At 63.9% G+C, this 50,429-nt stretch carries 50 protein-coding genes and 2 pseudogenes; 20 read left to right on the top strand and 32 right to left on the bottom strand.

The features are described 5' to 3' along the window. On the top strand, positions 1 to 329 hold a 329-nt coding region (locus BLR94_RS25725), incomplete at its 5' end, for a transposase (protein ID WP_139207511.1). Between the two features lie 367 nt (positions 330 to 696). Further along, positions 697 to 1,887, top strand: a complete 1,191-nt coding sequence (locus BLR94_RS25720; RefSeq protein ID WP_084308718.1) for a sugar transporter — start codon at positions 697 to 699, stop codon at positions 1,885 to 1,887. 15 nt (positions 1,888 to 1,902) lie between these two features. Here the strand turns inward: BLR94_RS25720 and BLR94_RS25715 are convergent, their stop codons facing one another. Next, positions 1,903 to 2,448: a GNAT family N-acetyltransferase gene (locus tag BLR94_RS25715; RefSeq protein ID WP_175154261.1), complete on the bottom strand. Its 546-nt coding sequence runs from the start codon at positions 2,446 to 2,448 to the stop codon at positions 1,903 to 1,905. Between the two features lie 75 nt (positions 2,449 to 2,523). Further along, positions 2,524 to 3,114, bottom strand: coding sequence for an NADPH:quinone oxidoreductase MdaB (mdaB, locus tag BLR94_RS25710; RefSeq protein ID WP_084308720.1), 591 nt, complete (start codon positions 3,112 to 3,114; stop codon positions 2,524 to 2,526). A 155-nt stretch (positions 3,115 to 3,269) separates the two neighbouring features. Between mdaB and BLR94_RS25705 the strand changes: the two genes are divergently transcribed. Further along, positions 3,270 to 3,581 (top strand): putative quinol monooxygenase, encoded by a 312-nt coding sequence (locus tag BLR94_RS25705; protein WP_084308721.1) that lies wholly within the window; start codon positions 3,270 to 3,272, stop codon positions 3,579 to 3,581. Between the two features lie 263 nt (positions 3,582 to 3,844). On the opposite strand, the gene amaA is transcribed toward BLR94_RS25705, so the two are convergent. Both amaA and amaB read right to left on the bottom strand, forming a co-directional pair. Then, positions 3,845 to 5,131: an L-pipecolate oxidase gene (amaA, locus tag BLR94_RS25700; RefSeq protein ID WP_084308722.1), complete on the bottom strand. Its 1,287-nt coding sequence runs from the start codon at positions 5,129 to 5,131 to the stop codon at positions 3,845 to 3,847. A 13-nt stretch (positions 5,132 to 5,144) separates the two neighbouring features. After that, positions 5,145 to 6,635: an L-piperidine-6-carboxylate dehydrogenase gene (gene amaB / locus BLR94_RS25695; protein ID WP_084308723.1), complete on the bottom strand. Its 1,491-nt coding sequence runs from the start codon at positions 6,633 to 6,635 to the stop codon at positions 5,145 to 5,147. Positions 6,636 to 6,832: 197 nt separating this feature from the next. Here amaB and BLR94_RS25690 point away from each other — a divergent pair, with 197 nt between their 5' ends. The 4 genes from BLR94_RS25690 to BLR94_RS25675 all read left to right on the top strand — a co-directional run bounded on the left by BLR94_RS25690 (position 6,833) and on the right by BLR94_RS25675 (position 10,676). Then, positions 6,833 to 7,720 (top strand): LysR substrate-binding domain-containing protein, encoded by an 888-nt coding sequence (locus tag BLR94_RS25690; protein WP_084308724.1) that lies wholly within the window; start codon positions 6,833 to 6,835, stop codon positions 7,718 to 7,720. A gap of 70 nt (positions 7,721 to 7,790) precedes the next feature. Continuing rightward, positions 7,791 to 8,393, top strand: a complete 603-nt coding sequence (locus tag BLR94_RS25685) for a hypothetical protein (protein WP_084308725.1) — start codon at positions 7,791 to 7,793, stop codon at positions 8,391 to 8,393. 233 nt (positions 8,394 to 8,626) lie between these two features. Then, the gene (hglS, locus tag BLR94_RS25680) at positions 8,627 to 10,021 is read left to right on the top strand and encodes a 2-oxoadipate dioxygenase/decarboxylase HglS (RefSeq protein ID WP_084308726.1); all 1,395 of its coding nucleotides are present in this window, start codon (positions 8,627 to 8,629) and stop codon (positions 10,019 to 10,021) included. 70 nt (positions 10,022 to 10,091) lie between these two features. Further along, positions 10,092 to 10,676 (top strand): eCIS core domain-containing protein, encoded by a 585-nt coding sequence (locus BLR94_RS25675; protein WP_084308727.1) that lies wholly within the window; start codon positions 10,092 to 10,094, stop codon positions 10,674 to 10,676. 6 nt (positions 10,677 to 10,682) lie between these two features. On the opposite strand, the gene BLR94_RS25670 is transcribed toward BLR94_RS25675, so the two are convergent. Beyond that, positions 10,683 to 11,039, bottom strand: a complete 357-nt coding sequence (locus BLR94_RS25670; protein WP_084308728.1) for a DoxX-like family protein — start codon at positions 11,037 to 11,039, stop codon at positions 10,683 to 10,685. Further along, entirely contained in the window at positions 11,032 to 11,457 is a 426-nt protein-coding gene (locus BLR94_RS25665) for a thiol-disulfide oxidoreductase DCC family protein (RefSeq protein ID WP_084308729.1), read from the bottom strand. The genes BLR94_RS25670 and BLR94_RS25665 overlap by 8 nt, the downstream gene beginning before the upstream one ends. A 223-nt stretch (positions 11,458 to 11,680) precedes the next feature. On the opposite strand from BLR94_RS25665, the gene BLR94_RS25660 reads away from it, so the two are divergent. Then, the gene (locus tag BLR94_RS25660; protein ID WP_084308730.1) at positions 11,681 to 12,994 is read left to right on the top strand and encodes a methyl-accepting chemotaxis protein; all 1,314 of its coding nucleotides are present in this window, start codon (positions 11,681 to 11,683) and stop codon (positions 12,992 to 12,994) included. Between the two features lie 34 nt (positions 12,995 to 13,028). On the opposite strand, the gene BLR94_RS25655 is transcribed toward BLR94_RS25660, so the two are convergent. Beyond that, positions 13,029 to 14,036 carry a GGDEF domain-containing protein gene (locus tag BLR94_RS25655; protein ID WP_167359812.1) on the bottom strand — a complete coding sequence of 336 codons (1,008 nt, stop codon included), beginning with the start codon at positions 14,034 to 14,036 and terminating at the stop codon, positions 13,029 to 13,031. 434 nt (positions 14,037 to 14,470) lie between these two features. After that, entirely contained in the window at positions 14,471 to 16,474 is a 2,004-nt protein-coding gene (locus BLR94_RS25650; protein ID WP_084308732.1) for a peptidase U32 family protein, read from the bottom strand. 151 nt (positions 16,475 to 16,625) lie between these two features. Between BLR94_RS25650 and BLR94_RS25645 the strand changes: the two genes are divergently transcribed. Then, positions 16,626 to 17,270 (top strand): UPF0149 family protein, encoded by a 645-nt coding sequence (locus tag BLR94_RS25645; RefSeq protein WP_084308733.1) that lies wholly within the window; start codon positions 16,626 to 16,628, stop codon positions 17,268 to 17,270. Positions 17,271 to 17,276: 6 nt separating this feature from the next. On the opposite strand, the gene BLR94_RS25640 is transcribed toward BLR94_RS25645, so the two are convergent. Then, positions 17,277 to 17,561, bottom strand: coding sequence for a BRO family protein (locus BLR94_RS25640; RefSeq protein WP_084308734.1), 285 nt, complete (start codon positions 17,559 to 17,561; stop codon positions 17,277 to 17,279). Between the two features lie 119 nt (positions 17,562 to 17,680). Here BLR94_RS25640 and BLR94_RS25635 point away from each other — a divergent pair, with 119 nt between their 5' ends. Beyond that, positions 17,681 to 18,100 carry a transcriptional regulator gene (locus tag BLR94_RS25635; RefSeq protein ID WP_084308735.1) on the top strand — a complete coding sequence of 140 codons (420 nt, stop codon included), beginning with the start codon at positions 17,681 to 17,683 and terminating at the stop codon, positions 18,098 to 18,100. A gap of 73 nt (positions 18,101 to 18,173) precedes the next feature. On the opposite strand, the gene BLR94_RS25630 is transcribed toward BLR94_RS25635, so the two are convergent. The 9 genes from BLR94_RS25630 to BLR94_RS25590 form a co-directional block, all read right to left on the bottom strand. Next, positions 18,174 to 19,820, bottom strand: coding sequence for a methyl-accepting chemotaxis protein (locus tag BLR94_RS25630; RefSeq protein WP_084308736.1), 1,647 nt, complete (start codon positions 19,818 to 19,820; stop codon positions 18,174 to 18,176). A 385-nt stretch (positions 19,821 to 20,205) separates the two neighbouring features. Further along, positions 20,206 to 21,027, bottom strand: coding sequence for an HDOD domain-containing protein (locus BLR94_RS25625; RefSeq protein WP_084308737.1), 822 nt, complete (start codon positions 21,025 to 21,027; stop codon positions 20,206 to 20,208). Between the two features lie 250 nt (positions 21,028 to 21,277). After that, on the bottom strand, positions 21,278 to 21,625 hold the full coding sequence (locus BLR94_RS25620; RefSeq protein WP_084308738.1) for a cupin domain-containing protein: 348 nt from the start codon (positions 21,623 to 21,625) through the stop codon (positions 21,278 to 21,280). A gap of 329 nt (positions 21,626 to 21,954) precedes the next feature. Next, positions 21,955 to 22,734, bottom strand: coding sequence for a 2-oxo-tetronate isomerase (gene otnI, locus BLR94_RS25615; RefSeq protein WP_084308739.1), 780 nt, complete (start codon positions 22,732 to 22,734; stop codon positions 21,955 to 21,957). 65 nt (positions 22,735 to 22,799) lie between these two features. Then, positions 22,800 to 24,257 (bottom strand): GntT/GntP/DsdX family permease, encoded by a 1,458-nt coding sequence (locus tag BLR94_RS25610; RefSeq protein ID WP_084308740.1) that lies wholly within the window; start codon positions 24,255 to 24,257, stop codon positions 22,800 to 22,802. 79 nt (positions 24,258 to 24,336) lie between these two features. Next, positions 24,337 to 24,975 (bottom strand): 3-oxo-tetronate 4-phosphate decarboxylase, encoded by a 639-nt coding sequence (gene otnC / locus BLR94_RS25605; RefSeq protein ID WP_084308741.1) that lies wholly within the window; start codon positions 24,973 to 24,975, stop codon positions 24,337 to 24,339. Then, the gene (gene otnK / locus BLR94_RS25600; RefSeq protein ID WP_084308742.1) at positions 24,975 to 26,261 is read right to left on the bottom strand and encodes a 3-oxo-tetronate kinase; all 1,287 of its coding nucleotides are present in this window, start codon (positions 26,259 to 26,261) and stop codon (positions 24,975 to 24,977) included. Before otnK ends, otnC begins: the two co-directional genes overlap by 1 nt. A 3-nt stretch (positions 26,262 to 26,264) precedes the next feature. Continuing rightward, entirely contained in the window at positions 26,265 to 27,230 is a 966-nt protein-coding gene (gene ltnD, locus BLR94_RS25595) for an L-threonate dehydrogenase (RefSeq protein WP_279615890.1), read from the bottom strand. 237 nt (positions 27,231 to 27,467) lie between these two features. Continuing rightward, positions 27,468 to 28,286, bottom strand: coding sequence for a DeoR/GlpR family DNA-binding transcription regulator (locus tag BLR94_RS25590; RefSeq protein ID WP_084308744.1), 819 nt, complete (start codon positions 28,284 to 28,286; stop codon positions 27,468 to 27,470). Between the two features lie 269 nt (positions 28,287 to 28,555). Here BLR94_RS25590 and BLR94_RS25585 point away from each other — a divergent pair, with 269 nt between their 5' ends. Next, positions 28,556 to 29,209 (top strand): DUF2076 domain-containing protein, encoded by a 654-nt coding sequence (locus BLR94_RS25585; protein ID WP_084308745.1) that lies wholly within the window; start codon positions 28,556 to 28,558, stop codon positions 29,207 to 29,209. Positions 29,210 to 29,227: 18 nt separating this feature from the next. Here the strand turns inward: BLR94_RS25585 and BLR94_RS25580 are convergent, their stop codons facing one another. Continuing rightward, positions 29,228 to 29,986: an SDR family oxidoreductase gene (locus tag BLR94_RS25580; protein ID WP_084308746.1), complete on the bottom strand. Its 759-nt coding sequence runs from the start codon at positions 29,984 to 29,986 to the stop codon at positions 29,228 to 29,230. 97 nt (positions 29,987 to 30,083) lie between these two features. Between BLR94_RS25580 and BLR94_RS25575 the strand changes: the two genes are divergently transcribed. Together BLR94_RS25575 and BLR94_RS25570 are read left to right on the top strand one after the other, a co-directional pair. Further along, on the top strand, positions 30,084 to 30,956 hold the full coding sequence (locus BLR94_RS25575; RefSeq protein WP_084308747.1) for a LysR family transcriptional regulator: 873 nt from the start codon (positions 30,084 to 30,086) through the stop codon (positions 30,954 to 30,956). 235 nt (positions 30,957 to 31,191) lie between these two features. Beyond that, a complete protein-coding gene (locus tag BLR94_RS25570) occupies positions 31,192 to 31,989 on the top strand; it encodes an SDR family NAD(P)-dependent oxidoreductase (protein WP_084308748.1) in 798 nt (265 codons plus the stop codon). Between the two features lie 13 nt (positions 31,990 to 32,002). Here BLR94_RS25570 and BLR94_RS25565 read toward each other — a convergent pair whose 3' ends face one another. Both BLR94_RS25565 and BLR94_RS25560 read right to left on the bottom strand, forming a co-directional pair. Beyond that, positions 32,003 to 33,178, bottom strand: coding sequence for a GGDEF domain-containing protein (locus BLR94_RS25565; RefSeq protein ID WP_084308749.1), 1,176 nt, complete (start codon positions 33,176 to 33,178; stop codon positions 32,003 to 32,005). A gap of 262 nt (positions 33,179 to 33,440) precedes the next feature. Next, positions 33,441 to 34,103: a potassium channel family protein gene (locus BLR94_RS25560; RefSeq protein WP_084308750.1), complete on the bottom strand. Its 663-nt coding sequence runs from the start codon at positions 34,101 to 34,103 to the stop codon at positions 33,441 to 33,443. Positions 34,104 to 34,335: 232 nt separating this feature from the next. Between BLR94_RS25560 and BLR94_RS25555 the strand changes: the two genes are divergently transcribed. The 4 genes from BLR94_RS25555 to BLR94_RS25540 all read left to right on the top strand — a co-directional run bounded on the left by BLR94_RS25555 (position 34,336) and on the right by BLR94_RS25540 (position 37,900). Then, positions 34,336 to 35,301, top strand: coding sequence for a tetratricopeptide repeat protein (locus BLR94_RS25555; protein ID WP_084308751.1), 966 nt, complete (start codon positions 34,336 to 34,338; stop codon positions 35,299 to 35,301). Positions 35,302 to 35,307: 6 nt separating this feature from the next. Beyond that, a complete protein-coding gene (locus tag BLR94_RS25550; RefSeq protein ID WP_084308752.1) occupies positions 35,308 to 35,733 on the top strand; it encodes a hypothetical protein in 426 nt (141 codons plus the stop codon). Between the two features lie 478 nt (positions 35,734 to 36,211). Next, on the top strand, positions 36,212 to 36,955 hold the full coding sequence (locus tag BLR94_RS25545) for a class I SAM-dependent DNA methyltransferase (RefSeq protein WP_084308766.1): 744 nt from the start codon (positions 36,212 to 36,214) through the stop codon (positions 36,953 to 36,955). Positions 36,956 to 37,150: 195 nt separating this feature from the next. After that, a complete protein-coding gene (locus tag BLR94_RS25540) occupies positions 37,151 to 37,900 on the top strand; it encodes an IS5 family transposase (protein ID WP_084308753.1) in 750 nt (249 codons plus the stop codon). Between the two features lie 25 nt (positions 37,901 to 37,925). Here BLR94_RS25540 and BLR94_RS28090 read toward each other — a convergent pair. Both BLR94_RS28090 and BLR94_RS25535 read right to left on the bottom strand, forming a co-directional pair. Then, positions 37,926 to 38,146, bottom strand: a pseudogene (locus BLR94_RS28090) (helix-turn-helix domain-containing protein); the annotation flags it as partial. Positions 38,147 to 38,149: 3 nt separating this feature from the next. Continuing rightward, entirely contained in the window at positions 38,150 to 39,046 is an 897-nt protein-coding gene (locus BLR94_RS25535) for a formate/nitrite transporter family protein (protein ID WP_084308754.1), read from the bottom strand. A gap of 211 nt (positions 39,047 to 39,257) precedes the next feature. Here BLR94_RS25535 and BLR94_RS25530 point away from each other — a divergent pair, with 211 nt between their 5' ends. Then, positions 39,258 to 40,574 (top strand): methyl-accepting chemotaxis protein, encoded by a 1,317-nt coding sequence (locus tag BLR94_RS25530; RefSeq protein ID WP_084308755.1) that lies wholly within the window; start codon positions 39,258 to 39,260, stop codon positions 40,572 to 40,574. Between the two features lie 142 nt (positions 40,575 to 40,716). Here the strand turns inward: BLR94_RS25530 and BLR94_RS25525 are convergent, their stop codons facing one another. Next, positions 40,717 to 41,409: a YetF domain-containing protein gene (locus BLR94_RS25525; protein WP_084308756.1), complete on the bottom strand. Its 693-nt coding sequence runs from the start codon at positions 41,407 to 41,409 to the stop codon at positions 40,717 to 40,719. A gap of 384 nt (positions 41,410 to 41,793) precedes the next feature. Continuing rightward, positions 41,794 to 42,681 (bottom strand): LysR substrate-binding domain-containing protein, encoded by an 888-nt coding sequence (locus BLR94_RS25520; RefSeq protein ID WP_084308757.1) that lies wholly within the window; start codon positions 42,679 to 42,681, stop codon positions 41,794 to 41,796. Positions 42,682 to 42,775: 94 nt separating this feature from the next. Between BLR94_RS25520 and BLR94_RS25515 the strand changes: the two genes are divergently transcribed. Further along, positions 42,776 to 44,092, top strand: a complete 1,317-nt coding sequence (locus BLR94_RS25515) for a D-serine ammonia-lyase (protein ID WP_084308758.1) — start codon at positions 42,776 to 42,778, stop codon at positions 44,090 to 44,092. A 181-nt stretch (positions 44,093 to 44,273) separates the two neighbouring features. Here the strand turns inward: BLR94_RS25515 and BLR94_RS25510 are convergent, their stop codons facing one another. The 3 genes from BLR94_RS25510 to BLR94_RS25500 form a co-directional block, all read right to left on the bottom strand. Then, positions 44,274 to 45,851: a sensor domain-containing diguanylate cyclase gene (locus BLR94_RS25510; protein ID WP_084308759.1), complete on the bottom strand. Its 1,578-nt coding sequence runs from the start codon at positions 45,849 to 45,851 to the stop codon at positions 44,274 to 44,276. A 284-nt stretch (positions 45,852 to 46,135) separates the two neighbouring features. Then, complete coding sequence (locus BLR94_RS25505; protein WP_084308760.1) at positions 46,136 to 46,831, bottom strand: GNAT family N-acetyltransferase; 696 nt, start codon at positions 46,829 to 46,831, stop codon at positions 46,136 to 46,138. 215 nt (positions 46,832 to 47,046) lie between these two features. Further along, positions 47,047 to 47,388 carry a hypothetical protein gene (locus tag BLR94_RS25500; protein ID WP_084308761.1) on the bottom strand — a complete coding sequence of 114 codons (342 nt, stop codon included), beginning with the start codon at positions 47,386 to 47,388 and terminating at the stop codon, positions 47,047 to 47,049. Positions 47,389 to 47,473: 85 nt separating this feature from the next. Here BLR94_RS25500 and BLR94_RS25495 point away from each other — a divergent pair, with 85 nt between their 5' ends. Further along, entirely contained in the window at positions 47,474 to 47,764 is a 291-nt protein-coding gene (locus tag BLR94_RS25495; protein WP_084308762.1) for a hypothetical protein, read from the top strand. Positions 47,765 to 47,819: 55 nt separating this feature from the next. Here the strand turns inward: BLR94_RS25495 and BLR94_RS25490 are convergent, their stop codons facing one another. From BLR94_RS25490 to BLR94_RS27735, 4 genes and pseudogenes are all read right to left on the bottom strand, one after another. Further along, positions 47,820 to 48,197: a DUF3597 domain-containing protein gene (locus BLR94_RS25490; protein WP_084308763.1), complete on the bottom strand. Its 378-nt coding sequence runs from the start codon at positions 48,195 to 48,197 to the stop codon at positions 47,820 to 47,822. Between the two features lie 162 nt (positions 48,198 to 48,359). Next, on the bottom strand, positions 48,360 to 48,884 hold the full coding sequence (locus BLR94_RS25485) for an REP-associated tyrosine transposase (protein ID WP_084308764.1): 525 nt from the start codon (positions 48,882 to 48,884) through the stop codon (positions 48,360 to 48,362). 284 nt (positions 48,885 to 49,168) lie between these two features. Further along, complete coding sequence (locus BLR94_RS25480) at positions 49,169 to 49,630, bottom strand: BRO-N domain-containing protein (RefSeq protein ID WP_084308765.1); 462 nt, start codon at positions 49,628 to 49,630, stop codon at positions 49,169 to 49,171. 277 nt (positions 49,631 to 49,907) lie between these two features. Continuing rightward, positions 49,908 to 50,033 (bottom strand): annotated as a pseudogene (locus tag BLR94_RS27735) (REP-associated tyrosine transposase); the annotation flags it as partial. Positions 50,034 to 50,429 lie beyond the last annotated feature (396 nt).

Below are 50,429 nucleotides of genomic sequence, written 5' to 3'. Positions count from 1 at the left end.
AACTGGGCGATCTGCACAGGTTTGACAGCAGCCGTGCTGTGACGGCCTATGCGGGGCTCAATCCCAGGCTACAGGAGTCCGGGAAATTCAAAGGCCAAACACGGATATCTCGCACCGGCTCGGCCATCTTACGCGCAGGGCTGTATATGCCCGGCTTGGTGTCCATAACGCATAACGCGGCGATACGGGCAATGGCCGAGCGCATGAGAGCCAAAGGCAAAACCGGCAAACAGATCGTCTGCGCGGCGATGCGCAAGTTGCTGTGTATCGCCTACGGCGTGCTGAAATCGGGAATGCCTTTTGATGCCGAATTGGCGCTTGCAAGGTAACGGGCAAGACGGTATCTACGAATATCCACTACCGCCACAAAAGTGCCTCTTTCCTCGATCGATAACGCTCATCAACCCATCCTCTGAAGACCGGCTATCGCCCGGCTTTACAACGCCTTCCCGAGCGTATTGTCGACGTGCCGTGCCGCGCGTAGAATCGCCGCCGCAGGCCATCCCCATACTTATAATTTCCGCTCTCGCATCCGCCACTCCCAGCGTTCATCGCCCAGGGCGCGCGGGCTGCCGTGTGCGTGTTCGTCGTGTATGGGCTTTAAATTTTTCGTTCGCTTCTACCGCGCTCGTTGCCATCCGGCCGTGGGCGAAAGGCCGTTGTAGCCAGCGTTCCCCAAGGGCGGATATCACCCGAATGAACACACCCGAGCAGGCGCATAGCGGTAGCTGGCTGAGCGTGATCGCACTGGCGCTGGGCGCCTTCATCTTCAACACCACCGAATTCGTGCCGGTGGGTTTGCTGAGCCAGATCGGCCATAGCTTCGACATGACCACCGCGAGCGTCGGCCTGATGCTGACCATCTATGCCTGGGTGGTCGCCCTGGCGTCGCTACCGCTGATGCTGCTGACCCGCAATATCGAGCGACGCAAGCTGCTGGCCTTCGTGTTCATGCTGTTCATCGCCAGCCACGTCCTGTCGGGGGTCGCCTGGAGCTTCAGCGTGCTGATGGTCAGCCGTATCGGCATCGCCCTGGCGCACGCGTTGTTCTGGGCGATCACTGCGTCCCTGGCGGTTCGTGTGGCGCCCGCAGGCAAGCAGGCGCAAGCCCTCGGCCTGCTGGCCACTGGCAGCGCCTTGGCCATGGTGCTGGGCATTCCTCTGGGCCGCGTGATCGGCGAAGTGCTGGGCTGGCGCACGACCTTTACCGTGATCGCCGTGGTGGCGGGCGTGGTGGTGCTGTGCCTGATGAAGAACCTGCCGCTGCTGCCCAGCCAGAACTCCGGCTCGCTGCGCAGCCTGCCGGTGCTGTTCAAGCGCCCGGCGCTGGTCACGGTGTACCTGCTCACCGCGCTGGTGATCACCGCGCACTTCACCGCGTATACCTACATCGAGCCGTTCGCCCTGGAAGTGGCGGGCATCGCCGGCGACATGATCACCGTGCTGCTGCTGTTGTTCGGCTGTGCGGGGATCATCGGCTCCATCCTGTTCAGCCGCTACAGCGCACGCTACCCGCGCGGTTTCGTGATCGCGGCGATCAGCGTGCTGAGCCTGTGCATGCTGTTCCTGCTGCCAGTGGCCCGCGAGCACGCCTACCTGGCGACCCTGAGCGTGGTCTGGGGCATCGCCATGATGTGCTTCGGCCTGGCGCTGCAGGCCAAGGTGCTGAACCTGGCGTCGGACGCCACCGACGTGGCCATGGCGCTGTTTTCCGGCATCTTCAATATCGGCATCGGCGGCGGCGCCTTGCTCGGCAGCCTGGTGAGCAGCCAGTTGGGCGTGGCCAATGTCGGCATCGTTGGCGGTATGCTCGGTATCGGCGGTTTGCTGCTGTGCTGCGTGACCACCTATCACTTTTCCAGGCCGCTCAAGCCGCAACCTCTGTAACTATCGGGCAGCAGATCAGCGCTGCTGCCGCAGCCACTCCTCACGGCTGATTTCCCATATCTGCGAAGGCAACCGGCCGGAGACGTAATCACTCTCGCCGGTTTCCACCAGGCACATCCCCTCGCGTTCCGAAAGGCGTTGCGAGGCCCTGTTGGCCACGGCCTTGGGCACACGCATCAGCGGCTGCAGCAGCACCTCGAACCAATAGCGGTTGACCGCCTTGCAGGCTTCGCTCATCAGGCCCTGGCGCTGCCAGGCCGGGGCGATCCAGAAACCGCGGTTATTGTCTGGCGCATCCATCAGGCTGATGACGCCGATCACCCGCTCGGCATCCTTGGCCGGGCGCAGCGTCCAGTGCCATTCGCTGCCGCTGGCCATGGCCGGCAGGGCGACATCACGCAGGTAGGTCAGCGCGCCATCGGCCGGGTAGGGCCAGGGCACGCTGCTATTGAGGTAGCGCACCACCTCCCATTGGCCGAACAGTGGCTGGATCTGCTCGGCGTCCGCCAGCTGCAGGGGCTGTAGAAGCAGGCGCGGTGTGTTGAGGATGGGCAGGCGCATTGCAGGCATTCCTTCGCTGTCGGTCAACGACCGATAGTGCCGTTCGACAGCGTACTTGTCATGCCCGGATCGCTGTCAGACGCTCGCCTGGACGATCCCGGCCAGGTGCTGCCGGTAACGGATCACGTCGCGCTCGACGTCAGGGCGCTTCATCACGTCCGCGCAGAGGAAGGTCGGCAGGGCGCTCATGCCGAGGAACTGCTGAGACTTGTGGAACGGGAAGTAGACGGCATCCACGCCCTTGCCTTCGAAGAAGTCGCTGGGGTCGTCGAAGGCTTGCTGCGGGGCGTTCCAGGTGAGCGAGAGCATGTACTGCTTGCCCTGGATCAGGCCGCCGCTGCCGTATTTCTGCGAGGCATCGGAGCGGGTACGACCGTCATTGGCGTACAGGCTGCCGTGGCCTTCGGTGAAGACTTCGTCGATGTACTTCTTGACGATCCACGGCGCGCCCATCCACCAGCCCGGCATCTGGTAGATCACCACATCGGCCCAGAGGAATTTTTGCACCTCTTCGGCGACGTCATAACCCGCGTCGATCTCGGTGGTTCTGAACGGCACGCCAGTCTGGTCGAGAAACGCCATGGCGGTTTCGTGCAGGGTGCGGTTGAATCGACCTGCGGAGTGGGCGAACTGCTTGCCGCCATTGAGGAGCAGGATCTTCTTCATGGTGTATTCCCGTCACTGATTGAGTAGCGGCAGGCTACGGGCTCCGGGCGAGGGGAAAAACGCCTGCCCAGGCAAATCACTATTGACTGAAAAGCACGAATCCACGGCGATTTCCTGGTGTAGGGTGCAACTCGCATCCCCCACGGAGACTCATCATGTACGGCTTCATCCTGCACGCTCACACCCACCCTGAACGGGCCGAGGCCTTCGAGCAGCTGTTCCGCGCCCATGTCGAAGCGAGCCGCGCCGAGCCCGGCTGCATCGAATACCACATGCTGCGCGATGTCGAGGATCCCACCCTGTTCATCTTCTTCGAGGTGTGGCAGTCCCGCCAGCACCTGGCGGTGCACAGCGCCTTGCCGCATATGCGCGACTTCCATGAGCGGCGCATGGACTATTTACTGCGGGACTTCGAAATTCGCGAGATCGAGATACTCAGCCCGGCATCGGCCAGGCTGGCGGATTGAAGCCCCAGCCAGCCATCGCAGGCTGGCCGGCGACGCTTAGGACCTGTTCACGATCTTTCGACGAGACGCCACGCGCAATGGCAGCAAAAAGGCGAAAGCGGCCGTAGGGTGGATGACGCTCTTTTCATCCACCATCGCGATCGCAGAGTGGTGGACGGATGAAGCGTCGTCCACCCTACAAATGTCCGCTAGCGCCACTTTGCCGCCGATCTATGGGAATACGGGTTCCGGTTTGCCAAGTGCACAGGATCGTGAACAGGCGCTTACAGAATGACCCTCAGGCACTGGCCTGCGTGATACAGCGAGAAGCCGGTCTCGTACATGCTGCTGCGCAGCTCTGCGCCGCGCAGTGCCTGCATGGGTGAGAAAGGAATGGGCAGCGCTGCGCTGTCGTCGCTCGACAGGAACTGGGCCAGGGCCTTGCCGACCACCGTACCCGTGGTGTTGCCGCGGCCGTTGTAACCGGTGACCGCGACCAGCCCGGGGGCCGGCTCGAACAGGCGCATCAGGTGATCGGGGGTGAAGTCGATGCAGCCGGTCCAATGCAGTTGCCACTCGACCTTGCCCAGCGCCGGGAAGTAGTGCTGCTGGATGCGATCAGCCCAGCCACGAATGAACCAGTCCGGTTTGTTGTCGGCGCGGCCCATGCTGCCCAGCAGCAGGCGGCCATCGGCGTCGCGGCGAATGCTGCTGAGCACCTTGCGCGTGTCCCATGAGCCCTGGCCGTGGCGCAGCACCTGCTCGGCCGCGGCGCCGTGCAGCGGCGTCGAGGCGACCTGCAGGTAATAGCCGCGAAAATAGTGACGCTGCAGCTGCGTCCACTCGCCCTCGGTGTAGGCGCCCGTGGAGATGATCACCTTCTGCGCGTTGACGGCGCCCTGGCCGCCACGCACTTGCCAGGCATCACCACAGCGGGTCAGTGCCTTCACCGGCGAGTGTTGGTGGATGCGTCCGCCGAGGCGCATGACTGCCCTGGCCAGGCCCATGGTGTAAGCCATAGGGTTGATGGTGCCGGCCCGGCGGTCGAGCAGGGCGCCGGTGATCCTGTCGGTACCGCAGTAGTCGGCACAGGCTGCTCCCGTGAGCAATTCGACATCGGCACCGCGCCGCCGCCATTGCCCTTCGCGATCCTTGAGGTCGGCCAGGCCGGCGGCGTTGTGCGCCATGTGCAGGGTGCCGTCGTTGCGTGCCTGGCAGTCGATGCCGAGGCGCCGGATCTGCGCGAACACCGCGGCGGGTGCCTGGCCGAGCACCTCGTTGAGGCGGCTGCCGTGGCGCTGGCCCAAGGTGGCTTCGACATCATCGGGCTTGATCCAGGTGCCGGCATTGACCAGGCCGACGTTGCGTCCCGAGCCGCCGTGGCCCACTTCATGGGCGTCGAGCACGCAGACCGTGCGACCCTGTTCGAGCAACTGCAAGGCGGCCGACAGCCCGGTGATGCCGGCGCCGATGATGCAGACATCCGCCTGCACGTCGCCATTCAGCGGCCCGGACAATGATTCGCGCGGCGTAAGCGTTTCCCACAGACAGGCGTGCTGCAATTGACGCATGGCGCGACCTCGCTCAGTCGAAGACGATGCCCTGGGCCAGCGGCAGTTCGCGGGAATAGTTGATGGTATTGGTCTGCCGGCGCATGTAGGCCTTCCAGGCGTCGGAGCCGGATTCGCGACCGCCGCCGGTTTCCTTTTCGCCACCGAACGCGCCGCCGATTTCCGCACCGCTGGTGCCGATATTCACGTTGGCGATACCGCAGTCGCTGCCCGAGGCACTCTGGAAGCGCTCGGCCTCGCGCAGGTCGGTGGTGAAGATGCACGACGACAGGCCCTGGGGCACCTCGTTGTTCAGGCGCAGGGCCTCGTCGAATGTGTCGTAGCCCAGCACGTAGAGGATAGGCGCGAAGGTTTCATGGCGTACGACATCGGTCTGGCCGGGCATTTCGACGATGGCCGGGCTGACGTAGTAGGCATCCGGGTAGCGCTCCTGCAACTGGCGCTCGCCGCCGAATACCGTGCCGCCTTCGTCCCGGGCGCGGCCCAGGGCGCTTTGCATGGCGTCGAAGGCCTGCTTGTCCATCAGTGGGCCGACCAGATTGTCCTGACGCGGATCGCCGATGCGCACCTTGGCGTAGGCCGCCTTGAGGCGGGCGACCACCTCGTCTTGCACCGAGCGGTGGACGATCAGGCGGCGCAGGGTGGTGCAGCGCTGCCCGGCGGTGCCGACGGCACTGAACAGGATGCCGCGCACCGCCAGGTCGAGGTCGGCGCTGGGCGCCAGGATCATCGCGTTGTTGCCGCCCAGTTCGAGGATGCTGCGAGCGAAACGTGCCGCCACCCGTGGACCGACCTCGCGGCCCATGCGGGTACTGCCGGTGGCGCTGATCAGTGGCACGCGGGCATCGTCGACCAGCGCCTCGCCCGCTTGGCGATCGCCGATGATCAACTGTGCCAGGCCTTGCGGCGCGTCGCCGAAGCGCTTCAGCGCCTTGTCGAACAGGGCCTGGGAGGCGAGGGCGGTCAGCGGGGTCTTTTCCGAGGGTTTCCAGATCACCGCGTTGCCCGTCACCAGCGCCAGGGTGGTGTTCCAGGCCCAGACCGCGACCGGGAAGTTGAAGGCGCTGATCACCCCGACCACACCCAGCGGGTGCCAGGTTTCACGCATATGGTGGCCAGGACGTTCGGAGGCGATGGTCAGGCCGTACAGCTGGCGCGACAGGCCGACGGCGAAGTCGCAGATATCGATCATCTCCTGCACTTCGCCCAGGCCTTCCTGGGTGATCTTGCCGGCCTCGATGGACACCAGCTCGCCCAGCTCGGCCTTATGCTCGCGCAGCACCTCACCGAAGATGCGCACCAGCTCGCCACGCCGAGGGGCTGGCACGTCACGCCAGGCCAGAAACGCCTGGTGGCCGCTGGCGATCTTGGCGCGCACCGCTTCGGCGCTTTCCAGGCGTACGCCGGCGATCCGGCTGCCGTCGATCGGCGTGTAAACGGCATGTTCGCCGCCCTGAAAGGTGTGTGGTTGTACACCGAGGCGTTCCAGCAGTTGACCAACCATCGTTCTCTCCTGCGTTGCCGCCTGGCGACGATCTGGCGCGTTGGCTACCCGATCATCGGCAGGCGCTGAATAGGGGCGTCGTTTGCAGTGACTTCACGCAGTATCGACCCGAATGTTTTTTTCGAACAAACGACCTTTACGCACCACATCATTCCCTCGGAGAATGAACCATCGCTGCCCGAGCTCTCGGAGTGTTCATGTCCAAACGCCTGCTTCCCACCATGGCCGCCCTGCAGTGTTTCGAGTCGGCCGCCCGGCACATGAGCTTCACCCGTGCCGCCGAGGAGCTGCACCTGACCCAGAGCGCGGTCAGCAAGCAGGTCGCGCAACTCGAGGAGATGCTCCAGCATCTGCTGTTCCATCGCATTCGCCGGCGCCTGCAACTGACCCCCGCCGGCGAGCTGTACCTGGCCGAGGTCGACAAGATCCTCACCCAGGTCGATATCTCCAGCCGCTACATCCTCTCCTACGGCGGCGAGACCGAGGTGTTGCGCGTGGCCACCCAGCCGACCTTCGGCGTGCGCTGGCTGATCCCCAATCTCAGGGGCTTCTCCAGGGCTCACCCGACGATCCACCTGGACATCCGCAACGAACTGGAGCCCTTCGACCTGGTGCAGGCCAAGGCCGACGTGGCGTTCTTCTACGGCAACGGCACCTGGCCCGGCGCCACGTGCATCGAGCTGTTCGGCGAGGACGTGATCGCGGTCTGCGCACCGTCGATCCTGCCGGATGCGGCGTTCACCAGCGCCGGGAACCTGACGTCCCTGGTTTTGCTGCAATGCGCTTCACGGCCCGAGGCCTGGCACCAGTGGTTCGACGAGCAGGGCATCGACACCGAATACAGCTACCACGGCCCGCGCTTCGACACCTTCTATATGTGCATCCGCGCCGCCCAGGATGGTTGTGGCGTCGCCCTGGTGCCGCGTTTCCTGGTCGAGGAGGAACTGGCCGAAGGCAAGCTGGTGATCCCCTGGCAACACCTGAAGGTCAGCGAGGGCGCGCATTACATCGCCTGCGCCGAGCAGTCGCTGGAGTTGCCCAAGGTTCGGGCGCTGGTCGAGTGGGTCCTGGACAAGGTTCGCTGACCGCGCGCAATACCCTGACGCCGGTGCACGCTGTTCGGCATAATGCAGCCCTTTGTAAGGACGGTCCGCCATGCACCAGGTAGCACCCATTCGTGAGGTCGACTATGAGCTTTCCCGGGAGAGCCTTGAAGCCTTCATGCTGGAACAGCGCCAGCGCCAGAAAGACGCGATCAAGCAGATAAACGGCGGCTGGCTGCGTGTGCGCAACGGGGCCTATATCGGCGCCGCGGTGGTCATGACGGTGGACCTGCTGATAGCCGGCACGCTGACGGCGATTTCGGCCATCGCCATCGGCCTGATTCTGCTGGGCATGTGGGCGAAAGCGAAGGCGCAGGCCAAGCTGGCGGAGATGGGCGCTGGCGCCCCGCAACCGAAATGGCTGATCCGCCGCCTGCTCAATAAACGTATCTTCAAGGGCCGTGAGCACATGAGTGGCTCGGTGCGCTTCTATGCCGACCGGGTCGTGGTCGACCAGGGCGGCAGCCACTTCGAGTCCGCCTACGAGGGCGACAAGATCGACCTGATCATCCAGTCGCCCGGCTACCTGCAGCTGCTGCCGATTCCAATCCCCGAGCTGGAGGACGAGATCTACTACATCCCGCTGCAAGCCATCCCCGAGTCCGTCGAATTGATTGCCTGGTTGCAGGGCAAGGATAATTTCATCGTCGCCTGACGCGTTGCCGGGCCGTCCGTCGGCGCACCCTCCGTCATGGTCCCGTCGCGGGATGCAAGACCGCCACCTCACTGGGTGGCGCTGGCCGCAGCATTCCCTGAGGGAATGGAAAACTGAAGATATGTCGTTTGTCAGTGCCTGCCAGGCTGCGCAGAATCTGATCGCGCTTGCGCCGTCGCTGGCGCTGCCAGCCGGAACCGACCGCTTCGAACATAAGGGAGGCAGCGATCACCATGCACAGCCCGGTATTCGTCAGCCCGGACACTATTCGCGCACGGTTTTCCCGTGCCATGTCCGACCTCTACAAACGTGAAGTCCCGCTCTACGGCAGGTTGCTGGAGCTGGTCGCGCATACCAATGCGCAGGTCATGCAGGGCCAGCCCGAGCTTGCCGAGCAGCTGCGCGTCACCGGCGAGATCGAACGGCTGGATGCGGAGCGCCACGGCGCCATTCGCCTCGGCACGGCGGCTGAGCTGTCGACCATTCGCCGGTTGTTCGCGGTGATGGGCATGCGGCCGGTGGGCTATTACGACCTGGCACCTGCGGGTGTGCCGGTGCACTCCACGGCGTTTCGCGCGGTTCATGAAGCGGCGCTGCAGGCCAGCCCGTTCAGGGTGTTCACCTCGCTGCTGCGCCTGGAGTTGATCGAGGATGCCGGGCTGCGCCGGCTGGCCGCCGAATTGCTGGCCAGGCGGCGCATCTTCACCCCGCGGGTCATCGAGCTGATCGGGCAGTGTGAAGTCGCTGGTGGCCTGCTGGCCGGCGAGGCGGACGAGTTCATCGGCGAGGCGCTGCAGACGTTCCGCTGGCACAGCCAGGCCACGGTCAGTGCCGAACAGTACCGGCAACTGCATGGTCAGCATCGCCTGATCGCCGATGTGGTGGCGTTCAAGGGGCCACACATCAACCACCTGACACCGCGCACCCTGGATATCGACGCGATTCAGGCCGGCATGCCGCGCCACGGCATCACTCCCAAGGCGGTGATCGAAGGGCCGCCGCGGCGCAACTGCCCGATCCTGTTGCGCCAGACCAGCTTCAAGGCGCTGCAGGAAGCCGTGGCCTTCATCGGCCAGGACGGGCCGCAGGGCAGCCACACCGCCCGTTTCGGCGAGATCGAACAGCGCGGTGCGGCGCTCACGGCGAAAGGTCGTGAACTTTATGATCGATTGCTCGACGGCGCTCGCCAGGCCCTCGCTGCAACGCCCAGCGAAGCCAATGCCGGGCAGCATGACGCGCTGATGGCCGAACACTTCCGGGCCTTCCCCGACGACCATGAGGCGATGCGCCGCGATGGCCTGGCCTACTTTCGTTACTTCGCCACACCCGCAGGTATCGCTGCGGCGAGGCCGGGGCATCGTCCACAACTCGATGCCCTGGTCGCGGCTGGCCATGTGCGCGTCGAACCGCTGGTTTACGAAGACTTTCTGCCGGTCAGCGCGGCGGGGATCTTCCAGTCCAACCTGGGCGAGGGCGCACAGGTCGACTACGCCAGCGGCTCGAGCCAGGCGGATTTCGAAGCGGCCCTGGGCGCCAGGGTGGAAGATGAACTGAGCCTGTACGCCGACACCCAGCGTCGTTCGCTGGCCGCCTGTGCCGAGGCGCTGCGACTCGACACCCTGGGGTGATGCACACGGCACTGGACAAGCGTCGTGACTGACGCCATGGTCGCTCTCTTTGCGCAGTCGAGAGAGAGCGATGTCGAAAGCTGGCCTGGTGCTTGTTCTGCTGGCTGTTTTCCAGGTAACTCCCGCATTGGCCTGTGCGCCGGGCGAAACCCAGGTCTGCCTGGGCGGCTGCATCTGCATACCCGACCCGAACGGCGTGCTCGGCCCCATGCAGGAACAGGCAGGGCAGATCACCGGTGCCGCGCTGGAAGGCTGGATCCTGCGCTCCCGGGCGTCGGCGGCGCGGGAAGGTACCTTGCCGATCCCCGCCGACATCCGGCGCCAGTTGCTGCCGTTCTATGCCGCCGAACTGCTCGACGGCGTGCGCTACAAGGTCGGCGACAGCGACGAACTGAGCGCCGCCCGCAACGTCATGCAGAACCCCGATATCAAGGCGGTGACCCTGGTCGACATCATCGTGTTTCGCAGCGCCGCGATGGCCGAGCAGGACGTGGCCCTGTGGGCCCACGAACTGCTGCACGTGCAGCAGTACCGGGAATGGGGCAGCGCCGGTTTTGCGGCGCGCTACAGCCGCGATTTCAATGCCGTGGAGGCGCCGGCCTATCGGCGTCAGGCAGAAATTGCACGCTTTTTGCGCGAGCAGGGCCGCAATTAGCCGCGCCTACTCGGCGCGCTTGGCTCGCAGTGCTATCACGCACAACACGCTGGCCGCCAGGTTGACGGTCACCGGGTTGAACGCATCCGCCAGCAGCGCCGGAACGAAGATCGCCACATCCACCAGCAGCAGAATCAGCGCTGCCAGGGCCAAGCACAGCGGCCAGCGCTGCCGACGCAGCAGCAGGATCGCCAGCCCCAGCAGGATCTCGGCGACGCCCGCCAGCGCAGCCGCGGCGTGAGGCAGGCCATGGGCGTCGAGCATGCGCAGTTCGGTGGGGCTGACAAACAGCAGCTTCGGCACCAGGCCGTGGTAGAGAAAGATCACGCCGACGGTCAGGCGTGCCAGCAGGGCATCAGTCATGCAGGAAGCGCTCGCGGTCTTCGGGACGGGGCATCTGGCAATAATCGTGACGCCCGAACAGGCGGTAGCGATTACGGGCGATGGGATCGTAAGCCCGGTCGCGCACGCCTCGCGGTATTACCCGCAGCACCGTCGCCCAGCGCCACGGTGCCGGCAACTGCCGAAGGATCGCCAGAATGGCCTCACTGCGCTTCAGCGCCCGATCACCCTCGACATAGAGCAACGTGTCGAAATGATCCAGCGGCATGCCGAACCAGGCGAGGATCGCCTGGCCTTGCGGAGATTGCACGCTGCACAGCTTGAGCGTGCCTGCACGGTCATGGCGGATCAGAAAACGGCTCCAGCCATTGCACAATTTGCAGACACCATCGAACAGCACGACCCGATCACCGGCCTGCATATAGGGTGGGTAAGCCATGGGTATCCTCCGTGTCGACGACGTGCCAAGCGTAACGCACCTGCGGGCTCGGTAATGCATATCTGCACGGGCATGGGCGTACCGCCTGGCCAGTCCATCGATGACAGCGACCGTCTATGCTTGGTGGCAGAGCGGTATGCAGGCGAGCTTGTTGCCACGGTTGGCTCAATAAAGCGCCTGTGCAGCCGATACGCTTCAACAGGATGGCCTTTGGAGAAAGAGCATGTTCGGTAGTCGCTTGAAAAAAGAATTGCAGGCCAAGGATGTCGAACTGTCATTGCTGCGACAGCTTTACCAAGGCATCCAGACCGAGATGATCCTGGTGACGATCGATCCCCAGTATCGAATCATCGATTTCAACAGCAACTTCGCCAGCTTCATCGGCTACCAGCCGGAGCAGCTCGGTAACCGGTCGATGAGCGAGATCGTGCCTGACTACGTGAAGTCGCTGCCGTGTTTCAAGAACCTCGCCGCCGCCGTCAAGTCCGGTCAATCCGTACGCGATCGCTATCGCTTCCTGCGTGCCGACGGCGCGCTGGTGTGGGTCCAGGCCTGTTGGCAACCGGTAGTCGACGAGGCCGGGGTGGTGCGGCGCGTGCAATGCTTCGGCATGGACATCACTGCCACCATGGACAAGGCGCGGGAAAACGAAGACTTCATCAACGCCTTGCTGCGCTCCACGGCGGTGATCGAGTTCGACCTGGGCGGCCATGTGCTCACGGCCAATGAACAGTTCCTCCAGTGCATGGGCTACGGCCTGGAGCGGATCAAGGGCAAGCACCACAGCCTGTTCTGTCTGCCCCACGAGTACGAGTCCGCGCAGTACAGGCAGTTCTGGGAGCGGCTCAACCGCGGCGAATTCATCGCCGGGCGCTTCAAGCGGCTCGACAGCCACGGCCGCGAAGTCTGGCTGGAGGCGACCTACAACCCGGTGCGGGACACCCAGGACAAACTGTACAAGGTGGTCAAGTTCGCCACCTTGATCACCGACCAGGTTCACCGCGAGAACCAGGTCAACGAGGCAGCCAGCATCGCCTACGGGATTTCCCAGCAGACCGACACCACTGCCCAGCGCGGTGCTCAGGTGGTGACCGATACCGTGCAGACCATGCAGCGCATTGCCGAGCAAATGACCTCTGCATCGCAAGGCATCGAGGCGCTGGGCAAGCAGTCGATCCTGATCAGCACCATGGTGCAGACCATCGGCAGCATTGCCCAGCAGACCAACCTGCTGGCGCTCAACGCCGCCATCGAGGCCGCCCGGGCAGGCGAGCAGGGCCGTGGTTTCGCGGTCGTCGCCGATGAAGTTCGGCAACTGGCCAGCCGTACCAGCAGCGCCACCGAAGAAATCGTCGGGGTGGTTCAGGATAACCAGAAATTGGTGGATGCCGCTGTGCACGACATGGCCAGCAGCCGCACGCAGGCGCAGGCAGGCCTCGAATTGGCCAAGCAGGCCGGCGACGTGATCGTCGACATCCGCCAGGGTGCCAAGCAGGTGCTGGCCGCGGTGGAAGGCTTCGCCCGGCAGCTCAAGTGATGTGCGTCTTCGGGCGCTGGCACGGCGCGGCTGGTCAGGCGGCAACCACCCGGTGCTTGCCGGCGCGCTTGGCCCGATACAGGCACTCGTCGGCGCTTTTGAGCAGGCGCGTCACGTTCTGCTGCCCGGCGACGGCGACCAGGCCGGCGCTGAAGGACAGCGTGATGCCCTGAGTGGGCTGGGCGGCGAGCCGCTGGAGCAGTGCCTCGATGGCCTGGCTGGCAGCGGCCAGGCTATCGCTGGCCAGCAGCAGGCCGAATTCCTCGCCTCCCAGGCGACCGTATGCATGCAGGTCACGGGTCTGCTCGAGATGGCGGGCGAACTCGACCAGCACGGCATCGCCGACGTCGTGGCCGTGCCGGTCGTTGATCAGCTTGAAATCGTCGATATCGAGCATGGCGAAGAACAGCCGCTGGCTGTCCGTGGCGTGCAGTGCCTGTTCCAGGCTGTTCATCAGCGCCCGCCGGTTGGGCACGCCGGTGAGCATGTCGGTTTCCGCGAGATGGCGATAGCTTTCCTTGAGTTCGTAGGTCTTGCGCATCATGTGGATGAAACTGACGTTGGTCATCGCACCGAGCATCAGTGCAGACAGCACGAACACCGCATAGAGCGGCAGCGCCTCCAGGTTGAGCAGGGGCGGGTTGGCATCCCACATCACCAGCCAGACGGCGGTCGATCCGCATACGTAGTCCAGCGCGCGGACGAAGAACACCACACCGCACAGGGTGATCAGCGTGCTCACTGCCATGGCCCAGGTGTGCATATGGGCCTCGTCCATTCGCTCGATCTGCAGCTTGAACAGGTAGGCGGCGAGAATCATGTAGACCCCGCCGCCGATCCGCCACAGGGCGAAGCTTTTGGTCGAGGACATGCCCAGCCAGACCAAGGAAATGCTCAGCGCGGTGAGCATCTCCTCGGCGCTCAAGGGGGAGCTGGTGTAGGGATTGAGTGCCAGGCTGCCCAGCCAGCAGGTGACGGCGATGAGCTGGACGAGATTGATCGGCAGCCAGAGCATCCGCTTGATGTGATGGTGATACGTCATGTTCTCTTCCTGCGACGAGCGCACAGAGGCTGGCCCATGGCAAACGTGGTGGTGGCGATGATGCGCTGGATCGTCGGGTGGAGTCGAATCATTTAGTGGCGTTATGACTTCATCGTCGCGCAGCTGTTCCATCTATCTGCAGCGTGTCAGCGTCGTGGCTGCTCGCGGGGTGCTGCAGGTCGCTCAGGACGCTGCCGGGCGTGACGGATACCCATGCCAACATGGGGCTCGGCGAGCGCGCAAAGACGCCTCGAAACGCCAGGCCGGCGAGTAGCCGTAGTCGCCGGGGCATCGGGCCGCTACTGCATGCGGTGCAGAGTCTAGCGGGTTTGGATGACGGGATTTCTACCGGTCACCGGGGCGCCGGGAAAACCGCCCTGACAGGGCGCGCCTGGCCCAGCCGGAGGCGTCTGGGGCAGCGCTTGTCCCACCGCTCAGTGGGGCGACCACTGCCGGGCTGTCTTGAGCAGGTCTTCCGGGGTGATATGGCCGACCACCTGGGTCGCGGCGCTGCCGGGGAGCGGCAGATCGAGGATGTGGCCCTTCATCTTGCCGACCACATGCATTTCACAGGGCTTGCAGTCGAACTTCAGGGTCAGCACTTCATCGCCATGCACCAGTTGCATCGGCGCGACCTTGGTGCGCACGCCGGTAACGCCCTTGGCCTGTTTCGGGCACAGGTTGAAGGAGAAGCGCAGGCAGTGCTTGGTGATCATCACCGGCACTTCACCCAGTTCCTCGTGTGCCTCGTAGGCTGCGTCGATCAACTGCACGCCGTGGCGATGGTAGAACGCGCGCGCCTTGTGGTTGTAGACGTTGGCCAGGAACGACAGGTGCGACTCCGGGTAAACCGGTGGCGGTGTGCTTTCGGCCTTGCGCCCGCCACGCGGGTGGGCGGCGACGCGTGCTTCGGTCAGTGCTTCGATGGCCTCGCGGCGCAGGCTCTTGAGCTGCGAGTTGGGTACGAAGAATGCTTGGGGCGCATCCAGTTCGACGCCTTGGGCATGGTAGAGGGTGGTACCCAGCTGGGTGAGCAGATCACGCAGCCCGTCGAGGGCCTGCTGCGGTTTGTTGGCGGTGCCGAACGGGCCGTCCAGGTGGACGGTGGCGCTGATACCTTCCTCGCTGGTCGCGGTCAGGGTCAGGCAGCGTTCATGCAGTTCGGCTCGCCACTGGATACCGATGCGGCGCTCTGCGGAAGTCTTCTGCAGTGCCTGCTGCCAGTTGTGATCCAGGTTGCGCGACAGCGGGTGGTTGGGGCGCAGGCGGAACATGCCTGTCGGCATTTCGTTGGGCTCGACGCGGTAGCGCCAGCGCCTCTCGCCGTCTTCTTCGAACGTGTCTTGCAACTCGGCGATGTTGCTGCGAAAGCCCACCACGTCGCGCTTGACCAGCACGTTGAGGCCGTCGCCGTTGGACAAGGGTTCAAAGGTGACGGCGATCAGGTCGCGTTTGTTGACTTTCTCGACATGGCCGACAGGGAGCCCGGTGAAGGTCGGCGAATCGAAGGCGCCGATATCGACCTTGCGCTCGGTGACGAAGTAGTCGGTGCTGCCGCGGTGGAAGGTCTTGTCCGGATCGGGCAGGAAGAAATGCGCCGTGCGGCCGCTTGAGGCACGGGCGAGATCCGGGCGCTCGATGAGGATGTCGTCGAGGCGCTGGCGGTAATAGGCGGTGATGTTCTTCACGTAGCCCATGTCCTTGTAGCGCCCCTCGATCTTGAACGAGCGCACACCGGCCTCGACCAGGGCGCGCAGGTTGGCGCTCTGGTTGTTGTCCTTCATCGACAGCAGGTGCTTCTCGAAGGCCACCACGCGACCCTGGTCGTCCTTCAGGGTGTAGGGCAGGCGGCAGGCCTGGGAGCAGTCGCCGCGGTTGGCGCTGCGGCCGTTCTGGGCATGGGAAATGTTGCACTGGCCGGAAAAGGCCACGCACAGCGCGCCGTGGATGAAGAACTCGATGGCCGCATCGGTTTCATCGGCGATGGTGCGGATTTCCTGCAGATTCAGCTCGCGGGCCAGCACCAGCTGCGAGAAACCGGCCTGGTCGAGGAACTTGGCCCGGCCCAGGGTGCGGATGTCCGTCTGTGTGCTGGCATGCAGCTCGATCGGCGGGATGTCCAGATCCAGCACGCCCAGGTCCTGCACGATCAATGCATCCACGCCCGCGTCGTAGAGCTGGTGGATCAGCGTGCGCGCCGGCTCCAGCTCATCGTCGTGCAGGATGGTGTTGAGGGTGGTGAATACCCGGGCGTGATAGCGACGGGCGAACTCCACGAGCCCGGCGATATCGCTGACGTCGTTGCACGCGTTGTGCCGCGCGCCGAAGCTCGGGCCGCCGATGTAGATGGCATCGGCGCCATGCAAGATGGCCTCGCGAGCGATGTCGACATCACGGGCGGGGCTGAGCAGTTCCAGGTGGTTCTTGGGCAAGGACATGTTTTTTCTTTATAGGGCTGAGCACGGTAGGCGCGCATTGTACCGGGCCCTTGGCAGGAGGACACCCGCGATATACCGGACGGCCGACAAGGCTTTTGACGGACGGCCATCTGTGGGACAGTAGCGCCCTTTTTGCGGGGGAGCGTCGTCGATGGATAACAAAGGGCTCGAAAAGCTCGACCAGTTGCTGCTCAAGTACGGCAACGATGATTCCGTTCTGTCCGCCAGTGAGCTGGATGGTTTTTTTGCCGGGATCGTCTCCGGGCCTCGGCAGGTCGACCCGGGTGTCTGGTATCCAGCCATCTGGGCCGACAAGCTGCCGCGCTGGCCGAGCGACAAGGAGGCGGAAACCTTCCGCAAGCTGGCCATCGAGCTGATGAGCGAAGCGGCCTACATGCTGGGGGAGGAGCCGGACGACTACGAGGCGATCTTCCTGGCTGACGACGACGGCAAGGGCGAGAAGCTCATCGTTTCCGAGTGGTGCGCGGGTTACCTGCGCGGGGCGAATGTCGCTGGCTGGCTCGATGACGGCTTGCCAGAGGCGCTGCAAGCCTCGTTGGCGGTGATCATCCTGCACGGCGCCGAGAGCGGCTCGGAGGCACTCAACGCCCTGTCCGACGATGAGTACGCTGCCTCGGTCGCTATGCTCGAGCCGGCTGCGGTGGCGATCCATGCGTACTGGCAGGAGCATCTCGAGCCGTTGCTGCCCGTACGCCGTGACGAAACCAAGGTCGGCCGTAACGATCCCTGCACCTGTGGCAGCGGCAAGAAGTACAAACAGTGCTGCATGCCGTGAGCGGTGTCATGGCCGCTGCAACCGGCCCAGCCACTGATGCACGCGTAGCGCCTGCGGGCTCGCTGCCTGAGTGCTGAGGCGCTGCAGGGCGTCCAGGCTGATGAAGGCCTGGGGGATTTCGTCGTCGCCGAACAGAATGTCAGCAGGATGGCAGTGTTCCAGCAATGCACGCCGCCAATCGGCGTAACCCAGCAAATTGCACAGCGTCGGGGCATCCAGCCACGGCCTGTCATCGGTCGTGTAGCGTATGGCTATCTCGTGGCCTTCGAAAATCAGCAGGTGTGATCGCATCCTTGGCTTCCCTGGCGCGCTGTCTTCCTGTTCATCTGTCGGTGATGAAATCATAAATTTCATTTTCAGTACAACTGAAAGCTCAATCAAGTGTGGATGCGGAATTAACGTCCGCCCCCATGACTGAGAAAACCGAATTTGCCCAGCGCCTGCGCGATGCCATGCGCGCAGCGGGGTATCCCGATCGACCTGCCGTGCTGGAGCGAGAGTTCAACTCCCGTTACTGGGGGCGTTCCGTGACCTTCCAGGCAGTTTCGCGCTGGCTGCGTGGGCAATCCATCCCCTCCCAGGACAAGCTGCTGGTGCTCTCCGAGTGGCTTCGGGTGGAGCCCCAGGCCCTGCGTTTCGGCGAACGTGCCGCAATCGCTGCGCGCGAGCAACGGGGACGCTGGGAAGACCCGACGTTCTACCCCGAGCGCGAAGCCATCGACGCGTTTCTGCTGCTGCCGGCGTCGCAGCGCAAGGTGGTGCGTGACGTGATCATGGCGTTCGCCCAGGCCGCTGCCGAGCCGGGCAGCAAGAAGTCCGGCAGCGACTGACGGGCAGGTTCGTCAGTGCGTACCTGCCTTCTCCAAGGCCCCGGCGCGGCCGTGCGTGAAACGTCAACGGACCCTAGAGCTGGAAGCGGGCGATGTTCTCGCGCAGTGCCTCGCTGGTTCGGGCCAGGCTTTCGCTTTCCCGCTGGTTGGCAGCGAACGCTTCGGCGGACTGGGCGCTGCTGTCGCGCACGTTGATGACACTCTGATTGATCTGCTCGGCCACCGTGCTCTGCTCCTCGGCGGCCGTGGCGATCTGCTGGTTCATGCCGTTGATCCGTTCGATCATGCCGACGATGCGCATCACCACTTCACCGGCTTCCGACACGCCGTTCACCGACTGCCGGCTGGACGCCTGGCAGTGCTGCATGTAGGTGGCGGTTTCATCGGCGATGCGTTGCAGGCTGCCGATCAGCGTTTCGATTTCCGCGGTGGCACCCTGGGTGCGTTGCGCCAGGCTGCGAACCTCGTCCGCGACCACCGCGAAGCCGCGTCCGGCCTCACCGGCGCGGGCGGCCTCGATGGCCGCGTTGAGGGCCAGCAGGTTGGTTTGGTCGGCGACCGCCTTGATCACGTCGAGTACGCTGCCGATGTTGCCGCTTTCCTGCTTCAGGCGCGCCATCGCCTCGGCGGAGCGGTCGATGACACCTGCCAGCTCGCCGATCAGGGCGACGGCGTGGCGTGTCTTGTCCTGGCCGAGAAGGGCGGCGCTGTCCGCCTCGCCAGCGGCCTGGGCCGCGGTTTCGGCATTGCGGGCGACCTCCTGGACGGTCGCTGACATCTCATGGATGGCCGTGACGATCTGTTCGATCTCCATTTGCGCCTGGGCGACACCCTTGGCGTTGTGCTGGCTCGACTCGGCCATCTCCTGGCTGGCGGCAGCCACCGATTGCGACGAGGCATCGATGCGTTGCGCCATGTCGCGCAGGTTGCGTTGCATCTTGCGCAGCGAGCCGAGTACCCCCTGACCGTCGTCCGCGCCGCCGTGCTGGCGCAGATCGCCCTCGGCGACCTGTTGCGCGAGGCGGTCGAGGTCGCTCGGTTCCGAGCCCAGGCTGCGCAGCAGGCTGCGGGTGATCAGATGGCCGAGCACCACGGCGAGCAGGGTCGACAGCAGGACGATGGCCAGCAGCAGGCTGCGTTGCTGGCGATAGCTGGCGTCGTTGTGCGCCAGCTGTTCGGTGGCGACGCCTTCGGTGTAGTCCAGGTACGCATCGATCGCACTGGTCAGCTCGGCCAGCAGGGGCGAGCACTGCTGGGTGATCATCTCGATGGCCAGGCTGTCCTGCCCGGCGAACACCTGGTCGGCGATGCGCATGGCGACCGGCTCGTAGCGCTGTTCGACCGCCTTGATGTCGTTGAACAGCGCGCGCGCCTGTGGCGACACGTCCTGGTCGCGGTCGATCTCCAGGGCGAGGGCGTCGAGTTCCCGGGTGACCAGGTCGTTGGCGGCGTTGATCGCCGCGCGCTGTGCGTTGCGTTCTACTGGATCGCCGATCAGCACCAGGTTGCGCAGGTCGATGGCACGGTCCTGGGCGGCATTGGCGAGCTGCCCGGCGAGTTTGGCACGGTGATCGAGGCCGTTGATGTAGCGAGAGAAGCTGTCATTGACGGCCGACAGTTGGTAAAGGGAGGCGCCGGCTACCAGGAGCAGCAGCGCGACCAGAACTGCATAGCTCAGGGATAGCTTGAGGCGGATGGACATCGGGCGGGATTGGCTCATTCTGATGCTCTCGTGTTGGCGTGGTGCGTGTGGATGTTGATCATCGGAAATCGAGTGCTCGCTGAACGTCGCCATCCCTGACGATGAAATCGTTAATCGGCTGGATTATTCAAGTGTATGTTCAATTGGCGGCAGGATAATTGATCTGCAGCATGCTGGCGAAACGATATCTGTGTAGCGAAGTTTCGAGTGGCAAAGGCGTGGGCGGTTCCATCAATCGATGGGAGGCGTGGCTTGGCCGTGCGCCCAGGGCGAGCGGCGGCCAGCAAGCAGGAGGTGTGCGGGAAGTGAGGGCAGGCGCGTCGCTCGGGTTCCCGGGTGGAGGAGGTTGCTCATCCACCCTGAAAACCCGCTGTCATCGGGCGGCCTGCGCGCTGGGCGGTGCCTAGTTGAGCAACTCGGCGAATGCCTTGTCTGCTTCCAGCACGGCTGGCAGGGCGTCGAACAGCTTGGCCAGGTCGATGTCCTCGAACAGCGGGCCTTCCAGATCCTGGCGGGCGGCGTCGCTCAAACCGTGGCTTTCGAGGCTTTGCTCGACGTGGATGGCCTGTGCCACCACGCGCGCGTACTGGCCACCGTCCGGCGCCTGGGCCGGTTTGTTCTGATAGGCGATGGCGTTCTGGATCAGTGCCGGCAACTGCCAGCGTCGGGCCAGTTCAGCACCGACTTCCGGAAAGCCGAAACCCAGTTGCAGGGTTTCCTCGGCAGCCTGAGCAGCGGCTTCGCGATGGGGGTGGCGGTTCAGGCGGCGAGCGAAATCCGGCGCGCCGCTCTGGATCAGCAGTTCACCGATGTTGTGCATCATCGCGCAGGTGAAGGCCGCATCGGTATCGAGTTTGAGCTGGCGCGCCAGGGTCCGTGCGATGCTGGCGACGCGAAAGCTGCGAATCCAGAAACTCTTCAGGTCGAAACCGGTATCGACCTTGAAGGCGCCGGTCATGGCCGACGCCAGCACCAGCGTGCGCAGGGTGTTGAAGCCCAGGCGCATGGCCGCGTCTTCCACGCTGCTGGCCTCCCGCGAGCCGCGAAAGCGCGCCGAGTTGGCCAGGCGCAACACCTTGGCGGCGATCACCGGGTCACGCTCGATATTGCGTGCCACGCTTTCCAGGCTGGTGGCAGGGTTGTCGAACTGCTGAATCAGGTCCTGGGCGACCTTGGGAACGCTGGGCAAGCTATGCAGCTCGGCGAACAGACTGGTGATATCCATATGAAGCTCCTGGGAGAAAACCGGGGGACGATATGGAATTTCAGCATAGCCGCGCTGCAGCCGCCTGCCAGGCTCCGGGCAGGCTTTTTCTCCAGGGGCCGGTCTCTGCGCGAATGAAAAACACACGTGTTTTCAATGCCAAAGCGAGTGTCCGCTGGCCTGACGCGACAGCTCGACGAGCGCGCCCTCGCGGCTGGGCACCTGTGCCTGCGATGTGTTGCCGGCCATTCAGTGACAGCAGGCGCGCGGCTCAGGCGAACACGAAATACTTGCGCACCGTCTCCACCACTTCCCAGGTGCCTTTCATGCCCGGTTCGACGACGAAGATGTCGCCGGCCTTGAGGTGGATCGGCGCCATGCCGTCCGGGGTGATGATGCAGTAGCCTTCCTGGAAGTGGCAGTACTCCCACTTCACGTAGTCCACCCGCCATTTGCCGGGCGTGCAGATCCAGGTGCCCATGATCTTGCTACCGTCATCGGAGGCATAGGCGTTGAGGTTGACGGTATGCGGGTCGCCCTCGATGCGCTCCCACTTGCAGGCATCGACGACGGGTACAGGTTGGGTGTCGCGCAGGACGGTGATCGGTTGGTTGGCCATGAGTGGCTCCTGGTGTTGGACGAAGGTCACTCACCATAGGGGGCCCCGGCGCCGCCCGGTTGTCTGGGGTCGACATGGGCGTGCGTATTCACGCTACCTGCTAAGGCTGGCAAGGCAGGGCGTGCGCGCAGGGTGAAACGGGCATGCACCATTGGCATGCGGGCGAGGCTGAAGTGGCGGCGCAAGGTCAGGTTGGCGCCTAGCGCTGCCGATTACAGCAGCGCATAGCCGTCGTCCAGCAGCTCATTGGCGGTGAAGGAGCTGGCGCTTGGATGCCTGTACTCCAGTGGGCTGCCCTGACAGTGTTGGGTGCCGCCCGAGCAGGTAGTTCAGGCCTTGAGCCGGCGCAGCCATCCCAGGCCCTCGCTGGTATCGCCCCTGGGGCGGTACTCGCAGCCGATCCAGCCGGTGTAGCCCAGCGAGTCGATCACCTCGAACAGGTGGGCGTAGTTCAGCTCGCCCAAGTCTGGCTCGTGGCGATCCGGCACGCCGGCAATCTGGATGTGGCCGATACCAGCGAAATCACGACGCAGCTTCGCGGTCAGGTCGCCTTCGACGATCTGGCAGTGGTAACAGTCAAACTGCACCTTGAGGTTGTCGGCACCCACTTTGCGGACCATGGCCTGGGCCTGATCCTGACGATTGAGAAAGAAGCCCGGCATGTCACGGGTGTTGATCGGCTCGATCAGCACCGTGACACCGGCACCGCGCGCCTGCTCGGCGGCATAGGCGAGGTTTTCCAGGTACACCGCCTGGTGCCTGTCGCGCAGTGCTTCATCGGGCAGCAGGCCGGCCATCACGTGGATGCGGTCGTTGCCCAGCACCTGGGCATACTCCAGTGCCTTGGCCACGCCTGCACGGAACTCCGCCTCGCGGCCCGGCAGGCTGGCGATGCCGCGCTCGCCGGCGGCCCAGTCTCCTGGCGGGGCGTTGAACAATGCCTGCACGAGGCCGTTGTCGCTCAGGCACTGTTTCAGCACCTGAGCGCTGTGGTCGTAGGGAAACAGGTACTCCACCGCCGCGAAGCCGTCGGCGGCAGCCGCGGCGAAGCGGTCCAGGAAATCGTGCTGCGGGTACAGCATGCTTAGGTTGGCGGCGAAACGAGGCATGGGGCGCTCTCTTGCAGATCGACAGAAGGTGGAGAGAGGCGAGCGCCTGGGCGCTCACCTTTGTCTCAAACGAATGGCCACAGGATGAGGGTCATCACGAAGCCCAGGGTGCCCAGGATAGTGACCAGTACGGTCCAGGTGCGCAGACCATCGGCCACGTTCAGGCCAGCCAGTTTGGTGAACATCCAGTAGCCGGCGTCGTTGATGTGCGACATCGCCAGGCCGCCACCGCCCATGGCCAGGCACAACAGCGCGAGCTGGTTGGCCGACAGGTCGAGGGTGGCGATCAGCGGGCTGAGGATACCGGCGGTGGTCACCAGGGCCACGGTGGTCGAACCCTGAACCGCACGCAGCAGCATGGTCAGGATGAAGCCCAGGGCCAAGACCGGCAGGCCGGTATGGCGCAACGCGTCGGAGACCACGGCGCCGATGCCGGTGTCGACCAGCACCTTGCCGAATACGCCACCGGCACCCGCGATGAGAATCACCATCGCCACGCCCGGCAGCGCCGAGCCGAGCACGTCGGAGACCTGCGAACGGCTCCAGCCACGGCGAGAGCCGAGCAGCCAGGCGCACAGCAAGGTGTCGATCAGCAGTGCCACCAGTGGCGCACCCAGCACGGTCAGCACGTCACGCAGCATGGAGCCGGCCGGCAGCATGGTCGTGGCCAGCGTACCGAGCAGGATCAGCACGATCGGCAGCAGGATCAAGGTGATGATCAGGCCGAAACCAGGGGCAGGGGCCGGCGGCAGGCTCTTCGCCAGGCTGCCGGCGTTGGCTTCGGCGCCGAATTCCTTGTTCTGGGCCACTTCACGCACGGTGGAGTAGTCGTTGCGGGCCCAGGCTTCCAGATCGGCGTTGGTGACGTGCGGGCCGTAGACCTCGGCACGAATGTCGTCGGTCATCGGGTAGGTCTTGCGGGTCATGCGCCCGGCGATGAAGTAGCCGACCATACACACCACCGCGACCAGTGGAATGCCCAGCAGCAGCACGCGACCGAGGTCGGCGCCCAACTGGCTGGCAGCCGCCACGGCACCCGGGTGCGGCGGCAGGAAGGCATGCACGGCCAGCAGCGCGGCGCACATCGGCAGGGCGAAGATCAGCAGCGGCTTGCGCGCGGCGCGGGCCACACCGTAAGCCAGCGGCATGAGGATGATCACGCCCACCTCGAAGAACACCGGGATACCGACCATGAAGCCGGCCACGGTCAGCGCCAGCGGCGTGCGCCGGTTGCCGAAGCGCTCGATAAGCGTCTTGGCCAGCGCCTCGGCACCGCCAGACAGCTCGATGATGCGCCCGATCATCGCGCCCAGGGCGATGATAATCGCGATGTGGCCGAGGGTCTTACCCATGCCACCTTCGATGGTAGCCACCAGGTCGGCGGGTTTCACGCCTGCCACCAGCGCGACGATGATGCTGACCAGCATCAGTGCCACGAATGGCTGGAACTTGTACTTGAGGACCAGAAACAGCAGCAGTGCGATACCGGCACCGGCGATCAGCATCAACATGAATGGTGTCATTTCAATTCTCGTTTTTTATTGTTGTCCGGAATTTCCGGGGCTGTCCGGGCGCCGCATGGCGAAACCCGGCCATGGGGCGTTACCAGTTCGCGCCGAAGACCTGATTGAGTTCTTCCAGCGCTTGTTGCGACAGCGGAGCGGGCTTGGGCTCACTCATCAGCCACAGCCGGGCGGTTTCCTCGAGCTCTTCGAGGGCATAGCAGGCCTTCGCCACCGAGCTTTCCCAGATCACAGGGCCGAGCCGCTCGAGCATCACCCCGCGTACGCTGTTGGCCAGTTGCGCCACGCGCTCGGCCACCAGAGGCGAGCCGGGGCGCTGGTAATCGATCAGCGGAATATGGCCGACCTTCATGACCTGGTAAGGGGTCAGCGGCGGCAGGATGTCGTCTTCGCGCCAAACACCGGCCAGGGTCAGCGCCACCAGGTGGGTGGAGTGGGTGTGCACCACGCCGCCGACTCCCGGATTGCGGTCATAGACCTGGCGGTGCAGGGCCAGGGTCTTCGATGGCTTGCTGCCCGACACCCATTCGCCCGCCAGGTTGACCTTGGCGATGTCGTCCGGGTGCATGCGGCCCAGGCAGGCGTCGGTGGGGGTGATCAGCCAGCCGTCGTCCAGGCGTGCGCTGATGTTGCCGGCGCTGCCCACGGTGTAGCCGCGGCCATAGAGCAGCCGGCCGACATCGCAGATTTCCTCGCGCAGGGCTTTTTCATTGCTCATCAGGCTTCTCCCGCCAGGTGTTTGAGGGCCTTGGCGAAGAAGTCGCGAGCACCGAAATTGCCCGATTTCAACGCAAGGGCGAGCGGTAGTTCGCCGTTGCTGACCGTAGCCGGTACGCCCGGGTCAATCTGCATGCCGATCTTCAGCAGTTGCACGCCCAGGGCCTTGACCACGGCACCGGAGGTTTCCCCGCCCGCGACCACGAAGCGGCGTACGCCCGCCGCCAGCAGACCCTTGGCGATCTGTCCCAGGGCGTCTTCGACCATGGCACCGGCACGCTCGGCACCGAGCTTGTGCTGCACGGCCTTGACTTCGTCCGGGGTGCTGGTGGCGTAGATCAGTACGGTCTGGCCAGCGTCGCGGGCGAAGGCGATGGCTTGCTCGACCACCGGCTGGCCGGCGGCCAGGGCCAGCGGGTCGATGCGCAGCGCTGGGCGGCCAGCTTCCAGCCAGGCGGTCACTTGGCCGTTGGTGGCCACCGAGGCACTGCCGGCCAGCACCACGTCACCGCCAGGGATGTCGATGCGCTGTGCGGCATCGATGTCGCGCAGCTTGCCAGCCTTGTGGAAGTTGCCCGGCAGGCCCAGCGCCAGGCCCGAGCCGCCGGTGAGCAGCGGCAGGTCGGCGCAAGCTTCGCCCAAGGTGTAGAGGTCGGTGTCCGACACGGCGTCGGCGATGGCCATGGTCACGCCCTCGGCACGCAGTTCAGCGATGCGCGCACGCACGGCGTCGGCGCCTTTGGCGACGCTGTCGTAGCGCAGCAGGCCGACCTTGCCCTGGGTCTGGGCATCCAGCACACGCAGCAGGTTGGCGTCGCCCATGGGCGTCAGCGGATGGTTCTGCATGCCCGATTCGTTGAGCAGTTGGTCCTGCACGAACAGGTGGCCACGGAAGATGGTGCGGCCGTTCTCCGGGAACGCCGGGCAGGCGATGCTGAAGTCGCTGCCCAGCTCTGCCAGCAGGGCCTCGCTGACCTGGCCAATGTTGCCGGCCGGGGTGGAGTCGAAGGTCGAGCAGTACTTGAAGAAGATCTGCTCGCAGCCGCGCTCGCGCAGCCACTCCAGAGCCGTCAGGGACTCCTCGACGGCTTCCGCCGCCGGCGTGGTGCGCGATTTCAGGGCGATGACGATGGCATCGGCATCGAGGCCGGCAGCCACTTCGGCGCTGGGAATGCCGATGCTCTGCACGGTGCGCATGCCGCCGCGTACCAGCATGTTGGCCAGGTCGGTGGCGCCGGTGAAATCATCGGCGATACAGCCCAGCAATGGGCGGGAAGTCATGCTCATGGGTTACTCCTTGCCCTTGGCTTTCGGCAGCTCGATGCCAGGGAAAATCTTGATCACGGCGGAGTCGTCCTCGCGACCGAAACCGGCGCTGGAGGCCTGCATGAACATCTGGTGGGCGGTGGCTGACAGCGGCAGAGGGAATTTGCTGGTGCGTGCGGTATCCAGCACCAGGCCCAGGTCCTTGACGAATATGTCCACCGCCGACAGCGGCGTGTAGTCGGCACTGAGGATGTGCGGCACGCGGTTTTCGAACATCCACGAATTGCCGGCGCTGTTGGTGATCACCTCGTACAGGGCATCGGCATCCACGCCTTCACGCAGGCCCAGGGCCATGGCTTCGGCGCTGGCGGCGATGTGCACGCCGGCCAGCAGCTGGTTGATGATCTTGACCTTGGAGCCCAGGCCATGGACGTCGCCAAGGCGGTACACCTTGCCCGCCATGCCGGCCAGCACGGTTTCGGCCTTGGCGTAGGCGTCGGTGGGGCCGGAGGTCATCATGGTCATCTGGCCTGCGGCGGCCTTGGCGGCGCCCCCGGAAATCGGTGCGTCGAGATAGCTCAGACCCTGATCGGCCAGGCGCTGCCCCAGCTCCACGGCGAAGGTCGGGGCGACGGTGGCGCAGCCGATCACCAGGCTGCCGGGGCGCAGGGCGGCGACGGCACCGTTGTCACCGAACAGCACTGTCTCGGTCTGCGCGGCATTGACCACCACGGTAATGACGATGTCGCAGACGGCTGCCATTTCGGCAGGCGAGGCGCAGGCGACACCGCCCTCGGCGGCGAATGCCTGCACCACCTCGTTGCGCACGTCGCAGGCATGCACCTTGAAGCCATTGCGCAGCAGAGAGCGGGCAATGCCCAGGCCCATGGCGCCCAGGCCGATCACACCGACATTCGATTGAGTCATTGCAGTCATCCTCGGTCTATGCCGTCGCGCGTCATCTGGCTGACGGCTTGATTGTTCTGAAATGTTAAATGGATAGTGAATTAATGATCCGATAATGTGAAGTATTTTTTGTAATTAACAAATATTCACATTATCGGGTGCAACCGTTTCGAGCGGAACTGATGCTTGGACGGGCGTGCGTTTGCAGGGGGAAAAGGAGTGCAGACCTACGGCCGGGCAGCCGCACTCTCCCAGCTGGAGTCGATCCGGCTGGCGGGATGGGCTTATGAGAGCGGCTTAAGCCGTGGTGCCGCGTTCGCTTCAGGAAACCAGCGGGCTGGCCAGCAACAGCTCGATGCGCTGACGGCGGATACTGTCGGCTGAGGCGGGGGGGAGGCTGTCGTCGCTGATAAGTGTGTCGAACTGCTCCAGTTCGGCGACCTTGTACATGCCAAAGGTGCCGTACTTGGAGCTGGTGGCGATCAGCACGTTGCACGATGCCGATTGCATCGCCGCTTGCTTGACCTCGACTTTCAGCGCGGACGGTGTGGTGGTGCCGCGCTGCAGGTCCCAGGAGCTGGTGGAAATGAACGCGATGTCGGTTGCCAGTTGGCGCAAGGTCGCTGCTGCCAGGCCGCCGACGCTGGAGATGTTGGGGTGGTCAAGCAGCCCGCCAGTGTGAATGACATCCACGTGGTTGGCTTCGGCCAAGGCATGCACGATGCCGAAGTCGTTGGTTATCACAGTCATGCCTGACAGGGCAGTGATGTAAGGCACGATCTCCAGGGTGGTAGTGCCAGCATCCAGGTAGATGGTCATGTCCGGATGCAGCAGGTTGGCTGCCACGCGCGCCATGGCCTGCTTGTGCGGCAATTCCACCACGGCTTTGGAGTCATGGCTGGGCTCGCTGTGCAACTGGCTGGCGATACGTACACCGCCGGTCACCGAATAGGCGCGGCCCTGTTGTTCCAGTAAGGCAATATCGCGGCGCACGGTCATGTGCGAGCACTCGAACATGTCCATCAACTGGTGGACGCTCAGCACCTGGTGCTTGCGCAACTGGCGCAGCATCTGTTCACGGCGCTGCTCGGGAATCATGGAGGCAACGCCAGGTGTGGCGGGCTTATCGGGAGGGGGCATGCGCGCTCCTGCGTCAAGACACCGTGGGATAGGTGCAGCGTGGTGGGGCTGATTTTTAACACAATCCGCTCATCCAGACCATTTGCTGCTTACCCGATGCCAGTGGCGGCATAGCTGAAGGCCGGCTGCCGTGGTGCATTGCCAGCCAGCCCGGAACTTGTAATTTTGCATTTCACTCCAATATCTCGATTCAGCGGCGCCGGGCGTCGCACCAGCAAGCTGCACAGGGATGTCTCACCTTTCCTCTCATCGCTCAATCGAGGCGCCCCATGAATTCCGAAGAGCAAACCCTGATCGATGGCCTTTTCTCCCGTTTGCAGGAGGCCGAGCACCAGGGTGGATTACGCGACACCGAGGCCGAAGCGCAGATCAAGGGGCACTTGGCCCGCCAGCCTGCCGCGGCGTACTACATGGCCCAGGCGATCCTGATCCAGGAGGCTGCGATCAAGCGGCTGGACCAGCGCGTCCGCGAACTGGAGGCCCAGGCCTCCGAGCAGCAGCGACAACGCCCCGCCAACGCTGGCTTTCTCGCCGGCCTGTTCGGCGGCGGCCAGGCCGATGCCGCGCCGCCGGCGCAGCGTCCGGCGGGGTGGGGTGAGACCCGCTTCTCCCAGGCGGCTGCGCCGGCACCTACCGCCAGCGCGCCGGGCGCCGCGGCGGTTGCCCAGGGCGGCGGCTTCATGCGCGGCGCCCTGCAGACGGCAGCTGGTGTGGCGGGCGGGGTGATGGTCGCGGACCTGTTGACCAACATGTTCCATCACGACCAGCCCCAGGAAATCGTCGAAGTCATCCGCGAAGACCTGCCCGCCCAGGACAGCTTCGCTGGCGGCCTGGACGATGCACCCTACGCGGACGTCCAGGACATCGACACCGACGCCTTCGACAGCTCGGACTTCTTCGACGACGGCGATACCTTCAGCTGATTCCCGCGACCGGTTCCGTCAGTGGGCGAAGGCGTGCATGCCGCCGTCCACGGCGATCACTTCCCCCGTCAGGTAGCGCGCCAGCGGCGACACCAGGTAGCTCACCAGATGAGCGATGTCCGCGGGCTCGCCAAAGTAGCCGATGGGAATGTGGCGGGCGATAAAGGCTTCGCGGGATTCCGGGCTGGGGTGGAGTTTTTCCAGGATCTGCTCGGAGTTGATCCGCCCCGGCGCGATGGTGTTGACCGTGATGCCCTCGACCGCCAGGCGTGTGGCCATGCCCTTGGCCCAGAACTGCACCGCCGCCTTGGCGGCCCCGGCAGCGTTGACGTCCCGTGGCTCCATGGTGCCGCTGAAATTGATGATCCGCCCCCAGCGTCGCTCACGCATACCGGGTAGCAGCGCCTGGGTCATGCGCCGCGTCGAGGCGAAGTTGAGGGTGAAGGCTTCGCTCCAGGCGTCATCGCTGGCATCCACCGTGGTCGGCCGCGAGCCACCGGCGGTATTGACCAGAATATCGACTCGACCCAGCGCCCGGGTGGCCTCATTGGCGATACGGCCGATTTCTGTCGCCGAGGCGATATCGCCAGTGATGACCAGCGGGCGTGGGTGCCCTTGTGCAGCAATATCACTGGCCAAACGTTCCAGCTTGTCGCCACGGCGCGCCGTTATCGCCACGCGCACGCCTTCGGCAGCCAGTGCTTTGGCGATGCCCGCGCCGATGCCTGTGCTGGCACCCGTGACCAGAGCGGTGTACTGACGCAATTGCAGATCCATGGGTATCTCCTGTTTGGCTGATGGGGGCTAGCTTGATCCATCACCTGGGTGAGATAAACGCACCTTTAGTTGGTGGATTGAAAAGCAGGAGTGTTGAATGGATCGGCTCGAAAGCATGCAGGTGTTCGTTCGTGTGGTCGACCACGGCAGCCTCGCAGGCGCTGCCAGTGCCCATGGCATCTCCGCGACCATGGCTGGCAATCATCTCCGTGCGCTGGAGCAGCGCCTTGGCCTGCAGTTGCTGGTGCGCACCACCCGGCGGCAAAGGCTGACCGCTTTCGGCGAGGCCTATTACGGCCGCTGCCGGGAGATTCTCGACTTGCTGGACGACACCGAACGGCAGGCGGAGAGCCAGCGTCTCGAGCCCGCCGGACCGCTTCGCGTTTCGGCGCCGTTGTCGTTCGGTACCTACGGGCTCACGCCCGTGCTCGGGGATTATCTGCAACGCTATCCCCAGGTGAAGCTTGATCTGCAACTCACGGACCGCGTGCTCGATCTGGTCGAGGAAGGCGTCGATGTGGCCATACGCATCGGCAGCCTGGCCGACTCCTCGCTGGTGGCGCGGCCACTGCAGCCCTACTGCATGTGGTGCTGTGCCGCGCCAGACTACCTGCAGCGACACGGCACGCCAGTGCGCCTGGGCGAGCTGGTGGGCCACCAGTGCCTGGGAATGGACGCCAGAGCTTTGCTGCAGTGGCGCGAACAGACCGGTGAAGCCATCGGTTCGCTGCCTCGCGCCCGGTTGCATATCGACAGTGGAGCGGCCCTGCATCTGGCTGCCCTGCAAGGGCTTGGCATCGTCCTCCAGCCAGCGTTCCTGCTGCGCGAGGATGTCGAGGCTGGCAGGCTCGTCCGCTTGTTCCAGGGGCAGGAACTGACACGGCCACTGGGCCTGCTGTACCCCCAGGCCCGCTGGCGCTCTGCCACGCTACGCAGTTTCGTCGAGTTCATGCTGGAGCGCTTCGCCTGATCGTGCCTGGCAGCCACAGGGCGGCAGCGCTGCACAGGCGCCCTCGGTGGCGGCCCACCCTGGCGAGCGGCTCAGCGGCGCGGGTCGTCATTTACTGTGAATCTTGCCCGCATGGTTCGAGTCAATCGACAGGCTCTCCAGGCGCCGACGCCGCGCGCTCGACCCGCTACGGCGGCCGCGCGCTGCCCGTGCAGCCTGGATTTGCCGAGTGTCTTCCCCCGTCAATGAGGTCTCTATGGATTTGCACATCAAGGGGCGCGTCGCGCTCATCACCGGCGCCGCCGGTGGCATCGGCCTGGCAACCGCGAAGCTGCTCGCCGAGGAAGGTGTTCACCTGCTGCTGACCGACAAGGACCAGGCCGCTCTGGACAAGGCCGCTGCCGACCTGCCTGGCGAGGCCCTGAAGGTCGCTGCGGACGTGACCCGCCAGGAACAGGTCGACGCACTGGTCAAGGCTGGCGAGGCGCGCTTCGGGCAGATCGACATCGTGGTACATGCCGCCGGCGTCACCGGCGCCAAGGGCGACCCGCTGGCGCTGGCCGACAGCGCCTATGAGGAAGCCTGGGCCACCGATTTCTTTTCTGCCGTGCGCATCGCCCGGGCCACCATTCCGGCCATGCGCCTGCGGGGGTGGGGGCGACTGGTGTGCATCACCTCGGAGAACGCCGTCCAGCCGTATTGGGAGGAGGCCGTCTACAACGTGGCCAAGGCGGCCCTCGGCGCCTTCATCAAGAACCTGTCCTACCAGGAAGCGGCCCACGGCGTGCTGTGCAACACCGTGGCACCGGCCTTCATCGAGACCAGCATGACCGACGGCATGATGCGCCAGCGGGCCGAAGAGCAGGGCGTTTCCTTCGACGAGGCCGTGTCGAGCTTTCTCGAGGAGGAACGCCCCGGTATCGTCCAGAAGCGCCGCGGTCAGGCTGACGAAGTGGCGGCAGCCATTGCCCTGCTGGTCTCCGAGCGCGGCTCGTTCATCAATGGCAGCAACCTGCGTGTCGATGGCGGCTCTGTCCAGGCCGTGCAGAACTGAGAAGGTCTTAGGGTCAGGTGGCCGAAGCAGGCTTGCCGAGCAGGGTGCGATCCACCAGGCGGATGCTGTTGCGCCCGCCGCGTTTGGATTGATAGAGCGCCGCGTCACCCTGTTCGATCAGCGCCGCCAGGCTGGCCGGCGGTTGATCGAACAGACTGGCGCCAATGCTGAGCGTTACCGCTTCAGGGGTGGCGAAGGTTTGCGCGGCTACGCCATGGAACCTCTCGCGCAGCCCGTCGCCCAGGCCGACGATGCGTTCGTGGGACGCATCGCGCAGCAGAATCACGAATTCGTCAACCCCCAGTCGGGCCGCCAGTGAACCCTCGGGCAGCACCAGACGAATCATCTCGCCCAGCGCCACCAGCAGGCGGTCGCCTGCGCCATGTCCGTGCAGGTCGTTGATCAGCTTGAAGTTGTCGATATCGATCAGCAGCAGAGCGCCGGGGCTCCTGGGCGACACCCCATTGAGCAACCGGGGCGCCCGTGCTTCCAGGGCGCGGCGGTTGTACATGGCGGTCAGCGGGTCGCGCGCGGCCAGCCGCTCGATGCGTTTCTCACGACGGTAACGTACCGTCCCGGTCATCGAGAGGGCGATCAGCATGAGTGCCATCACGCCTTCGACCAGTGAAATCTGGATGATCTCGCCACGCAAGGCCGCCAGATCGATCAGCGTGCCGGGCATCAGCACCGGTATGGTCTTGGCGACGTAGAACAGGCCGTGGTCCAGCAGCACATAGCGCAACTGTGCGGCCCCGGCACCCAGGGATTTGCCCTGAGGCCGTAGTAGCCAGCTGGCCCAGAGCGTCGTCAGCGCGACCAGCAGCGAGTTGACCAGTAACATCACCTTCGACCACTGCGGGCCCTCCGGCAGGAGCAGCATGGCGAACCAGACGACCAGCATCAGGTACCAGGCCCGGGACAGGCGCGTCTCGGTGAAACGCGCCACGCCAACCAGAAACAGCCAATGCGCGGTGATCAGCAGGCCGTTGGCGAACCAGATACCCACCAGTAACAGGCCACTACTGCGCAGCAGGGCCAGGGTGGAGCCCACGCTGATCAGGGCGAAACCGGCGCTCCAGAAGAGCAGGGAAGGTTCACGAACGGTTTGCCACTCGATCGCCAGATACAGCGCCGCCGCCAGGGCGAGGGCGATGGTGATCGTCAACATGGTTAGGGGACCGAACGCCATGTTCTGGTCATGCCTGCCTGTTTGTAGGGTGGAAGTGTTGCGGTCATCGCGGGGGTATCGAACCGCTGCAGAACGTGCAGGCAGCTACGTGTTTTCCGCCGCGATTGTAAGCGTTCGGTTGTCGGTTGCAGACAGGCCAGCGTAACCAGGCGGATGGATGGCAGGCGCTTTACAGCCTTGCCTGCCTGCCACGTCTTCGCGCTGTCCGCCTGGCTTCATGCAGTCTGGCAGACTGGATGGCGTTTTCCACTGGTGGGCTCGGTCATTGCGGCTTGGGCCGCACCGTCAGGCTGACCAGGCGGGTCACCACCAGGCCGATGTACATCACCCCGGTGAACTGTTCGAGCATCACCAGCGCCCGGGCGAACGGCTTGAGTGGCAGGATATCGCCGAGGCCCACGCCTGACAGGGTGGTGAAGCTCAGGAACAGCAGTTCCACCCAGGTGCGTTCGGCATGCGGGTTGATCGCTGCCGTGAAGCTGCCCGGGATCAGCAACTGGCACACGGAAAAGGCGTGAGCGAAGGCCCAGGCCAGCAGGGTGAAGGTGGCGCCCACGGCGAACAGCTCGTCGGTGCTCGCCCGCTGGTCTTCCATCATGTAGGCGATCAGGCCGCCGGCGGCATAGAAATAGAAGCTGCACTCCAACGCCGCCAGGAGAATCGCCAGCGTGCTGTTGTATTCGAATTCGGTGGCCACGGTCAGCGCCAGGATACAGGCGGCCTGGGTGAAGGCGATCCACTGGATGGTCGGGCTGCTGCGCACCATGCGCAGCGACATCGCCAGCACCACGATGCCGAAGGCGCCGACGATGGCACGGCCTTCCGACAAGCGCTCCATGAACGGGTAGAGCAGGATGCCCAGCAACTGCACGAACAGCAGGCTGGCAGAGGGGTAGCGGATCAGGTAGGTGTGGGCCTTGGGCATCGAATCGAACCGGGACTAGAGGGAAAGAGCAGCGAGTGAGGCGCCGCGCAGTCTAATCGATCATGGCTGCGGCGTCCGCTCCGGGGCGACGCCGCCGATGGGCGTGGCACGCGGCCAGCGTGTCGAGCCGCCGCAACGTGGTCGCACCTGGCACCGCCCGGCAGCGCCATTGCCTTGTCTGGCGGCGAAACGCTCCCTTAAAATGGCCGGCCCTCGAAAGGCAGGAAGCACCATGTGGTTCATGAACAAAAAAATGCTCAGTGACGAGCAGGCGAGCGCGCTCAATGAGCAGGCGTGGGCGGCGTTCCGCGAGCAGGACCTCGACACCGCGCTGGAGCGCTTCCAGACCCTGGCCAAGGCGTGCCCCGCCGACCCGCGCTGGATGAACGGCGTTGGCGCGGTGAGCCTGGCACGGGACGATCATGCCGACGCCCGTCGACACTTTCAGAAGGCTGCCGGGTACGATTATCCCGGCAGCCACTACAACCTCGGCATCATGGCCTACCAGGAGGGCGATCACGACGCCGCCCGCCGACACTTCCAGAGGGCCGCCGAGCACGATTATCCCGGTAGCCACTACAACCTCGGCAGCATGGCCTCCCAGGAGGGCGATCACGACGCCGCCCGGCGATACTTCCAGCAGGCCGCCGAGTACGATTGTCCCCGCAGCCACTACTACCTCGGCAGCATGGCCTACGAGGAGGGCGATCACGACGCCGCCGTCGAGCACCTGAACAACGCCGTGCGCCACGATCATCTGCAGGCATTGAACCTGCTCGGCGACATCCATCTGCACGCCGAACGCTACCCGCAGGCCGAGCAGGCGTATCGGGGCGCTGCCGAACGGGGGGATGCCGACGGCTACAACAACCTCGGCCTGCTGTACCTGCAGCTCGAAGACTACCAGCAGGCCAAGCAGGCGTTACTGCAGGCCCTGCAATCCGACCACGTCTACGCCCAGCACAATCTGGCGGTGGCCTACCACCGCCTGGGCGAACTCGAGGCGGCCGAGCGCTGGTACCTGATCTCCTTCGCCCAGCACGGCAATCTGCAGTCGCTGGAGAACCTCGGCCACGTGTATGGCGAAAGTGGGCGCGAAGTCGAGGGCCAGGCGCTGGTCGATGCCTCCGACAAGCTCTACGGCGATCAGCCCCTCAACGATTACGAGCAGTCGCTGATCGACCGCCTGCTGGCCTGAACCGCGATGACCCTACGAAAAATCCTCACCTGCCTGTTTCCCCTGCTGTCCAGCTGTGCCGGCCACCACGTCGAACGCACCGTGGTCTACGAAAACAGCGTCTACCACTGGCGCATCGAGCACGTCGTGGACCATTACTTTCCGGCGGGCGATCGTCAGTACTATGAAGTGTTCCTCGACGACCGGCTGCTGATCATCCCGGCCAAGACCTTCAACGATGACCGCGACATCCGCTCCTTCATCGCCGCCGGGGGCTTCGACGTCGGCCATTGGCGGAACAAGTCGATCATCGTCTGCTTCGAGAATATCCAGCAGCGCGACGGCCAGGAGCACCGCCTGATCCGTTCGCTGATGATCAGCCCCGAGCACGGCGAAGAAGTGTTGCTCACCGACCTCTACACCCAGCAACAGGTGGTCGTGGATCGCGGCTGAGGCCCGCTGTTGTCGCCGGGGTGGCCCCTGGGGAACAGGCATCCACTCACTCCGAGAAACGCTCCTCGTTGCAGCCTGCCCGCCGCGGCCCGCGACGCGGGTGCTGTGGGGCGTCGTTGAGGCCGGCGCTTTGCTAGGCTGCGCGCCTTTTTGCAACCGCAGGGCCAGAGGTCTTTCATGGATGTCATCGAGGATATCGATCGATTCATCAATGCCGAGGTGGCGCGCCTGGGGATTCCCGGCCTGGGGGGATCTTTCGCAATGGTTTGGCCGAGCTGCTCAAGGGGTACGGCTACGCGAACCTCGAGCTGGAGGTGCCGGTCGGCCCGCAGACGCTGTTCCTGAGCGTTGTCGCACAGGATACCCAGCCCAGGCCGTTAGCCGGGCGGGAAAATCGCGATGCCCTTGCAGGCAGACGAGGGTGCAGCGCCAATTCGGCTATGATGCGCCCCCGAAACCTCTCGCTCATCAGGTCGCCATGTCCGTCAACACCCTCTATACCGACCTGTCCGACTACTACGACCTGATGTGCGCGGATATCGACTATCAGGCGCAAAGCCACTGTATACACAGGCTGCAGCAGATCTTCGGCAATGGCGGGCGCAGGCACCTCGATCTGGCCTGCGGCACCGGGCCTCATGTTCGCCACTTTCTCGATGCGGGCTACCGAAGCAGCGGGCTCGACATCAACCCACCGATGCTGGCCAAAGCGGCCGTGCGCTGCCCGGAGGCGCACTTCTGCGTGCAGGACATGTGCAGCTTCATGGTGGACGAGCCGTTCGACCTGATCACCTGCTTTCTCTATTCGGTTCACTACAGTGGCAGCCTCGCCAGGCTCGAAGCCTGCATCGCCAGCGTGCACGGCGCCCTGCAGAGCAATGGGCTGTTCTGCCTCAACGCCGTCGACAAGAACAGGATCGACAACCGCCTGTTCGCCACGCACACCGCCAGCGACCCTGCAGGCCTGTTCACCTTCAGTTCCGGCTGGCACTACGACGGTGAAGGCGAGCGCCAGTCGCTCAGGCTCAGCATCGAAAAAAATACCGCGGGTTACATCCAGCGCTGGCGCGACGAACATCCCATGGTGGCGGTGAGTTTCGTCGAGCTGCAGGCGCTGTTGCAGCGGTACTTCGAGGTGCATGTGTTCGAACATGACTACGACAAGCTCATCGCCTGGGACAACGTCTCGGGCAACGCGCTGTTCGCCTGCGTCAAGAAGTAGCCGCTGACGCCGAGCCCCATGGCGCATCGCATGGCGGACCCGGCGCCCAAATCGGCCAGGCCGCGGGCATCGTTGCCGCGTCCGCGATATTTCCCGGCGCTGCTAGGGTCTGTTGCCGTTTCGCGCTAACCGATTGATCTATAAGAGCAAGCTCGTATCGTTGAAGCTCTGACCCAACATCGATACGAGCTTGCAATGCCCCGATTACTGCTCAACGACGAGCATTGGTCGAAGCTGCGGGAAATTCTGCTGCACAAGGCCATCTACAACAAGCGTGATCTACGAATGACCGTGGAGGGCATGCTGTACCGCATGCGCACGGGATGTCCCTGGAGAGACCTGCCCAAGGCGTTTGGCAACTGGAATAAGGTCTACAAACGCTTCAATGCATGGTCTGCTGCCGGCAAATGGTTCAAGGTCTTCAAGATGCTGGTGGCGGAGCACGACATGGAGTGGGTGTTCATTGATGGCAGCTATGCCAAGGCTCACCAGCACAGTGCAGGCGCTGGCAGCGCAAATGATGAAGCTATAGGGAAAAGCCGAGCCGGTAATACCAGCAAGATTCATCTGGCAGTGGACGCCCATGGCTTACCCATCGAGTTTGAAATCACGGGAGGCCAAATCAATGACTGTACTCAGGCACCAGCATTGATTTCCAAACTCCCGGCGGCAGAAACCATCGCTGCGGATAAGGGCTATGACAGCGAGAGAATCCGAGAGCAGGTTGAGCGACAAGGGGCAAAGGCCGTGATCCCGAGGAAGCGTAACTCTGTGAAAGGCAACGCGGATCTGGACAGAGGTCTGTACCGAAATCGCCACCTGGTGGAAAACGCCTTCGCCCGGCTGAAGCACTACCGGGCGGTGGTCTCTCGATTCGACAAGCTCAAGAGAAATTACGAGAGCGTGGTGGCCATGGCCTGTGCCTTCTTATGGTTGCCCATGTAACGGCAACAGGCCCTAGCATGCAGTGCGGGGCATGGCCTTCAGTTTGTTCTTCGCCCAGCGGCGCGAGGCGCAGTTCGTAGAGTTTCGATTGGCGCGTGATATCGAATGGGCACAGCGCTCTGCTGACGAACGCGCCACCAACATTGACCAGGCATTGCTGGTGCGCGCCGGCATCAGTGCGACGCCTTCGAAGACTCGACTTCGAGAAAAGCGGCCACCGACCTTGAGGCCTTTGGCGATCTTGCACGGTCAGTCCTTGCGATTGCGGCGCAACTCCTCCAGCAACTTGTGCTTGTCGCGCTCGCGCTTGGCAATCACGTCACGCTCGCTGCGGATCTGAGCATGGCTGAGCAGGGCAAAGATAAAGCTGCCGCCGATGATATTGCCGGCCAGGGTAGGCCCCGCAAACACCAGCCAGAAATCGCCCCAGCTCACTTCACCGGCATACACCAGGTAAGACACCTCTATCGAGCCAACCACGATATGGGTGAAGTCACCCAGTGCCATCAGGTAAGTGATCATCACGATAATGGCGATCTTGGCGCTTTCCATCGAGGCGATCATCCACACCATGGTGGCGATCATCCAGCCCGAGATAATGCCTTTGGCAAGCATCTTGGACACGTCGTTTTCCATCACCTTACGGCCGATTTCCAGAAACGCCAGGTCGGTCTGGGCATCGAAAATCGGCAGGCGCAGCATCACCCAAGCCACCAGCAGGGTGCCGGCTAGGTTTCCGCATAGCACCACGCCCCAAAGACGCAATAGTCGCCCGACATTGTTCAGGGTCAGCTTGCTCATCACCGGCAGCACGGCGGTCAGGGTGTTTTCCGTAAACAGTTGCTGACGGGCGAGGATCACCGCCAGAAAGCCTGCCGAATAACCGAGGCTGGCGATCACATGACTTTCATCGCTGGGGCCCAACCGAGAGCGGAACAAACCCATAGCCATCAGCGACAGGCCCATGGTCAGCCCGGCGGCCAGCGCCGACCACCATAATGCTGCGATGCTGCGTTCCAGCTCATGGTCGCCCTGAATCCTGATGGTTTCATGCAACACCGCCGCCCGCGGCGGCAGCTTCTCATCGATCTCGCGCTCTTCTTCGGCTGACAGGCCGGGGGTCTTGCCGTTTGCTTGTTCTTGCATACCAGTTACCTTCACGGGTGGAACGACGGAGGCCCGTCTGTCTGAGGATTCAGACCTGCGGCGCCCGGTGTCGTTCTGCCGTGATGAAGGCGTCCTTGCCTCGCGGCAAAATGGGCTACGGCGCAGCCGTGCGTGAAACGTCGACAGCCCCTAAAGTGGCACGGGTGCGGGCCGACAAAGAGAGAAGGACCTCTCTAAAAACGGTGGCGCGATGTTCAACTCAAAACTGAAACAGAAGCTCTCCTTGCTGGAGGACGAGCTGTTCTCTTTTGAGCAGGTCAAGGAGAGTTTGGACGGCGAGATGCTCGCCCTCACGCTGGACCGGCAAGGCCGGATCATTTCGGTGAATGCCAATTTCCTGGCCGAGATGCACTACCGCGCTGAAGAGCTGATCGGGAAAACGCTCGTCGACCTGGTGCCTGTACATATCCGCGGCGAGGAATATTTCAGGCGCTTGAGCGCTGCCCTCAAGGACGGCAAGCACTGGGCTGGCGCCTTGCGCATCCTCAGTGGCGACAAGCGGGAGGCCTGGTTGCGGGTGATTTCGCAGCCGGTGCGCAGCCGTGACGGCACGGTCAAATACTTTTCCCTGTATGGCAGCAACCTGACGCGCACGATCGAGGCTTCCCGCGAAAACGAGAGCCTGATCGAAGCGTTGCAGCGCTCGACTGCGGTCATCGAGTTCGACCTCGATGGCCTGGTGTTGACGGCCAACGACCGTTTCCTGCGTGCCATGGGCTACACCCTGGCCCAGGTACAGGGCAGGCACCACAGAATGTTCTGCTCGCCCGAGGAGTACAACTCATCGAACTACAGCCTGTTCTGGGAAACCCTGCGGCGTGGCGAGTTCGTCGCGGATCGCTTCATGCGGCTCGACAGCCACGGGCAGCCTGTCTGGCTCGAGGCCTCCTACAACCCGATTACCGATGCTCATGGCACGCTCTACAAGGTGGTCAAGTTCGCCACCGTGATCACCGACCAGGTGAAGCGTGAACGGGCGGTGGAAGAAGCAGCCGATATCGCCTTCAGTACCTCGCAGCAGACCGACAACAGCGCCAAGAACGGCGCCCAGGTGGTGCAGAGGACGCTGGAGGTGATTGCCACCCTGGCCGAGCAGATGGAGCGGGCGGCCAGCGGTATCGCAGCGCTGGATGAACAGTCGCAAAACATCGGCGCCATCATAAAAACCATCAGCGGCATTGCCGACCAGACCAACCTGCTCGCCTTGAACGCCGCGATCGAGGCCGCGCGAGCCGGTGAGCAGGGGCGCGGGTTCGCGGTGGTCGCTGATGAAGTACGCCAGTTGGCCTTGCGTACCAGCAAGGCAACGGTAGAGATCGTCGGGGTGGTACAAGAGAACCAGAAGCTTGCCGAACAGGCGGTGGCAGTGATCGAGCAGGGCAAGCAGCAGGCCAGGCAAGGCCTGGAACTCGCGGGCGAGGCAGGCGCCGTGATCGTCGAAATCCAGGAAGGCGCCCAGCGCGTGGTGAGCGCCGTGGGCCAGTTCGCCAACCAGCTGTCGGGGTAACGGGCCTGGCCGCTTCGTTTGCGCGTGGCATGGCCAGCGCGACGGCAGTCATTCCAGTGTGGGGGGCGTGCGCGAGCCCGCCGGCGGCGCTGCCTTGGTCGTGGCCTGCGAAAGGCATGCACTGGCGCGCTACGGCAGGCCCTCAGCGCAGGCGTTGCCGGGTCGAGGCGAGCGACCAGATGCGCTGTCCGCAGCGTGGGCAGGCGGCCTCCTGGCGGCTCTCCAGTGGCTCGGTATGGCCGCAGCGGATACAGGCGTACAGGCCGGCCTCGGGCATCTTCCGGTATTCCGGCCGGTGTTCGGGCGGCAGCACCGACAGGCCGGGCTCGATGGCGTCGGCAGGGTAGAAGTACAGGCTGACGTCGCCGTCGGTTTCGAGAATGCCCAGCCGCACCTGGCCAAGGTGCTCGACGCCCTGCTGGCGCAATTCCATGAAGAACTCCTCGGATGAAATGCTCAGGTGTTCGAGGCTCTTCAGCTCGTACAGCCCATCCTGAATGATGGTCACCGGCTTGCCTTCCATCCAGTCGGAAAACCGTTCGCTGTGCCCCATCGCCAGCACGATAGCGCGGTACACCAGCAACAGGGTGACGAAGACCATGGCCACGGGCAGCAACGGCACGTCTTCGTAGAAGGTCACGTCGCCCGCAGCCGAGCCCAGGGTGAGAATCACCACCAGTTCGAACAGCGACAGTTGACGAATGCCGCGGCGGCCGCTGACCTTCAGGAACAGGAATACCACCACGAAGGCGAACAGGGCACGAAACGCCACTTCACCCAGAAACAGGAAGGGAAAATCACCGAGCAGCATGCGCTGCCAATCGAACGCACTCATCCGTCACTCCGCCACGTCGTCTGCATGAGGGTGAGACCACGGCCCGTGCCAATGGGTCGGCTTATCGTCGCAGTGCCTCGTAGGCCCCTTGCCAGGTTCTTAGAACCTGTTCACGATCTTCTTTAACGCAACACCTATAGGCCGCTTCAAGGCGATAGCAGCCATTCGTAGGGTGGACGACGCTTCATCCGTCCACCGCTCCGCAATCGCAATGGTGGATGAAAAGAGCGTCATCCACCCTACGCCTGAACGACAAGCAACCGCGTAGGCTCTTTCGTCCAGCTTCCAGCCTCAGGCGCTTTTGATCGAGGGCCGCTTCCGCCTTGTTGTTGTTATTGCTTTGGAATGGTTGGAAAACTGCTTCTAAAGATCATGAACAGGTTCTTAGAGCAGTACCGCACGACGGGCGGCGACGAATTCAGCGCACGCCTGGGTCAGCCACTGGGCGAATACCTTCACCCGGTGATCGTTCTCTGCCCGTCGCAACATCACGTAGCGGGCGGGGGCGGCCACATGGGTGCCGAATGGATTGACCAGTCGGCCGCTGACCAGGTCATCGTAGACCAGCGCGGCGCGGCCCATGGCAATCCCCTGGTCGTTCAGTGCAGCGCTGGTGGCCAGGCAGGAGAGGTTGAACTGTGGCCCCTCCAGCGGGCCGCAATAGTCCGGCATGTGTGCCTGCAGCCAGGTCCTCCATTCGATGTGCTCCGGAGCTCCGGCCCAAGGCGCGGCATCGTGCAGGAGGACGGCGTTTTCCAGCGACAGCCGTCTGCCCGGCTGAAGATGGCGCTGCAGGTATCGGGGGGTGGCGACAGGAATCAGGTACTCGTCCATCAGGTGGTCGGTATGCAGCTGACCGTAGTTCACCGGGTCATAGCGCACCGCCAGATCGATACCCTGAACGTCCATCGACTGTCGATCCAGGGTCTGGAATTCGGCCTTGAGGCGAACCGAAATGCCGGGTTCCTGGCGATTGAACTCGGCGAGTCGCGGCATCAGCCACTGGAGGGTGAAGGAGGGCAGGCAATTGATCTGCAGCGGGGCGTTGGGGGTGGCAAGGCGATCGATGGTCTGCTGCAACTCGCTGATCAAGCGTGTGCTGACCTCGAACAGTACCGCGCCGTTGGGCGTCAGCGCCAAGGCCCGGGGCTGGCGCACGAACAACGGGTAGCCGAGGCGTTCCTCGAGGTGGCGGATCTGCTGGCTCACCGCGCTTTGCGTGAGATTGAGCCGGGCCGCCGCTTGCGTGAAGCTGAGCAGGCGGCCTGCCATTCATAAGCTGGTCTAATGTGTGCGTTAGAAGGCATCGTTACTGCTGATCGACAGCTTGCTCTAATATTCAGGCACTAAAGCGCAGGAATCAACCATGCCGGTCTCACGAATCCCATCGAACCTATTAGAAAACCTTAGAGCCAGGCAGCCCCTGCTGTGGTGCAATCCAGCATTGGTCGACAGCCAGGCCGGGGCTGTCCAGCCAGATGCGCAGATCGAGGATGCCAGGCAGCGCCTGGCACGCTGCGCGCCGTTGCTGATGAAATTGTTTTCCGAACTCGAGTCCTGCAACGGCATTATCGAGTCGGATCTGCAGCCTGCCGACGCACTTCGCCTGGCGATCCTGCCGGCCAGCCAGGAAGCCGGCCATTGGTTCATCAAGCGTGATGATCAATTGCCCGTGGCGGGTTCCGTCAAGGCCCGTGGCGGGTTTCATGAAGTGCTGGCCTTTGCGGAGGGCGTGGCCCTGGAGCATGGCCTGCTGAGCGATGGCGCCGATCGCCGCGTGCTGGCCAGCGCCGAGGCCCGAGAACTGTTCGGCCGCTACTCGGTAACGGTAGGCAGCACCGGCAACCTGGGGTTGAGTATCGGCGTGATGGCCGCCGCACTGGGGTTCGACGCCGTGGTGCACATGTCCGCCGATGCCAAGCAATGGAAGAAGGATCGCCTGCGCGATCGCGGTGTGCGGGTGGTCGAGCACAGCGGCGATTATGCGCAGGCGGTGGCGGCTGGCAGGGCTCAGGCCGAGCAGGCCCCGCGCAGCCATTTCGTCGATGACGAACGTTCGCCGCTGCTGTTCTTCGGCTATGCCGTGGCTGCCAGGCACCTGGCCCGGCAACTGGCCGAGCACGGCCGCAAAGTGGACGCGCAGCACCCGCTGTGCGTCTACATCCCCTGCGGCGTGGGGGGCGCGCCCGGTGGTATCGCCTACGGGCTCAAGGTGCTGTTCGGCGAGCATGTGCACTGCTTCTTCGCCGAACCCGTGGCGTCGCCCTGCGTGCTGGTGCAGATGGCGGCGGGCTGCGAAGCGCCCGTCTCGGTCTACGACATCGGCCTGGACAATCGCACCGAGGCCGATGGCCTGGCCGTCGGCCTGGCCTCGGCGTTCGTCTGCCCCTTGATGGTCGAGCGCCTGTCGGGCGTGTTCACCGTGGCCGATGACCGGCTCTACCTGCACATGCTGGCACTCAAGAACGTCATGGGCGTAGAGGTCGAACCCTCCGCCGCCGCGGCCATCGGCGGGCCGCGCTGGCTCGTCGAGAGTGCCGAGGGGCAGGCCTACGCAAGCGCCAGGAACCTCGACCTGCGCAACGCCACCCACGTGATCTGGGCGACTGGCGGCTCGCTGGTGCCACGCCGCGAACTGGATCGCTTTATCGCCCATGCCCGAGGTCTCGACGCCGCCACGTGACGCTTCGTTGGTCAGTCGATGCCGCCCCACGAGAAAATCGACACACGTCCGTTGCCACACTGCCGTTTCAGCGAGAAACGCCACCGTCGACACATGGTTTCCGAGCCGGCCAGCATGATGGCGGTGCCTGGCGCCGGGGCGGGCGCTGCGTTCGCCACAGCGTTACCCGCACCCCGTCGACTCAAGTGTCCGTGTTCAGCGGCAGGGTCCTGGCGAGATAACCGGCCTCCTGCCGGCTGTGCACGAAGCGCCCCTCGACACGGTTGCGCCCCTGGGATTTGGCGCAGTACAGCAGCCTGTCCGCTTCTGCCAGGATGGCCGCGAAGCTGTCCTTGTCGGGAGCCGTGGTGGCCACCACGCCGGCACTGATGGTCACCTTGCCGAGTGGGCTGGCCAGGTGTTCGATCAGCGCCTGTTCGATGGACGATCTGATCTTCTCGGCCACGCTCAGGGCACCTGCCAGGTCCGTTTCCGGCAGCAGAATCACGAACTCCTCACCGCCGAAGCGGGCAGCGAGATCACCCGCCCGGTTCACGCTGACATCGATCAGGCGAGCGATCTGCTTCAGGCAGTCGTCGCCGCTCAGGTGGCCGTAGTGATCGTTGAACTGCTTGAACCAGTCTATGTCCAGCAGAATGATCGCCACGTCGCTGTGGTTGCGGTTGGCCCGTCCCCACTCCTTCTCCAGGGCCCGGTCGAAGCCGCGCCGGTTGGCCAACTGGGTGAGGCTGTCGGTCTGGGCAATGATCTCCAGCGCGTTCCTGGCAGCGTTCAGTTCCGCCTCCGCGGCGATCAGCTGCTGGATTTGCCAGTACAGCAGGATGCTCAGCAAGGCCAGGACCAGAATGATCATGCCGATCAGCGCGGCGGAGCGGTAGGCGTACTCCCGCCAGGGCGTGAAGACGTGCTGGTACGAGATACCGGCGGCCGCGACGATGGGCAGCCCGGAGAGGCGCTGGTAGGCGTATATCCGCTTCACGCCATCCACGATGGAGGTGATGACCGCGGTGCCACTGTCGCTGTGCGGCAGGTAGCGGGTGAAGATATCGCCCTTGGAAACGTTGGTGGTCATGAGGGCGGCCAGGGTCGGTCGCCGGGCCAGCAGTTCGCCGTTGTCCAGCGCGAGGAAGATCACCCCCCGGTCATCGACGTCCATGCGCTCGAAGAAGTGTTGGAAGTAAGCCACGGGCACCGTGGCCAGGGCCACTCCCGCGAACTCACCGCCCGCGGAATTGATGCGGCGGCTGATCGGGATGACCATGTCGCCGGTGCTTCGGCTTTCCACGATGGAGCCAATGTGGATGGCGGCGTCGGGGTTGTCCCGGTGATAGATGAAGTACGCGCGATCGCTGTTGTTCTTCGTTTGCAGCCCCTGGGAAAACGAGTTGGCCACCCAGTTGCCTTGCGCGTCGTAGATGAAGAGCCCCTGGATGCCCTCGACGTTCACCACGTCTTCGACCATCAGCTTGGTCATGCGCGCCTGCTGCTCGCCGGCGACCCCGTCGTGCTCCACGCGCTCGACCAGGTCGCGCAGGGTATTGTCGGCCTGCCTGACGGTGTCCTGGGCCTGCTGCTCGGCGGCGCGCACGATGTTGGACACCGCGATCTTGGCGGTGGCGAGGCGCTCGCGCCTGGACTGGTTCATCTGCCAGCTGGTAGCGAGAATCAGCGACAGGCAAACGAGAATGATGAAACCAATCAGCGCCTTGGTGAGCGTTGAGGGAGGGAGTCTCGTCGACAGGAAGGAAAGAGACTTCATAGGTTGGTCATCAAGTTGGCGTTTGGACGAGCGATGCAGTTCTTGTTCCGCCGGGCTGGGCCTGCCAGCCACAGGGTATGGGCCGGTGGCGTGACCTCCAGCCTGTGTTCGCTCAAGGTCAGCGCACTGCCTGATCGTTTCGGGGGAAGGTTGGCATGTTTGGCTGCGCTAAACAATGCCGGCTTCAGCGCCTGGCCTGCGCTATCGCCAGCGTCCCGATGCCGTCGCGAAGGCCCGCCAACAGCCGGCTGCGCTACAACGCATCGCTTGCCGCGCGGGTGCGATCAATGCAGGGAGCCGCTGGCGCGGCGCTCGTGCACCAGCAATTGAGCCTGGTGGGCCATCTGATCGAGCAGCCGGTCGCGTTCTTTCTCCGCCTCGGCCATGGCTTTCTTGCCGTGTTGTTTCACCAGGTAGGCATGGATCTGCCTGACCTCGGTGGACTGGTAGATCGGCGTGAGATCCTGCACCGCCACCATCCCGTTCGAGCGATAGGCACGAGTGTTCATCAATACCTGCGGCCCCTGCGCCGCCAGTACCCGAAAGCCCGAGGCCTCGAACGTCGGCACCTTGTCCGCCGCGCAGGCCAGTTCGACATGCCGGTGGCGCTCGACGATCCGCTGCAGCATGGCCCGCGCGACACCCTGTCGGCGATGGCTGGCTTGCACGGCCATATAAGCCAGGCTGCAGGCCTCGGCATCATCCTGGCAGGGCAGGTACAGGGCGAACCCCTGCACCTGGGAGGGGTCCTGATCATCCAGTGCCAGGATCACGTGCGCAGGGCTGTCCGCAGTACCGCTCATGGCCTGCAGATACAGGTACACCTGGTAGCCGATCACGTACTGGTACAGCTGATAGAGCGGGTTGTCGGGCGTCAGCGACACCGGGCTGATATCGCTGAAATAGTCCACCACCATCTGCAGCACCTGGCTTTTCAGGGACTCGGGCGGCGGGCTATCCAGGTGTACGAGGGTGAACATCGCGAGGCGGCTCTCGATAAAAACGGCGGGCGGCAGTGTAACGCGTGCCGGGAGCGGGGCGTTGTGCGGGCCAGCTGCCGGGTACCCAGGTAACGGCACCTCACCCCGGCGCAACGCACAGCGTGAAGCATGGTTTGACCCCGCGCTGTCGAGGGGGCCCGTCAACCTGTCGTCAACGGCTGCAGGCGCGTTCGCCGTCGATCCATCCCGGGCGCCTAGGCGAGCAGGTCGCGGGCACACAGGAAACCGCCGACCAGTAGGAGAATGAGGCTCCAGTACAACACTGGAATGAAGAAAAAGCTGTGCTGCTTCAGGGACTGGTGAATGGACTGGTTATCGACCACCTGCCCGGGCACCGGTTGCCCGGCGTAGCGCTTCAGGCCCTGCACGAAGCCCGCGCAGAGCAGGGCGGCAAGGATGAAGGTCAGGCCCGCCGCCCATTTGTGGCTGTCGTAGTAGCCCGGGTGGCCGAAGAGGTCGAACAGCCAGTGGCAGAACACATAGGCCAGGCAAATCAACAGCGGGATGAAAAAGCCGAAACCACTCCAGACCAACATGGGTTTTCCTTGACGTTCAGTCGTCACCGCGCATAATCGCCGGCGCAAAATAAAGGGCTTTTCCTGGATAAACAAGGAGCGTGGGATGGTTATCTATCGCGGTGCGGGTTTGATGACCCTGCTGATGCCGATCATCGTGGTGCTGTTGTGGCTCTGGTTGTGGCCGGACCCCACTGTCAAGCCCGGCGACGTCACCCTGATGCAGTTCCTGCTCAGCGTGGTGATCGGCTCGCTGATCAACGTCGCCCTTGGCCTGGTGCTCAACCGTGGGGACCGCAGCCACGGCGTGCGGCACCACTTCTTCTATGTGCCCATGCAATGGCCGGCCCTGGCCTTCGCCGTGGTCTGCGGCGTGCTGGCGGTGATCAACGCCTAGTCGACGCCCCCTGACACGGGGTGGCCGCCGTGGCCGGCGGCCTTCCCGGGCGGGATCAGTCGAGCAGGTCGGCCGGTACGTTGCCACCGTTGTCGGCGAGCTTCTGAAGCACGGTCTTGTGCAACCAGGTGTTCATCTGCGCTGAATCAGCCAGTTTCTCGGCAGGGCAGCCCAGCTCGTTGGCCAGTTCCTTGCGCGCGTTCAGGCTGCTGTCCAGCCCCAGCAGTTTGAGCAGGTCGACGATGGAAACCTTCCAGTTGAGTTTCTCCGGGTGCTTGGCCGCCAGCCCCTCCAGCTTGGCGACGACGTCCACCACCGGGACGGCCTGAGGCGTCGCCGAGGGCGCCGCAGCAGGCGGAGAAGCCTCGGCGGGCGCTGCCTGCGCTTTGGAACCGAAACCCAAGGTGTCGAGAATTTTACCGAACAGACTCATGAGATTCCCTCTTCTGTATGAACGTGCCCTAGCCAGCATAGCTCAGCGGGTGCATGACACATTGATCGGCGAACCAGCAGGGTGGATGACGTTTTTTTCCATCCACCAATCAGGCCCGACCATGGCGCCTATCGTTCGTCTGTCACACATGTCCGCTGCGCCTCACTCGCCGTAATCGCCATCACCCGCTTCGACACACCAGCCTTCGGGATAGACACCCATCGCCACCGCTCGATGAAAGCTCGAATACGGCCAGTCCCCAAGCCGCTCGACATGACCATGCTTCAGCGGGTTGACGTGGAGATAGTCGAAATGGCGCTGGTAGTCCTGTTCATCACGGATCAGGTGTTCCCAATAACGCCGTTGCCAGATACCGCGCTCGCCCCGTCGCTGTTGATTGGCTGTACGCCTTTCGGTGATCGGCAAGCGTTTGGCGAAGGCGAACTTGATGACTTTCCAGCGCAGCGCAAAGTCCGCATCGTTTGGCGGCAGTGTCCACATGCAATGCATATGCTCGGGCAGCACCACCCAGGCATCGATATGGAAAGGATGTCGCGAGCGTGTGGCCCGCACCGTCTCGCGCAGCAGATCGATCTCGCGGATCAGCAGGTCGCTGGTGCGATCACGCAGATTGACGGTAAAAAAGTAAGTGGCGCCAGGAACACGGGCACGGCGGTAATCGGGCATGGCGGCTCATCCTTGAGCAGTGTGTTGCCTTAACCCTGGTGGACAAGCTTCGCGTTGTCCACCCTACACCGCGCTTCAAGCCCACTTCGGGCTACCGTAGGGTGGATGACGCTCTTTTCATCCACCATGGGTGTTGTCCGGGCTACTTGCTGTATTGGCGTACATGACGGCTGCCGGACCTTCTCCTGAATCAGGTGGACAAGCTTCGCGTTGTCCACCCTACGCGAGCCGGTGTTTGGCGCAGGGTGGATGACACCGTGTTCATCCACCCTGTGTGGCGGTTGTCAGGTCGGTCGGTACGGCATCCACACATCGCCTTGCCAGTGCAGCACCGACAGGCCCTGGCGGTTTTCGCGGCGCGGGCGGTGAGTGTTCGTCGGCTCGCCCTCGCGCAGTATCGGCACCACGTCGGCGCTGAGCCAGCGGCGGATGCAGCGGTTTTCCGGGTGGTAGTAGTGGATCAGCGCGGCGTACACGCCGGATTCGCTGATCAGCCGGGTCGTCTCCGCTTGGCCGTGGGTGTTGAGCAGCACGGCATCGAGCAACTGGTCGGCATCCAGCGTGCGTGTAACGCGTTCTTCCAAATGCGGCTGGCCGATCAGCCGGCCCAGGTCGCGGGCGCAGAACCAGCAGTGCGGTTCGAGCAACAGGGCGCGCAGTTGGCGGCGGTGACGGGTGAAGGTCGTCGGGATCAGGGTTTCGCCGGGGAGGGCGGGTATGGCGGGGAATGCGGATTGAGTTGGCATATCCATTACCTCAATGGAATACACCGCTGCTTTCGGGAGCAGTATTGCCGCTGCGTGAAGCGTTTCTTAGGCGCCGTTGAGTAGGGTAGGGATGTGGACGGAACCGGTCAAGGACAACGGCTTGTGCGGGCAGAGCTCGTCCAGGCTTCCCACTGAATTTGGGCGTCCTGAACGGTGGACAAGCTTCGCGTTGTCCACCCTACGCCACGATTCCCGCCTCGCGTAGGTGGATGACGCTCTTTTCATCCACCATTGCGGGGTGTCCGGGCTACTTGCTGGTGGCTTGCACCGTCTCGCGCAGCAGATTGATCTCGCGGATCAGCAGGTCGCTGCGGCGGGCACGCAGGTTGACGGTGAAGAAGTAAGTGGCGCCAGGAACACGGGCACGGCGGTAATCGGGCATGGTGCTCGTCCTTGAGCAGTGTGTTGCCTTAACCCTGGTGGACAAGCTTCGCGTTGTCCACCCTTGTATCTCGACTACTGCCTCACGAGAGGCGATAGTTCCCGACTGATCATCGGGGGAGGAGCTGCAAGCTGTGTCCACCCTTAAGCCTCGAGCTTGCGACGTAGATTGCGCTGCGCTCCTCCACACTCATCCTGATAAGTCCGAACGGTATCCAGAGCCTCGAGCTCGCATCAGCAAGGCTGGACGGATGCAGTGACGATCAGACTGAAAGAGGAGAAGACCATGTCTGTAGTCGGAATCGACATCGCTAAACACTCATTCGACATTGCCACGGTGCAGGCAAACGGCAAGCACCGCACTAAGGGCAAGCTCGCCAATGACCCGGCAGGGTTC

This window comes from Phytopseudomonas flavescens (genome assembly GCF_900100535.1).
Classification (GTDB): domain Bacteria; phylum Pseudomonadota; class Gammaproteobacteria; order Pseudomonadales; family Pseudomonadaceae; genus Aquipseudomonas; species Aquipseudomonas flavescens.
Note: the sequence above shows the minus strand (reverse complement) of the source record. Positions and strands in the feature narration are given on the sequence as shown.

What these genes read in the sequence shown, in the direction of transcription:
- BLR94_RS25670 (WP_084308728.1), bottom strand. Translation starts at nt 11,039, where the DNA reads ATGACTGATGCCCTGCTGGCACGCCTGACCGTCGGCGTGATCTTTCTC.
- BLR94_RS25525 (WP_084308756.1), bottom strand. Translation starts at nt 41,409, where the DNA reads ATGAGTGCGTTCGATTGGCAGCGCATGCTGCTCGGTGATTTTCCCTTC.
- BLR94_RS25560 (WP_084308750.1), bottom strand. Translation starts at nt 34,103, where the DNA reads ATGCCCAAGGCCCACACCTACCTGATCCGCTACCCCTCTGCCAGCCTG.
- BLR94_RS25685 (WP_084308725.1), top strand. Translation starts at nt 7,791, where the DNA reads ATGCACCAGGTAGCACCCATTCGTGAGGTCGACTATGAGCTTTCCCGG.
- BLR94_RS25705 (WP_084308721.1), top strand. Translation starts at nt 3,270, where the DNA reads ATGTACGGCTTCATCCTGCACGCTCACACCCACCCTGAACGGGCCGAG.
- BLR94_RS25630 (WP_084308736.1), bottom strand. Translation starts at nt 19,820, where the DNA reads ATGAGCCAATCCCGCCCGATGTCCATCCGCCTCAAGCTATCCCTGAGC.
- BLR94_RS25620 (WP_084308738.1), bottom strand. Translation starts at nt 21,625, where the DNA reads ATGGCCAACCAACCGATCACCGTCCTGCGCGACACCCAACCTGTACCC.
- BLR94_RS25565 (WP_084308749.1), bottom strand. Translation starts at nt 33,178, where the DNA reads ATGGCGTTCGGTCCCCTAACCATGTTGACGATCACCATCGCCCTCGCC.
- BLR94_RS25635 (WP_084308735.1), top strand. Translation starts at nt 17,681, where the DNA reads ATGACTGAGAAAACCGAATTTGCCCAGCGCCTGCGCGATGCCATGCGC.
- BLR94_RS25655 (WP_167359812.1), bottom strand. Translation starts at nt 14,036, where the DNA reads ATGACGTATCACCATCACATCAAGCGGATGCTCTGGCTGCCGATCAAT.
- BLR94_RS25580 (WP_084308746.1), bottom strand. Translation starts at nt 29,986, where the DNA reads ATGGATCTGCAATTGCGTCAGTACACCGCTCTGGTCACGGGTGCCAGC.
- otnI (WP_084308739.1), bottom strand. Translation starts at nt 22,734, where the DNA reads ATGCCTCGTTTCGCCGCCAACCTAAGCATGCTGTACCCGCAGCACGAT.
- amaA (WP_084308722.1), bottom strand. Translation starts at nt 5,131, where the DNA reads ATGCGTCAATTGCAGCACGCCTGTCTGTGGGAAACGCTTACGCCGCGC.
- BLR94_RS25610 (WP_084308740.1), bottom strand. Translation starts at nt 24,257, where the DNA reads ATGACACCATTCATGTTGATGCTGATCGCCGGTGCCGGTATCGCACTG.
- BLR94_RS25690 (WP_084308724.1), top strand. Translation starts at nt 6,833, where the DNA reads ATGTCCAAACGCCTGCTTCCCACCATGGCCGCCCTGCAGTGTTTCGAG.
- hglS (WP_084308726.1), top strand. Translation starts at nt 8,627, where the DNA reads ATGCACAGCCCGGTATTCGTCAGCCCGGACACTATTCGCGCACGGTTT.
- BLR94_RS25515 (WP_084308758.1), top strand. Translation starts at nt 42,776, where the DNA reads ATGCCGGTCTCACGAATCCCATCGAACCTATTAGAAAACCTTAGAGCC.
- BLR94_RS25480 (WP_084308765.1), bottom strand. Translation starts at nt 49,630, where the DNA reads ATGCCAACTCAATCCGCATTCCCCGCCATACCCGCCCTCCCCGGCGAA.
- BLR94_RS25675 (WP_084308727.1), top strand. Translation starts at nt 10,092, where the DNA reads ATGTCGAAAGCTGGCCTGGTGCTTGTTCTGCTGGCTGTTTTCCAGGTA.
- BLR94_RS25485 (WP_084308764.1), bottom strand. Translation starts at nt 48,884, where the DNA reads ATGCCCGATTACCGCCGTGCCCGTGTTCCTGGCGCCACTTACTTTTTT.
- BLR94_RS25575 (WP_084308747.1), top strand. Translation starts at nt 30,084, where the DNA reads ATGGATCGGCTCGAAAGCATGCAGGTGTTCGTTCGTGTGGTCGACCAC.
- BLR94_RS25625 (WP_084308737.1), bottom strand. Translation starts at nt 21,027, where the DNA reads ATGGATATCACCAGTCTGTTCGCCGAGCTGCATAGCTTGCCCAGCGTT.
- BLR94_RS25660 (WP_084308730.1), top strand. Translation starts at nt 11,681, where the DNA reads ATGTTCGGTAGTCGCTTGAAAAAAGAATTGCAGGCCAAGGATGTCGAA.
- amaB (WP_084308723.1), bottom strand. Translation starts at nt 6,635, where the DNA reads ATGGTTGGTCAACTGCTGGAACGCCTCGGTGTACAACCACACACCTTT.
- BLR94_RS25570 (WP_084308748.1), top strand. Translation starts at nt 31,192, where the DNA reads ATGGATTTGCACATCAAGGGGCGCGTCGCGCTCATCACCGGCGCCGCC.
- BLR94_RS25590 (WP_084308744.1), bottom strand. Translation starts at nt 28,286, where the DNA reads ATGCCCCCTCCCGATAAGCCCGCCACACCTGGCGTTGCCTCCATGATT.
- BLR94_RS25550 (WP_084308752.1), top strand. Translation starts at nt 35,308, where the DNA reads ATGACCCTACGAAAAATCCTCACCTGCCTGTTTCCCCTGCTGTCCAGC.
- BLR94_RS25500 (WP_084308761.1), bottom strand. Translation starts at nt 47,388, where the DNA reads ATGTTGGTCTGGAGTGGTTTCGGCTTTTTCATCCCGCTGTTGATTTGC.
- BLR94_RS25520 (WP_084308757.1), bottom strand. Translation starts at nt 42,681, where the DNA reads ATGGCAGGCCGCCTGCTCAGCTTCACGCAAGCGGCGGCCCGGCTCAAT.
- BLR94_RS25545 (WP_084308766.1), top strand. Translation starts at nt 36,212, where the DNA reads ATGTCCGTCAACACCCTCTATACCGACCTGTCCGACTACTACGACCTG.
- otnC (WP_084308741.1), bottom strand. Translation starts at nt 24,975, where the DNA reads ATGAGCAATGAAAAAGCCCTGCGCGAGGAAATCTGCGATGTCGGCCGG.
- otnK (WP_084308742.1), bottom strand. Translation starts at nt 26,261, where the DNA reads ATGAGCATGACTTCCCGCCCATTGCTGGGCTGTATCGCCGATGATTTC.
- BLR94_RS25510 (WP_084308759.1), bottom strand. Translation starts at nt 45,851, where the DNA reads ATGAAGTCTCTTTCCTTCCTGTCGACGAGACTCCCTCCCTCAACGCTC.
- BLR94_RS25505 (WP_084308760.1), bottom strand. Translation starts at nt 46,831, where the DNA reads ATGTTCACCCTCGTACACCTGGATAGCCCGCCGCCCGAGTCCCTGAAA.
- BLR94_RS25490 (WP_084308763.1), bottom strand. Translation starts at nt 48,197, where the DNA reads ATGAGTCTGTTCGGTAAAATTCTCGACACCTTGGGTTTCGGTTCCAAA.
- BLR94_RS25715 (WP_175154261.1), bottom strand. Translation starts at nt 2,448, where the DNA reads ATGCGCCTGCCCATCCTCAACACACCGCGCCTGCTTCTACAGCCCCTG.
- BLR94_RS25535 (WP_084308754.1), bottom strand. Translation starts at nt 39,046, where the DNA reads ATGCAAGAACAAGCAAACGGCAAGACCCCCGGCCTGTCAGCCGAAGAA.
- BLR94_RS25585 (WP_084308745.1), top strand. Translation starts at nt 28,556, where the DNA reads ATGAATTCCGAAGAGCAAACCCTGATCGATGGCCTTTTCTCCCGTTTG.
- BLR94_RS25640 (WP_084308734.1), bottom strand. Translation starts at nt 17,561, where the DNA reads ATGCGATCACACCTGCTGATTTTCGAAGGCCACGAGATAGCCATACGC.
- BLR94_RS25540 (WP_084308753.1), top strand. Translation starts at nt 37,151, where the DNA reads ATGCCCCGATTACTGCTCAACGACGAGCATTGGTCGAAGCTGCGGGAA.
- BLR94_RS25665 (WP_084308729.1), bottom strand. Translation starts at nt 11,457, where the DNA reads ATGGCTTACCCACCCTATATGCAGGCCGGTGATCGGGTCGTGCTGTTC.
- BLR94_RS25720 (WP_084308718.1), top strand. Translation starts at nt 697, where the DNA reads ATGAACACACCCGAGCAGGCGCATAGCGGTAGCTGGCTGAGCGTGATC.
- BLR94_RS25650 (WP_084308732.1), bottom strand. Translation starts at nt 16,474, where the DNA reads ATGTCCTTGCCCAAGAACCACCTGGAACTGCTCAGCCCCGCCCGTGAT.
- BLR94_RS25495 (WP_084308762.1), top strand. Translation starts at nt 47,474, where the DNA reads ATGGTTATCTATCGCGGTGCGGGTTTGATGACCCTGCTGATGCCGATC.
- BLR94_RS25555 (WP_084308751.1), top strand. Translation starts at nt 34,336, where the DNA reads ATGTGGTTCATGAACAAAAAAATGCTCAGTGACGAGCAGGCGAGCGCG.
- mdaB (WP_084308720.1), bottom strand. Translation starts at nt 3,114, where the DNA reads ATGAAGAAGATCCTGCTCCTCAATGGCGGCAAGCAGTTCGCCCACTCC.
- BLR94_RS25530 (WP_084308755.1), top strand. Translation starts at nt 39,258, where the DNA reads ATGTTCAACTCAAAACTGAAACAGAAGCTCTCCTTGCTGGAGGACGAG.
- BLR94_RS25645 (WP_084308733.1), top strand. Translation starts at nt 16,626, where the DNA reads ATGGATAACAAAGGGCTCGAAAAGCTCGACCAGTTGCTGCTCAAGTAC.